This is a genomic window from Kitasatospora sp. NPDC024654 (genome assembly GCF_055559155.1).
On the sequence record NZ_JBVHLF010000035.1, the window covers coordinates 610 to 58280 of the forward strand.

The following is a 57671-nucleotide window of genomic DNA, read 5'->3' on the forward strand; positions in this document are numbered from 1 at the left end:
GAGAATTATTTTGCTGGTGCCCCACCCCCCACCCAACAAAAAAGACACAGACCCCCCCCTCGCCCCCCCCCCACCCCCCCCCCCCCCCCTTCCCCCCCCCCCCCCCGCCCCCCCCCCCCCCCCACCCTGGGACACTCGACGTGCCGCGTGGAGCCACCGATCTACCAGCGGTACCAGCGGCTGCGGGAGCCGGCCGCGTCGGTGGTGCGGGCGATGAAGCCGATCAGCCAGAGCACGAACACGATGACGGCGACCCACCACAGGACCTTGACGGCGAAGCCGAGCCCGAACAGCAGCAGGGTGAGTAGGAGAACGAGCAACAGGGCAGCCATGGGAACCGGCCTCCTCGGCATCGAATGGGCGGAGTCAGACACTCTGCTGCCCCGGTCCCGCGGCGATATTCGGAGGATTTTCCAGCGACACCGTGCGGACGGTGTCGTGAAGGGACCGTTCACGGCGACGGGCCTTCCGTGAACTGACGACGCCAAGACCAAGGGCGCCGCGACCGGACAAGGCCGCCGTCAACGGACTTCGCCCGGCTGGTCGCGCTGCCCGTAGCGGTCCACTCGCGAATGCCGAAGCAGAAGCCCGCCTGGTGGGAGGCCGGCGCGTTGCGCGAGGACCGCTCTCCGCCGGCTGGTAGGAGGCAGGGCATGGCAGCCACCGAACGGGGTAGCCGGGAGTCCACACCATCCCGCACACAAGGGGAGTTCCCGTGCCACTGAAGCATCCTCGCCATCACCGCAGCAGCCAAAAGGACCTGACGGTCAATCCGCTCTTCACCCGCGAACCGCTGGCCGTGCCGCGTGACGAGCTGCCCAGCCGGGAGATGGATCCCGACACGGCCTATCAGGTCGTCCACGACGAGCTGATGTTGGACGGCAACGCGCGGCTGAACCTGGCGACCTTCGTCGGGACCTGGGCAGAGCCGCAGGCCCAGCGGCTGATGGCCGAGTGCGCCGAGAAAAACATGATCGACAAGGACGAGTACCCGCAGACCGCGGAACTCGAAGCCCGCTGCACGGCCATGCTCGCGCGTCTGTGGTGCGCCCCCGACCCTCGGCAGGCGGTGGGATGCTCGACCACCGGCTCCAGCGAGGCCGCCATGCTCGCCGGACTCGCGCTCAAGCGCCGCTGGCAGCACGAGCGCCGCCGCAACGAGCGGGCGGCGGACCGGCCGAACCTGGTCATGGGCATCAACGTGCAGGTGTGCTGGGAGAAGTTCGCCAACTACTTCGACGTCGAGGCCCGCTACGTACCGGTGGAGGCCGGGCGCTACCACCTTTCCCCCGAGGGAGCGGTCGAGCTGTGCGACGAGAACACCATCGGCGTGGTCGCCGTCCTGGGCTCCACCTTCGACGGCAGCTACGAGCCGGTCGCCGAACTCGCCCACCAACTCGATCGCCTGCACGAACGGACCGGTCTGGACATCCCCATCCACGTGGACGCCGCCTCCGGAGGCATGGTGGCCCCCTTCCTGGAGCCCGACCTCGCATGGGACTTCCGCCTGCCCCGGGTGGCCTCCATCAACACCTCCGGCCACAAGTACGGCCTGGTGATGCCCGGCGTCGGATGGGCCCTGTGGCGCGACGCCGCCGCGCTGCCCGAGGACCTGGTCTTCCACGTCAACTACCTCGGCGGCGACATGCCCACCTTCGCCCTCAACTTCTCCCGGCCCGGAGCCCAGGTCGTCGCCCAGTACTACAACTTCCTGCGCCTGGGCTTCGACGGCTACCGCCGCATCCAGCGCACCTGCCGTGACATCGCCACCCGCCTGGCCGGCCAGATAGCATCCCTCGGCCCGTTCGAGCTCATCACCGACGGCTCCCAACTGCCCGTCTTCGCCTTCCGCGTCCGCGACGACATCACCAGCTTCTCCGTCTTCGACGTCTCCGCCGCGATGCGGGAACACGGCTGGCTCGTACCCGCCTACTCCCTCCCACCCAACCGCACCGACCTCGACGTCCTGCGCATCGTGGTACGCAACGGCTTCAGTCACGACCTGGCCGACATGTTCCTGCGCGACCTGCGCGCCGTCCTCCCACGCCTGCAGTCCCAGACCGCACCCCGCCGGAACGTCGACGACGCCGGGGGCTTCGCGCACGGAGCCGAGACCGCGAACCCCCAGCAACCTGGCCACTCCTAGCGCAGGGCACGATGTCCGGCACCAGGCCGCAGATCGCCGTGAAGCGCCCGGACGAGTGGGGTGGATGCTGTCGACGGCCGCGTCGCCGAGGCGGTCCAGGCCTGGTTGACGCTCCCCGACCGCGCCCCGCGGCCGGCCCCCTCGCCGGCTCGCGGTCTTCCGCCGCCGGTGCCTTCCTGCTGATGTCCTGCGACCCGCTGGTTCGGCAGCGCGCTCTGCGAGAGTTTGGCTTCGCGTGGCGCGGACAGGCGGGTGACGCGACGGACAGGTCCCGCATCGGACCGGGCGCCCACCCCTTCAGCCTTCCGAGGCTGTGGCAAACGGCACAGCGCGCTGCCGGGCGGCGTGGCCAACGCACAGAGGTGGATCAGGAAGTCGGCACCGGAGCATGTCGGTGCGATCACGGAACACGAGGGAGGGATGGCGGTGCGGGCGTCGGAGCGGGCGGGATACCGTCTGAAGAGGGCTCTGCTGGGACGGCCGTTGGTGACGTCCGAGCTGCGGGACGAGAAGCTGTCGAAGACGGTGGCGCTGGGCGTGCTGGCGCCGGACTGCATCAGCTCCAGTGCCTACGGGACCGAGCAGATGCTGACCCAACTGGTCCCGGCGGTCGGTGTGGCCGGGTTCGCCTTGGTCATGCCGGTCACCGGCGTGATCCTGGCACTGCTGTTCCTGCTCACGCTCTCCTACCGTGAAGTCGCGGTGACGTACACCCGGGCCGGCGGCTCGTACGTGGTGGCGCGGGAGAACTTCGGCCCGCGGGTGGCCCAGGTCGCGGCCGTGGCGCTGTTGATCGACTACGTCGTGACGGTCGCCGTGCAGACCTCGGCGGGTACCGACGCGTTGGCTTCGCTGCTCCAACTGCTCCTGCGCACGGACATCGAGGGTGACAAGCTGTGGATCACCGTGGGCGTCGTCCTGCTGCTCTGCTACGGGAACCTGCGCGGCATCCGCGAGGCCGGAAAGGCCTTCTCGGTGCCCACGTACCTGTTCATCCTGGGGGCCGGCTTGACCGTCGTGGTCGGCCTGATCCGCCTCCTCCTCGGGGACCTGCCACGGCTCACCGACGCACAGTTGCACGCGCCCGGTGTGATCGAGGTCGGCCACCGTGGCGGCGGTGTCCTGATGGGTGCCTCGCTCTTCATCATGATGCGAGCCTTCGCCAACGGCGGGTCGTCGCTGACCGGCCTGGAGGCCATCTCCAACGGTGTCAGTGCCTTCCGCGAGCCGCAGGGACCCAACGCCCGCCGCACACTGGTGATCATGAGCTGCGTACTCGGCCTGCTGGTGCTCGGCGTGTCCGCGCTCGCCTGGCGGACCCACGCGGTGCCGTACTCCTCGGGCAGCCCGACCGTGCTGGCCCAGGAGGCGCACCTGGTCTTCGGCCAGAGCGGCTTCGGGAACGTGATGTTCACCTTCGTCCAGGTCGCCACCGCGCTGATCCTCTACACCGGCGGCAACACCTCGTTCAACGGCTTCCCGTTCCTGGCCAGCTTCGTCGCCGAGGACTCCTTCCTGCCCCGCCAGCTGACCCTGCGCGGCCACCGACTGGCCTTCTCCAACGGGATCATCGTGCTGACCGTCGCCTCGCTGACCCTGCTGGTCGTCACCCGGGGCAACCTCACCAAACTGGTGGCGCTGTACGCGATCGGGGTCTTCACGGGCTTCCTGATGGCGGCCGCGGGACTGGTCAGGCACCACTGGGCGCGGCGGGAAGAACGCCGCACGGCAAAGATCGTGCTCAACGCGTGCGCAGCCGCGGCATCCGCGGCAGTCGTGGTGGTGTTCGCCGTGACCAAGTTCACCGAGGGAGCCTGGATGGTCGTGCTGGTCTTCCCGCTCGGTGTCTGGGCACTGGTCCGCACCAACGATCGCTACCGCGCCGAGCGGGCCGCGCTCGCTGCCGCACCCGCCTCCGCCACGGCGGTGCGGGCCGAGCGCAGCGTCGTCTGCGTCCTGGTGGACCGGCTCGACCTCGCCGCCGTCAAGGCTCTCCACCACGCCCGCGGCCTCCGTCCCGACGAACTGCGAGCCGTGCACTTCGTGCTGGACAAGCAGCACACCGCAGAGCTGAGGCACCAGTGGGAGGCCAACCAGGCCGCTGACCTCCCACTGGACGTCGTCGAGTGCCCCGACCGGCGCCTGCACCACGCTATGGCCGCCCACGCCGCCCAGTTCACCGCCGACGGCCGCACCGACCTCACACTGCTGATCCCGCGCCGCGCCTACGGGCCGCTGGCCGGCCGCCTGCTGCACGCCCGCAGCGGCGACTCGATCGCGCACGCCGCCAGTCGGCTGCCGCACGTCGCCGCCACCATCGTGCCGTTCGACGTCGCCCGAGCCATCGCCGAGCACCCAGCCGTGACCGAGCCCCAGGGCGAGCCCGCCGGATCCCCGCTGGCGTGATCGCCTCGGCGGGCGATGGGAGGGGGCTGGAGAGGGTGTCCCGATGCGAGTTGATCCCCGATCCCTGTACGTGATGTCGGCGCGACTCGGGCCGGCGCTGGATGAATGAGTCCAAGGGAGGTGGCTGCGCTCAGTGTGCGAAGGCGATGGCGTTCGTTCAACGGGTGGCTGGTGTTGTCGTTGTGCGCCGTGGGCCTGGCATTACCGATGCGCTGGATTGACGGACGTGACTGCCGGGTCGGCCATGGGCCACACACGAGACGGGCGCCCGGCCGAGGCGTGACCGTCGGGCGGGCGCGCGGCCCGCCGTTCTTCGAGTCCCTTGCTGTTCATCATCGGAACCTGGACTCGGAGAGCCCTTCCCCACATGCCTCAGCAGCACCTGATCCACCTTGACCACGTCGCCGTCCACGCCCGCGACCGCGAACTGTCCGCACGGTTCCTCGCCGCGGTCCTCGACCTGGACGTCGGTGCGCCGTACGGTCCGTTCCTTCCGGTCGAGCTTGGCAACGGCGTCACGTTCGACTTCTACGCGACACCCGATGAGGTGGAGATCCAACCGCAGCACTACGCCTTCCTCGTCGCCGAGGAGGCCTTCGAGGACGCGATCAGCCGCCTGGAGCGGCTCGGTGTGACGTACTACGCCGACCCCCACCTGAACGAACCCGGCCGGATCAACCGCCTCTTCGGCGGCCGCGGCGCGTACTTCGAAGACCCGAGCGGGCACAACATCGAGATCATGACCCGGCCCTACAGCAGGTGGTTGCGATCACCCTGGACCGACGAGTCCAAGGGGATTGCCTGCGGACATGACGCGAGGGCGTCCACGGTCAGTGTGCGAAGACAGACCTGGACACCCTCGCGACCGCACTCTGTGCCCGGACCGACGACGAGTTGAAGGCTTCGCCATGGCCGGCACCCGCCCGAGGTGTGGGTGGTCGACTCCACGCCGGTTGGCTGCGGCTGTTCCCGGGAGAACGTCAAGCGATCGGACCTGGCCGGCTGGCCGAGTACGGCTACTGCGCGTCGCACTCCCGGCACTTCTGGGGCCTGCGCCTGCACCTGGTACGCACGCTGGGCGAACAAGACCGGACAGCCCGTCAAGCGATCACCGACCGCCTACGAGTCGGCAAGGCGGTTCCCGTGCGACGGCGATCAGGAACTGCGCCAGACGACGCCGCGCTGCTCGTATTCCATGATGGACTCGACGCCGGTGGCGATGGATGATCCGCACTCGCGGGTGACCATCCAGAGTGCCAGGTCGATTCCGCTGGTGACACCGCCCGCGGTCACCAGGTTCCCGTCGTCAACGACTCGTGCGTCGATCACCTTGCCTCCCTGGGCGGCCAGCTCGGCCTTGGCGAGATGGTGTGCCGTGCACGGGCGACCTTTGGTCTAGCCTGCTGCGGACAGCACCATGACGCCGGTGCAGACACCGGCGACGATGACTCCGGCCTGCTGTGCCCGTACAAGGTTCCGGTGGGCATCCGGATTGTTGATCAGCTGGTCACCGCCACCCGGCACGATCAGAAGATCGGTATCAGTGGGCTCCCACGCGGTCGGCACCGTGACCCTGGTGCCGAAGAAACATGTCACCTCGCCAGGAGCCGACAGTCGCACCAGTGTCGTTTCCACCTGGCCACCCACCTGCGCGGCATGCCCGAAAACGTCACGCGGCCCGATGAAGTCCTGCTCCTCGACCCCGTCGTACACGACGATCTGAACACGTGGAGGCACCGGCTTTGTCTCCTTGGTCGTGAGGCGTCCGCTGCCGCTGCGGGCGCCACGAAGGTCCCGACCGACGCGAGACCGCCGGTCGTGGCTAACACTTTCAGCAGGTTCCTGCGCTCCATCGGCCCATCTCCTGATCACTCGCTCGGTCTTCCGCCAAGCCGGCGCTGGCCTGCGGGGAGGGACGGCACGGTGGGACGCCCCACGTGTGGCCTTGGGGAGCCCGTGAGCGACAGGATGATGCTCGCATTCGACAAGTCCGACCCTCATCGCCCTTCGGGAGCAGCGCTGGCTTGCCTTATGAGTCTGCTGCGCCGGGCGAATAGTTCCCGTAGTTCCCGCCCAGCCCCGACGCATCCCCCGCTGCCAGAAACTGTTTGAGATTCGGACCCCGGAGATGGAGCCCACCCCGTAGCTTTCTGGGCCTTGTCACAGCGGGTGGCCAGGCCCCGCCAGGTCCTGATCTTCTGGAAGCAGCGTTCAACGGTGTCGCGCCGTCTGTAGCGTTCGGAGTCGAAGGTGACGGGCCGGCCTCCGGCTGAGCCCTTCTTCCCGCGGTTGGCCTGCTGGTCGGTCTTCTCCGAGATGACCGCGTTGATCCGGCGCCGGCGCAGGTAGTCCCGGTCGGCTCCGGAGCGGTAGGCCCTGTCCGCGGCCGGGCGCCCGGCCGGGTGCGGGGTCGACCGAGGGCCCGGGAACGCGGATCTTGGCCAGGACGGTCCGGAACCGCGGGCAGTCCGCAGCCTGTCCTGGGGCGAGCACGAAGGCCAGCGGCAGGCCGGCGGCGTCGACAGCGGCATGGATCTAAAGCTGCTCGGTCCGCCTCGGGAGCGGCCAAGCCGGGCAGCCTTCGTCCCGGCGTGGCGGCGTCGGCGTGCGGTGGCACGATCCTGGTCCGGCGGCGCTCGTGTGCCGTCGCCGGCCGGTGGGTCCTGTGCCGGACCACCCGCAGCACCGGTGGCTGCTCCGAAAGTGGAGCCCCCTCCTCCTCGGCCAGGGCCTGCTCCAGAGCATCCAGGGTCTCGCCGGTGACGGCCAGTCCGGCTGACTCGTGGTGTGCCCGCACGAACGTGGAGTCCACGCTGACAGGCTCCAAGCCGACCTGCCCGCGAGCGGCTGCCTCGGCGGTCAACGCATCCATCGGGCCCTGGAACACCCCGGCCTTGGCCCAGCTATACAAACCGGGAGTGGAACGTGGACCAAGGCCCGTACCGCTCCGGGAGATCGCGCCAGCCGTTGCCGGTGCGGAACCGCCAGCGGATCCCGTGGAACTGGTCCCGCGCCCGCCGGGGCAGCGGCTCGGTGGCCGCAAGCGGCAGGTGCGGCTGGCGACGTTCCCGCGCCGCTTCCGCACCAGCGGTGTTAGAAATGACGCATGGTCGAACACACCGACCGATCGCGGATCGTATCCTGGAAGTCACTGACCGCGAAATTCCCACGGAGCGTTGCCGGACAGGTCTTCGTGCTGGAAGTCGTGGTCGTGCTCGTGCTCGTCCTGGGGGCGATCCTCGCGCTGGCCCTCGAATCGCGCCGGAACAGCGAGTCCGAGGCCCTGAACCGGTCGGTGGCCGTCGCGGAGACCTTCGCGCATTCCCCGGGCCTCGTCCAGACGCTGAAGTCGCCCGATCCCACGGCGATCCTCCAGCCGATCACGGAGGCCACGCGCAAGCAGGCCGGCGTCGACTTCATCGTGGTCATGAACGACCAGGGGATCCGGTACACGCACCCGCTGCCGAGCGAGATCGGCAAGCACTTCGTCGGGACCATCGGCCCCTCCCTGGCCGGGCACGTCTACACCGAGAGCGTGCACGGCCCGCTCGGCCACGAGGTCCAGGCGACCGTGCCGGTCGACGCTCCCGACGGATCGGTCGTGGGTCTGGTGTCGGCCGGGCTCAAGGTCCACAACGTCACCGCCGCCGGAAACCGGCAGCTGCCGCTCATCCTGGGCACCGGCGCCGCCGCGGTCGGGGTGGCCACGGTCTGCACCGCCCTGACCACCCGGCGGCTGAAGCGCCAGACGCACGGCCTCGACCCCATCGAGCTCGCCCGCATGTACGAGCACCACAACGCCGTCCTGCACGCGGTCCGCGAGGGCGTGGTCATCGTCGGGCAGGACGGGCAGCTGCTGCTGGCGAACGACGAGGCGCGCGACCTGCTGGGCCTGCCGCCCAACGCCGAGGGCCGGTACCTGGACGAACTGCGGGGCCTCGACCCGGACACCACCGAGCTGCTGCTGTCGGGCCGGGTGGTCACGGACGAGTTGCACCGCGCCGGCGGCCGGCTGATCGCGGTGAACCAACGGCCGACCGACCCCCGCAGCCGGAGCATGGGCACGGTCGCCACGATCCGCGACTCCACGGAACTGCTCGCGTTGTCCGGCAGGGCCGAGGTGGCCGGCAAGCGACTGGCCCTGCTCTACGAGGCGGGCGTCGGCATCGGGACGACGCTCGACGTCGAGCGGACGGCCGAGGAGCTGGCACTGGTCGCGGTCCCCGGCTTCGCGGACTTCGTCACCGTGGACCTCGCCGACCCCGTGCTGCACGGCGACGAGCCCAGCAGCGGCGCCGTCAACCTGCGTCGTATCACCGTCCACGGCATCCGCGAGGACCATCCGTTCTACCCGCGCGGCAGGTTGGGCTCCTTCATCCCCTCCACCCCACAGGCCCAGGGCTTCGACAGCGGCCTGTCGCAGGTGGTGCCGGACCTGTCCGTCGCCGAGGGGTGGCTGGCCCAGGAGGCGGCCGTGACGGCGCGGGTCGTCGAGTACGGCGTCCACTCGCTCATCACCACGCCGTTGAAGGCCCGTGGCATCATCCTGGGCGTCGTGGCCTTCTGGCGGTCGCAGAAGCCCGAGCCGTTCGACGACGAGGACCGCTCGCTGGCCGAGGAGCTGGTGGCACGGGCCGCGCTCAGCATCGACAACGCCCGCCGGTACACCCGCGAGCACACCATGGCCGTGACCCTGCAGCGCAGCTTGCTGCCGCGCGCCCTGCCGGACCAGAGCGCCCTCGAGGTCGCACACCGCTACCTGCCCGCACAGTCCGGAGTCAGCGGCGACTGGTTCGACGTGATCCCGCTGCCCGGCAGCCGGGTCGCGCTGGTGGTGGGCGACGTGGTCGGCCACGGGCTGCACGCGGCCGCCACGATGGGCCGGCTGCGCACCGCCGTGCACAACTTCTCCGCCCTCGACGTCCCGCCGGACGAGCTGCTCGGCTACCTGGACGAGCTGGTGAACCGCATCGACCAGGAGGAGACCGACAGCACCACCGGCATCGGTGTCACCGGCGCCACCTGTCTGTACGCGATCTACGACCCGATCTCCCAGCTCTGCACCTTCGCGACCGCCGGTCACCCCCCGCCCGCACTGGTCGATCCTGACGGCCACGTGGCGTTCCCGGAGCTGCCGACCGGCCCGCCGTTGGGGGCGGGCGGGATGCCGTTCGAGACGGCGCAGCTGCGGCTGGCCGAGGGTACCCAGATCGTGCTCTACACCGACGGGCTGATCGAGGAGCGCACCCGGGACTTCGACGTCGGCATGGAACTGCTGCGCGCGGCGCTCTCCGGGCACGGCCGGGAGCCCGAGGAGAACTGCCAGGCCGTACTCGACGCCCTGCTGCCGGAACATCCGCAGGACGACGTGGCGCTGCTGATCGCGAAGACCCGGGTGCTCGGCCCGGAGCGGGTCTCCGACCAGGAGGTGGCGTCCGACCCGGCCGCCGTCGCCGACATCCGCAACTGGAGCACCGCGACGCTGGACGCCTGGGGCCTGACCGATCTGACCTTCGCCACCGAGCTGGTGCTCAGCGAGCTGGTCACCAACGCCATCCGCTACGGCTCGGCGCCGGTGCGGGTACGGCTACTGCGCGATCGGAGCCTGATCTGCGAGGTGTCCGACGGCAGCAACATCTCACCGCACCTGAAGTACGCGGCGACCATGGACGAGGGCGGCCGCGGGCTGTTCCTGGTGTCCCAGCTCACCAGGCGCTGGGGCACCAGGTACTCCCCCCAGGGCAAGATCATCTGGGCGGAGCAGCCCTTCCCCGCATCCGTGCGGGCCTTGGCCGAGCAACGCCGGGAGGCCTCGGCGGCGGTTCCGCTGGCGTCGTCCTGATCCGGAGCGACGGCGGCTCGGCCCCCGATCAGGGCGAGAGCGCGGGTGCGGGCGGCGTCGACGACGCGCGGGCGAACGGATGCTCGGACCGTCCAATACAGGCCGTAGCCGAATGATTGCGTTGCACGCATCGCGCTCGCGCCACGGGCGGTCGCCGTCGCCGTCGGAAGCGGTCGGACACGAGTGACCGGGTGTCCGCCACGGACACCGAGCGCGCAGGGCGAGGAGCGCCCGCCGGCTCGGGTGGGTGTGGTGCACCCACCCAGCCGCCCGAAGGCGTGCTTAGCCTGGGCCGCATGGACGCAGACAACAGACTCGGCGACTATCTGCGGGCTCGCCGGGCGATGACCATGCCGCGGGACGTCGGATACCCCCACGATGCTTCGCGGCGGGTGCCCGGTTTGCGACGGGACGAGGTCGCGCTGCTCGCCGGGGTGAGTTCGGACTACTACACCCGGCTCGAGCAGGGCCGCGAGCGGCATCCGTCCGAGCAGGTGCTCCAGTCGATCGCTCGGGCCCTGCGCCTCGACGACGACGCGGCCGCCCATCTGTTCCGGCTGGGCCTGCCCAGCCCCTGGCCGTCCGTGCGGCCGAACACGACGGTCAGCCCGGACCTGCGTCGGCTGATGGACGGTATGCGTGACGTGCCCGCCTTCGTGCTCGGCTCCGCTCAGGACGTCCTTGCCGCCAACGCCATGGCCCGCGAGCTGTACTGCGGATTCGCCCGCTACGACAACCTGCTTCGGATGATCTTCCTGGATCCCTTCGCCCGGGAGTTCTACGGAGACTGGGACAAGGCGGCAGGCACTGCCGTGAACAACCTGCGCGCGTCGTCAGCGCGGTTTCCGGACGATGAGCGCATCGAACGTGTCGTCGGCGAGCTGAGCGTGCGCAGCCCGGTGTTCGGAGCCTTGTGGGCGCGTTACGAGATCCGTCCGCGCACGCACGAGGACAAGCGCTTCCGTCACCCGCAAGTCGGTGAACTGCACCTGCACTTCGAAGCGCTGGCTGTCACCAGTGCTCCTGGTCAGCACCTCTCCGTCTACAGCGCCGAACCCGGAAGCGCCAGCAGCGACGCCCTGGTCCTGCTCCGCCGACTGGCGGAGCAGCGCACCGCGTCAGCCGAACACGAAACCGCGTCAGAGGAAGAGAGCTCACACTCATGACCGATTCCATCGCCCACGCCGCCGGATGGTTCGAGATCGCCGGCAAGAAGGTCGCCCGTCTCGGCTTCGGCGCCATGCGGCTCACCGGGTTGGGTGTGTGGGGTGAACCCGATGACCGTGATGAGTGCGTCCGTGTGGTCCGCCGTGCCGTCGAGCTCGGCGTCCAGCTGATCGACACCGCGGATTCCTACGGGCCCTACGTCAGCGAGGAGATCATCCGGGAAGCCATCCACCCCTACCCGGACGACGTGCTGATCGCCACCAAGGCCGGCCTCACCCGCAACGGGCCCGACGTGATCAGGACCGACCAGGGACTGGTCCGGCTCGGCCCCAAGGCCTGGCCGCCCGTCGGGCGTCCGGAATACCTGCGCCAGGAGGCCGAGATGAGCCTGCGACGCCTCGGCCTCGACCACATCGACCTGTTCCAGCTGCACCGCGTCGACCCGAAGGTCCCGTTGGAAGATCAGGTCGGCGAGCTGAAGAACCTCCAGGACGAAGGCAAGATCGTCGCGATCGGCCTGTCCCAGGTGACCGTCGGGCAGATCGAACAGGCCCGCCGGATCGCCGACATCGTCACGGTCCAGAACCGCTACAACCTCACCGACCGCACCTCCGCCGACGTCCTCGACTACTGCACCCGCGAAGGCATCGGCTTCATCCCCTGGGCGCCGGTGGGCGCCGGCGAACTCACCAGGCCGGGCGGACCGGTCGACCGCATCGCCTCCGCACACCGGTCCACCCCCTCCCAGGTCGCACTCGCCTGGCTGCTCGCCCGCTCCGACGTCATGCTGCCCATCCCCGGCACGTCCAAGGTCGCCCACCTCGAGGACAACATCGCGGCAGCACGGCTGGCCCTGAGCACCCAGGAGATCGACGAACTCACCGGCGCCGCATGAAAGCCCTCTCCCACCGCGAGGCCGACTCCCGGTGTTCACCATCTTCCGGAAGGACTTCATCGATGTTGCTGCCCGCTGATCAGGCAGGCGACGGAAGGACCGTGGTGCTGCTCCACGCCCGGCCAACGGACCGGACCATGTGGAGCGCGCACCTGCCCCTGCTCGCGGAGGCCGGCCTGCGCGTGATCGCCCTGGACCTGCCCGGCTGGGGTGAAGCAGTCGTGCACGACGAGCGCGAGGTCGCACCCTGGACGGACGTCCTCGACACGCTCGACCACCTAGGGGTCGACCGCTTCGTGCTGGCCGGGAACTCGCTCGGCGCGCTGGTGTCACTCCAGGTGGCGGCGACGGCCGGCGACCGGGTCGAGGGCCTGATCCTGGTGGGCTACCGACCCCACGACCAGGAACCCTCCGCGTGTCTCCAGGCCGCCTGGGACCGTGAACGAACCGCACTCGAAGCCCGTGACATCGACGCGGCCGTACAAGCAGGGGTCGAAGCGTGGACCTCCGAACACGCGGACCACGAAGTGAAGGCCCACGCGGCCCGCATGCTGCGCCACCAGCTGGAGTCGCACCTCGCCCACGGCGAGCCGACCCAAGCCGAAGACCCGCTCGGCAAGGACACGGCCGCACTGCGTGATCTCGCCATCCCGGCGCTGGTGGGCGTCGGCGAGCACGACATGCCCGACTTCTTCCGCGGAGGCGAGGACCTGGCCCGAGACCTCGACTCGGGCGACCCCGTGATCATCCCCGACGCGGGCCATCTCGCACCGCTGGAACAACCCGCGGCCTTCCGCACACTCCTCCTGGAGTTCCTGGACCGCGTCGCCGTGAACCCCGTTTCCAACGCCGGCTGAAACCGGGAGGGCTGGCAAGGGCGCCGTGAGGATCCGGCCGCCACCACCCGAGGTGCTGCGGTTGATGGCTCACGGGCCCGTCCAACCCGGAAGTCGCGGAGTCGCTCAGGATGACCCTGGGGACGGTGAAGACGCACGTCGGGAACGTGCTGACCAAACTCGGTGCGTAGCACCGGATCCACGCGGTGGTGATCGCGTACGAGTCCGGTCCGGCGGTGTCGGGGTTCGCCGGCTGACCCGGCCCGGGCTTTTCGGCCTACGGCCGGGCAAGCAGCAGCCTGGCTGATCAGTGGTGGGGAAATGGGTTGGAGGGATGATGATCAGGCTGGTACCTTGCAGTTGACCGTGACGCCGCCCGAGGAGGTGAGACCCATGAACGCTGTATCGACGTGGGTGCTCCCCCTTTCGGTCACGGCCGGCGATTGACGTAGGTGTCGCCGGGAGCGCCTCGACAACAAGGCACTCCCGAAAGGCAACACCTGTGCACTCTCTGCATTTCACCGCTGAGTCGTCGTCGAACGGCATGGTGGAGCGCGACTTCACCGTGGGCGAGGTCCCCGGCGTTCTCTGGTCGCCGGCCTCCAGCGCAACCGATCGCGCGCCCCTGGTCCTGATGGGCCACGGCGGCGGCAACCACAAGAAGCATCCGGCGATGGCGGGCCGGGCACAGCGCCTCGTGACCGGCTGCGGCTTCCACGTCGCCGTCATCGACGCGCCCGGTCACGGCGACCGGCCGCGCACCGCCCACGACGAGCAGGAGATCGCCGAGCTGCGCAAGGCGCAGGCGGCGGGCGAGCCGGAAGGGCCGATCGTCGTCCGTTACAACGCCCGCCTGGCGGAGCTCGCCGTGCCCGAGTGGCAGGCGACCCTGGACGCCCTTCGGGACCTTCCGGAGATCGGCGCCGATGGGCCGGTGGGCTACTCCGGCATCGGCCTGGGCACCGCGATCGGGGTGCCGCTGGTGGCGATCGAGCCCAGGATCACGGCCGCGGTCTTCGGCATGATGTGGCCCGATGCCCTGATCGAGACGGCGAAGCACATCACCATCCCGATCGAGTTCGACATGCAATGGGACAACGAGCGCATCCCGCGCGAGGGCAGCCTCGCGCTGTTCGACGCCTTCGCCTCGAAGGAGAAGACCTTGCACGCCAACGCGGGCAAGCACTTTGAACTGCCCAGGTTCGAGGCCGACAGCGCGGTCCGGTTCTTCGCCCGGCACCTTGGCCGGACGGTCGCCTCACCGGCCTGAAGGTGAGCGGCAGCGGCGCCCGGTCCGCCCATCGGGCGCCGCTACCGCGGCCCGGGTCGAGGCTGCGCATCCAGATGGTGGATCCGCGTAGCTGGAGCCACGCCAGGTGGCTCGCCGTGCACCCGGCGGCAGCCCGGTCGGGAGCTCTCGGTGCGAGCCGGATGATCAGGCCGCGGAGCTCATCGGACATGGGCGGACGGCCCGACCTGCTGATCGGTTGTCACAACTCGTCTAGGATACGGCTGGTCGTGCGGCGGCGAGTTCGGGAGCAGCGCGGGGCCTGCCCGGCTCGCGGAACCCCTCTAGTGTCCTGCGCCTGAAGTTCGATAAATATGTGTAGCCTTGCCTGCGTGGCGCGTATGGGACGGCCGGTGGCCGAGGTGACGTTGACCGACGACGAGCGCGAGACGCTGGTGCGCTGGTCGCGGCGGGCGACCTCGGCCCAGGCCTTGGCCCAGCGGTGCCGGATCGTGCTGGGCTGCGCGGAGGGGAAGTCGAACCAGCAGGTGGCCGCCGAACTCGGCGTCTGGCCACAGACGGTGGGCAAGTGGCGCCGCCGCTTCCTGGAGTCCCGCCTCGACGGCCTGGCCGACGAGCCGCGCCCCGGTGCTCCCCGGAAGATCTCCGATGAGCAAGTGGAGTCGGTCGTCGTCGCCACCCTGGAGCGCACCCCGAAGGACGCCACGCACTGGTCGCGGGCGTCCATGGCGTCCGAGAGCGGGCTGAGCAAGTCCACCGTGGGGCGCATCTGGCGGACGTTCGGACTCAAGCCGCACCAGGTGGACACCTTCAAACTGTCCAACGACCCGCAGTTCATCGACAAGGTCCGCGACATCGTGGGCCTCTACCTCGACCCGCCGGAGAAGGCGCTGGTCCTGTGCGTGGACGAGAAGTCCCAGATCCAGGCGCTGGACCGCTCGGCGCCAGTGCTGCCGATGATGCCGGGGATGCCCGAGCGTCGCACTCACGACTACGTCCGTCACGGCATCACCACCCTGTTCGCCGCCCTGGACGTCGCCACCGGCGAGGTGATCAGCTCCATCCACCGTCGCCACCGGGCAGCGGAGTTCGAGAAGTTCCTCGCCAAGCTGGACAAGGAGGTCCCCGCCGGCCTCGACGTCCATCTGATCTGTGACAACTGTGAGGATCATGGGGTGCCGCAGGGGGCCGGAGCCTGACCCGTGCGACAACTGGCCGCAGCTGCCCTGGTGTAGATCTGTCGGCTTCCGGTCCCCTGTGGCACTCGCCGGCGTCGGCCCGGTGGACGTGTCCCGATAGGGGCTTTGCGGCACAAAGCACCGTCACAGTTCTGACCGTCCACCGGACCGGTATCGGCCACCAGCCCCAGTCCAAGGAGCCCTGTGACCGTCACCAGGATGCCCCAGTCGACCCTGCCCGCGCAGCAGCCCTCCGCCGGAGAAGAGGTGGTGCTCGGGGTCGACACCCACAAGGATGTCCACGTCGCCGCGGTGATCACCACACTGGGCGCCTCACTCGCCCACCAGGAGTTCCCCGCCACGGCCTCGGGCTACCGCCAACTTCTCGCCTGGGAAAGGTCTTTCGGCACTCTGAACCGTGCCGGAGTCGAGTGCACCGGATCCTACGGGGCCGCGCTGACACGAGTCCTGCACCGCGAGGGCATCGACGTCATAGAGATCAACCAGCCCGACCGTGCCACCCGGCGCAAGCGTGGCAAGACCGACGCGGTCGACGCGGACGCCGCGGCCCGCGCGGTCCTGTCGGGACGGGCCACCACCACGCCGAAGACCGCGGACGGGCCCGCGGCCGACATGCGCATCCTTCGACTGGCCAAGGAGTCGGCCGTCAAGGCCCGCACCCAGGCCATGAACCAGCTCAAGGCCGTCCTCCTCGCCGTGGACCCCGAGCTTCGCGAATCGCTCGCTGGGCTGACCAACACGGCCCTGATCGCTACGTGCGCGGACCTGGCCGATGACAGTGACCAGGCCGTCTTCACGATGCGCCTGCTCGCCCGGCGGATCCAGCACCTGTCCGAGGAGGCCAGAGAGCTCACCCGCCGTACCACCAAGGCAGTCCGTGCCTGCCGACCGCAGCTGCTCGAGCTCGTCGGTGTCGGTCCGGACAGCGCCGCCGTCCTGCTCATCGCCGCAGGTGACAACCCCGACCGACTCACCGACGAGGCGGCCTTCGCCGCACTGTGTGGAGTCAGCCCGGTCGAGCAGTCCTCCGGCAAGACCCAGCGCCGACGCCTGAACCGAGGCGGCAACCGGCAGGCCAACGCCGCCCTCTACCGCATCGTGATGACCCGCATCCGCTGGGACGAACGCACCCAGGCCTACCTGCGGCGACGCACCGCTCAGGGCCTCTCGAAGCGGGAGATCATCCGCTGCCTCAAGCGATACGTCGCCCGCGAGCTCTACCACCACATCCAGCCGACAGCAGCACTCACCAGGCCCGCAACCGCAGCTTGACACAACATAGGGGCTTCTACAGCACCCACAAGGCGCCGGCGGTCCGCAAGTGGCTGGAGGCCCATCCTCGTTTCCACATGCACTTCACACCCACCTACTCGTCCTGGCTCAACCAGGTCGAGCGGTGGTTCGGCCTGCTGACGGACAAGAAGATACGACGCGGAGTCCACAAGAACCTCCAGGCCCTCGAACGGGACATCCGGGCCTGGATCGCCCAGTGGAACGACAACCCGAAGCCCTTCGTCTGGACGAAGGATGCCGACGAGATCCTTCAACGCGTCGCCGCATATCTTGATCGAATTCCCGGCGCAGGACACTAGGCTGACGGCTGACGGCTGACCGCTCGACCAACTGATCGCCGCGCAGCTTCGTCCGGTGCGAGGAGCCTGGCGGTAGCTGTTGCGGAGCCGCCGCCCGAGGCGGTCACACCGCGATCTCGGCCCAGATGGTCCTGCCGGGGCCGTCGTTCGGGGGAGGGCACCCCGACTTTCGACGTTCTCGTTGACCGTCGCGTGAGTTGCTCAGGTGGGTGATGTGTCATCCGTTGAAGCTGGTAGTCACCGGCGCGGATCGGGATGACGACCAAGAACACGGTCTCACTCACACCTGGTGCTTCCCCTGACGGAGGGCGGTGTGGGGGCGTCCTCCCTGCAGTAGGTGGTTCTGAAGGCGAGTGCGACCGTGTACTGGTGTGCCCGTAGTTGGGAGAACTGCTCCTCGTTCAGGGGCTGCCAGGTCACGAGGGTCGTGCGCTCGTAGTGGGCGATCTGGAACGGTGTGCCGGGCGGGGCATTGACGGTTGGCTCGGTGATCTGAGGCGGGAGCGCAGGGGCCTGGCACACCGAAACCCCCAGGCTGGCCCGCACACCCTGCTTGGCATACGTCAGACCGAGAGAGACGGGTGCTGTTGGAGTCGCCATCGCCCCGGGGGCGTTGGCGGCGAGCTGCTGGTCCTCTGCGGTCAGCCCGGTGATGGGCGCCCCGACCACGTGCCAGCCCAGCGTGTCGATCACTTGGTCGAGGCTGGCCAACCGATTCCGGAGGTCGCCGTCGAACCCGAGGTAGAGCGTGACGTGCTGCTCGCAGGTGACCGGTGTCCAGTCCCCCCGCCCAAACCCGGGCCCGTCCAGGCGTTGGGAAGAGCAGGCGTCGGACGTGGAGGTGAGTTGATCGCCCCAAGCTGTCCGCGCTTTCAGCTGAGGGAGTTGAGTCCCGATCAGCTCGGTTGCTCGCCGCCTGGCGGCCAGAACACTGGGTCGGTTCGCCTGTGCCGCGACATCCGGTGGCTCAACTGGTCGGATCCACACCAGCCCCAAGTAGGCCAGCCCCGCCACCGCGACGAGTGCCAGCATCAGCACGAGCACCCGTCGGCCCCAACGGCGTTCGTTCATGCCCGGCACCCCCTCCCGTCGGTCACACGCCTGTTCCATCGTGTGGCGCGAACCTGCTGCCGGGTAATCCCGATACGGCGTAGGAGGAGCAACAGTTCGGTTGCGGGAGCGGACCAACCAAGCAGCCGACCGGGGCTCGCTCCCGATGAGTGGGCCGGGGCCACGGTCCACGTGCACGATCGCAGACCCCACCTCCGCGGGCGGTGCGGTGACGAGTCGGGGCCCGCCGGGGCCGGCGACGTGCGCGTCTCCGGGGAACCTGTGCCGCGCTGTCTGCGGACGTGGCCGGGACAAGCGGGGGTCGGGCCGCGGCGGGCGGCCCGGTCAGCGGAGTATGCCCTCCAGGAAGTCGCTGCCCAGGCGGGCGACGACCGTGACGTCCAGCTGGTGCAGCGCGTACCGCCCGCGGCGGCGCGTGGTCACCAGGCCCGCCTCCTTCAGGACGCTCAGGTGTCGGGATATCTCCGGGGCGGTCAGGCCGTGGATCTGGGCCAGTTCGCTCGTGGTGCACGCGCCGCGGGCCAGGTTGCGGCACAGGCGCATGCGGACGGGGTGGGACAGGGCGGTCATGCGCAGGGTGAGCTGCTCGACGGAGGGCGGCGTCGCGAGTTCGGGTGAGCCGATCGGGTAGTGCACCACCGGCTGCCAGCCGTCGCGGTGCAGCACCAGCAGGTGCGGCCAGCCCAGGCTGGTCGGTACGAGCAGCAGGCCGCCGTCCGCCGTGGCCGTACGGCCGGCGCCGACCTTGTCGACCGTGATCTGGGCGGCCGCCTCGTCCAGGGTGACGGCCGGTGACAGGGAGGTGAGCGCCTCGGCCACCCCCTTGCGGCGCAGCAGCTCCGTCCTGTGGCGCGCGTCGGCCTCGAGCTGGTGGCGCAGCCGGGACCAGGTCTCGGCGAAGAACGCCTCCTCGCAGTCTTCCAGGAGCTGCCGCAGCCAGTGCCGGATCTGGGGCGGGTCGGTCAGCAGCCGGTCGCTGAAGCGCATCTGCCGGGGCCCGCGCATCGTGGCCAGCTCCAGTGCGCGACGGCGCTGGGCGGGGTCGTCGAGCGGCCCGGAGCCCGGCTCGCCGTAGGGCATCGCGCAGTTGAACTCCAGCGCCGCGTCGACGAACTGCTCGTCCGTCAGCTTGTCCAGGAGGTCGAGTTCCTCGCCGAGTGTGGTTCCGGGATGGGTCGTCCCGCCGGGGATGCCCGCGTACGGCAGGAACAGGTCGGAGAAGGTCGTGCGCCACAGGAAGTCGACCTCGCACATCCGGTCGGCCAGATGTGAGCCGAGGCGGGCGGTCACGCCGGTCGCCCAGCCCTGCAGCCCCGGGTGGTGCCCGGGCTCGGCCAGCGCGTGCAGCGCCATGCCGAGCTCGGCCAGTGGGGAGGGCACGGCGGCGACCTTCTCCGGCCGCAACCCCGCGATGTCGATGCGCACGCTCATGCATCCATGCTGCACCGGCCCACCGGCAACGCCGTCGCCGTTTGACGGATGCCGTCAAACGACGGGACTTTCCATGCCGCGCTGGCGCAGGCTGGGGGTCACCGGGGCAGCCGCGGAAGCCCGGGCCCGACCATCCACGTCCTGAGAATGTGATCCCTCATGAGCGTCACCCAGCAGTACCTGCTGGACACCTACCGTGCCCGTCTGCTCGGCCAGTCGGCCCCGCCCGCGCCCGACACGGGTGAGCTGCGGCTCCTGCACGAGCTGCGCGAATACCGGCGGTTCCGGGCGGTCCTGGCCGGGCGCCCGGCCCGGGGCCGGATGCGGCACGCGCTGGCCCGCGGGGCACGCCCCCGCGCCCTGTAGCCGGGCGTCGAGCGGCGGCGCCGAACCTCGGGGGTGCGGCCCACGGTGTCGTGGAGATTCGGTGCGGGTCGGCCGAGGGGCCCGCACTCGCAGGCGTGGACTCGGAGTCAGATCTGCGGGACGACCCCCAACCGTGCTGTCCGACTCCGCCGCCGCGCCTGCCAGTTGATCGCAAGAGGATGCCGCCATGCCCCCGGGTGAACCACTGCTTACGCCGAGCGCTTCCGGTTGACCGCGCTGTTCGGCGGTGACAGTGCACGCCCGGTTCAACGCGGGAGGTGCAAGGCGGCCACCGCACCCGCCACACCCACCGCGTCGATTCCGAAACCCCCGGTACCGGTCTCCGCCGAAGGGAATTCTTCTGACCGTCCGAGGCCGGTGAGCGAGAAGGATGACATGGAAGACGACTTGATGACTCCACGACAGATAGCCGACGACTATGTGGCCCGGGTGGCCGCACACGATCCCGTCACTTCCACGTTCCTGGGCCTGGCTCCGGGCGACCACCGGATGCCCGACCTGTCGCCGGACGGGATCGAGGAACTCGTCGGGCTCGCACGGGGAGCGTTGGCGCGGCTCGACGCCCTCCCCGAGGCCGGACCCGACGGGGATCCGGCGGAGCTCGCGTGTGCGCGGCTGCTGCGGGGGCGGCTTGACGCCGAGGTGCGGGTGCACGAGGCCGGTGAGAACTTCCGGAGCGTGCGGAACCTGCACGCGCCGGTGCACCAGCTCCGGAGCATCTTCACGATGATGCCCACCGCCGCCGACGAGGACTGGCCACCGGTCCTCGGCCGACTGCGGAACCTGCCCACCGCGCTGGACGGTTACCGGGCCACGCTGACCGAGGGCGTCAGCCGCAAGCTGCTCGCCGCGCCCCGGCAGGCCGACGTACTCTGTACGCAGCTCACCGCGTGGACCGGGGAGGCAGACGGCGGCCGCGGATGGTTCACCGAGTTCGTCGCCCCCGCGCCGCGGCGGCTCCAGTCCGAACTGGGCGCGGCCGCGAGCGAGGCGACCGCCGCGGTGGCCGCCTTCCGGGACTGGCTCCGCGACAGCTACCGGCCCGCCGCGCAGGGCACGCCGGATGCCGTCGGCCGCGAGCGCTACCAGCTCACGGCCCGCCAGTTCACCGGCGCCGACCTGGATCTGGACGAGGCCTACGGCTGGGCGTGGGAGGAGTTCCACCGCCTCTGGGCAGAACTGCGCACGGAGGCCGAACGGGTGCTGCCGGGCGCCACCGTCCAGCAGGCCCGGGCCCACCTGGACGCGCACGGACACACCGTGCAGGGCGCCGAGCAGATGCGCGCCTGGCTGCAGCAGCTCACCAACGACGCGATAGAGGCGCTCGACGGGCACCACTTCGACATCACAGGCCCGCTGCGCCAGGTCGAGACCCGGATAGCCCCGGCCGGCAGCGCGGCCGCGCCCTACTACAGCGGCCCGAGCCTCGACTTCAGCCGCCCGGGCCGGACCCACCTGCCGCTGGCCAACGGCGACGCCGAGGAGCGGTTCCGCACCTGGCGCCTGGTCAGCACCTGGTACCACGAGGGCGTTCCCGGTCACCACCTGCAGATCGCCTCCTGGACCGCCGCGGCCGAGCGGCTGTCCCGCTACCAGGTCACCCTCGGCAAGATCAGCGCCAACGTGGAGGGCTGGGCCCTGTACGCGGAGCGTCTGATGGACGAGCTCGGCTTCCTCACCGACCCCGGACACCGACTCGGCTACCTCGGCAAGCAGATGATGCGCATCGTCCGCGTCATCATCGACATCGGCATGCACCTGGAGAGCGTCATCCCGGCCGGCTCCCCCTTCCACCCGGGCGAGCGCTGGACCCCGGAGCTGGCCACCGCCTTCATGGCCGACTACGCCGGCATGGCGCAAGCCGCCCTGGAGAGCGAAATCGTCCGCTACCTCGGCCGACCCGGCCAGGCCATCGGCTACAAGCTCGGCGAACGCGCCTGGCTGGCCGGCCGCGAGGCGGCCCGCCGCAGGCTGGGCGCCGACTTCGACCTCAAGCGGTGGCACATGAAGGCCCTACGGCAGGGCTCCCTGGGCCTGGACGACCTGGAGGCAGCCCTGGCGGCTCTGTGACCCCCGCCAACTGAGGCCACGGAAACAGCCCGGAGACGCCGCCGAGGCACCGGGCGGCACGAGCAGCGGCAGCGGCGGGGCACCGGTGGCGCAGCCGGTTGCCCCGCCGCCGGCTGCCCGCACCGGGACCGCCCGCTGGGCCGGCCGGCACCGTCGGCCGGATGAGCGGTGCCGGCCCCACCAGCCCGGCCCAGGCCGACAGACGGAACGGCAGCCCGCCCCGGGAGCACCGTCAAGTACCTGATTCCGTGACCGGGAGGCGAAGTTCCCAGCCCACTTCGACCAGGTCCTGGGCGACGCCGGCAGCCAGGTCGTGCTCTCCGGCATCCGCATGCCGCGCGTGAACGCCATCACGGGGCGCTGGGTGCGGACCCGCCGCCACGAACTCCTCGGCCGGACACGGATCTGGAACGAACGGCGCCACGTGCGGGCCGCACTGACCGGGGATCCCCTGGCGCCGCCCGCCGGTCCGGATGTCGGCGACCCGGACGGCGGTCGCGACCCGGAGATGATCGAGGGGCTGGAACCAGCGCATGGCGCTGCTCACGAGCCGTGGTGCGTGGTCAGCAGTCGCCTCTCCGCGGCCGCTCGTTCCCTCTGCCGCCAGGCGCCGGGTGGTTCTCCGTGGTGGCGGCGGAAGGCGGCGGCGAACGCGAAGGACGAGCCGTAGCCGACGGCGTCGGCGATCTGGGGCAGGGTGAGATCGTCGGCGCGCAGGTGGTCGCGGGCGATGGTCATGCGCCATTCGGTCAGGTACTGCTTGGGGGCCTGGCCGAGTGCTTCCCTGAACAGCCGCGCGAAGGCGGCCCGGGACAGGCCGCTGATCCCGGCGAGTTCGGGGACCGTCCACGGGTGGGCCGCGTTCTCGTGCACGGCTTGCAGCGCGGCGCCCAGTCGCGGGTCCGCGGATGCCCGGTACCAGCGTGGTGCGCTCGTGCTGCGGCGGAAGTCGCTGCGGATGGCCAGGACGAGAAGCAGGTCCAGGAGGCGGTCCAGGACGATCTGCTGGGCGAGTTCGGTCCGGACCAGCTCGCGGGAGAGCAGGGTGATCACGTCGCGCAGGGGATCGTCGTCGGCCGCCGAGAGGGTCATCACCATCGTCTCGCCCAGGCCCTCGAGTATGGAGCCATGAACAACGAAGCACCCATTGCGCTCGTTCTCGGCGGCACCGGCCGGACCGGCTCGCTGCTGGCGGACCGCCTCGCCCAGCGCGGAATCGCCCCCCCGCACCGCGGCGCGTGGCGGAGCCGACGTCCGGTTCGACTGGGACGACCCGGCCACCCACGCGGACGCCCTGGCCGGCGTGCGCCACGTCACCTACCTGAGCGTCCACAACGCCGACCGGGCGCCGGCGGGGATCGACATCGCGGCCGTCGAGGCCGAGCTGGCCTCCCGCCACGGCATCACGCACTCGGTCCTGCGCCCCGCGTGGGTGATGCAGAACTTCGCCTACGACCACCTCCCGGTCACCGGCCGGCCCGCCACCACCTTCCGCGAGTCGCCGAGTGCAACGCCCACGCCTGGACCTCGGAGGCGAAGTGAGCAGGACCGTTGACGAGGACGCTCCCCTGGTCGGGGCGAACAGCCCGTTCTTCCGCATCATCAAGGAGGGACTGGACGGCCTGGTCGACGGGGAGGACTACTACGACCTGCTGGCCGAGGACGTGGTCTTCGAGTACGTGATCACCGTGCCGGGGTACCCCCGGCGGGTCGAGGGACGCCAGGGGATCATCGACCTGTACGGCGACTACGGCGACTACGTGAAGCTGCGCGGCGCGGACAACCTCCGCGTCCACCGGGACCCCGAGACCTCGGTGGTCGTCCTGGAGTACCAAGTGCACGGCACGTCGGTCCGGACGGGGCGGCCGTGCGACAACCACTTCGTCTCCGTCGTGACCGTCAAGGACCGCAAGGTGACGCACTGGCGCGACTACCTGGACCCCATCGCCGTGTTCGACGCCCAGGGTTGGCCGCAGGACCGCCGCTCATGACAGTCGGCGCACCCGCCGAGGCTGCCATCACCCGGGCGATCGGCTTCGCGGGGTTGCCGGACCTCACCCCTCGCTGAGCGCCGCGACGTAGTCAGGATCGGCGATGGGGCTGGCGAGGAGGGCGGGCGGGATGTCCATCAGGTCCACCACCTCCGCGGCCCGCGGGTGCAGCCACCGGTGGATTCCGTCCAGGGCCGCGGACCAGGCGTTGACCTGAGGCGGTGTTACCAGCCCGGTCATCAGGTAGCGGGCCGGTCCCGCGACGACCCGCTCCAGGCGGGCGGCCCGCAGCAGGGCGGCCGCCACGGGGTCGTCGGCCTCGTGGAGGCCCAGGGTCTCGGTGGTGACGCGGGTGGTGTGAGCGGCGGCGAGGGCTCGTGCCAGGCGGGACTGGTCGTCCCAGGCTTCGGCCGGGTCAGCGCCGCTGGCGGCGGCCTTCGCCAGACGGACTGTCAACTCGGAGTTCAGCAGGCGCTCGTGCGCGAGGAACAGGAGGCCGAGGCCGTCCTCGTCCGGGACCGGCGCCGGATCCTCGGGTGGTGGGGCCTGCGCCACCAGGGACCGGGCGGCGTCCAGCATGATCAACCGGTTGTCGCCGCCGGCCGAGTGGAAGGCCGCGGTCAGCGCTTGGTAGTCGACGAGCCGGTTCTCCGAGAAGAAGCCGATCGCGCCGGTCGCCGAGCGGCACCTCGCCACCGCTCGGTCGGCGAGCCGGGCGATGACCGCCTTGGCGAGCGCGAGGGTGCGCATCACCTCGGGGGCCGGCCCGCTGCCACGTCCGCCACCGGGGGGTACGTCCCAGCAGGCGCCGGTCACCCGGCGGGCGAGCACGCCGGCGGTGTACGCGTCCGACGCCGCACCGAAGAGCAGGCGCTGCTGGTCGGCGCGGTCCAGGGCGGTCCGCTCGCCGCCGTCGCGGTCGGCGGTGGGGCGCCGCAGGGCGTGCGGGAGCGTCAGGGCGACGGCGGCTCGGGCGGCGGCGGCCAGGCCGGCGGTGACGGCGCCCCAGGCGAAGCGGCTCATTCCCAGGCTGCGCCGGGTCCGCTCCTCGGGGCCGCCGGCCGGGTCATGGAAGCCGCCGTCGGGCGTGAGTTCGGCGCCGTCGGCGAGCCAGCGGTGGCGGGGGATCCGGACCTGGTCGAAGCGGACGGTGGCGTAGTCCAGTGGCAGCAGGGAGGTCGGGGGGTGCGGGCGGATGGTGACGCCCGGTGCGGTCCGGTGCGCGTCACGGAGTTCGACCAGGAAGAGGAAGACGCCCCGGTCGGTGCCGTCGACCCGCAGCCGGGCGCTGACGATCGCGAGCCGCGGCACGCCGTGCTCGCCCACGTTGGGCGGGTACTTGGCGGCGCCCGGCTCCGGTGAGTGCAGGACGAACTCGCCGCTGGCACGGTCGAGGACGGCCTCGGTGCGGATGGCCGCGCTGCTGTTGCCGCGTCCGAGCTCGGTCATCAGCGCGGCGCCGACGGAGGCGCCGGTGGTGAGCGCGTCGACGTCGGCGGGGTGTGCGCCGTAGTCGAGGGCGGGGCCGATGGTCATGCAGTGGTGCAGGAACATGACGTGGAAGAGTCGGGGGTCGGCGGCGGCGGTGAGTTCGAGCAGGCCGCGGAGCCGTGGCTGGTCGCCGAGCATGGGGCGGCCCGCCCCGAGTTCCTCGGTGAGCCGGCGCAGCGCCGGGTAGGGCGAGGTCGTCCGGTCCGCGTCGCGCACGCGCAACAACGCGGCGATGGCTTGGCGGTGGGTGCGAGCGGTCACGGCTGCGGCTCCTCGAGGCGGGGTGGGGCGCCGAGCGTGGCAGCGGCCCAGGACTCGATCACCCGAGTCAGGGCGGGCGCGTGCTCGGTCATGGTGGTGAAGTGGTCGCCCGGGGCTTCGGCGGTGGTGTGCGGCAGGTTCCAGCGGGCCAGGTGGCCGACACCGGGCAGCGGTTGGACGGCCCGGACCAGCAACGTCGGGGTGGCCAGCGACTCGGGGACGAAGTGTTCGAGCAGGCGCAGGTAACCGCCGGTCGCGCTGAGCCGGCCGGTGCCGACCGGCTCGGTGGTCAGCGGGCCGGGGCGGGACGCGAGCAGGGCGAGCACGGCCGGGACGGTTTCGGTGTGGAAGGCGGTGTCGGGCCACGGGGTGTCGATCAGGACCAGGCCGTGCGCCGGGTGGCCCAGTTGCTCCAGGCGGTGGGCCAGGGCGTGGGCGAGTAGTCCGCCCGAGGAGTGCCCGCACAGCAGGACCGGAGCTCGAGCGGAGTACTGCCGCAGGCTTTCGGCGTGGGCCATGGTGAGTGCCGCGAGGTCGGCGGGCAGGGCCTCGGCCGCGGCGAAGCCGGGCAGCGGCAGGGCCGCGGTGCGCAGCCCCCGGCAGTGCCGGGCGAGTTCCGTGTACTCGTGGGGGCCACCGGTGGGGAGCACGGAGGGGAGGCAGAGCAGCACCGGTAGGTCCGGGGAGGTGGCGTGGGACGCATCGCCGGCGAAGGGCATGACGTGGGACGCCTGCGCGGCCGCTTCGTCGCGGCCGAAGGTCGGGCGCAGTGCCGCGGTCGCCTGGAGCAGGGCGAGGGCGGCCGCGTTGCGGCCGGTGCGGCAGGCTTCGCGGTACAGGGCGTCCAAGCCGTCCAGGAGTTCGGCGCCGTCCGCGGGTGGATGGTCGGGTCGATTCCGGAGTCGCTGGGCCAGGTGGTCGGTGAGGCGGCGCGGTGTGGGGTGGTCGAAGACAGCGGTTGCGCGCAGGGGCAGGCCGAGGTCCCGGGTGAGGCGGGCGCGCAGTTCGACGGCCGCCATCGAGCTGGCGCCGAGCTCCGTGAAGGTCGCGTCGGTCGGCAGCTCCGCGTCCGCAGGGTGACCGAGGACGGCCGCCGTGTGAGCCAGGACCCGGGTCAGCAGGTCCGCGCCGGTGGTGCGGAGGTCGGGTTCGGGTTCGGCAGATGCTGGGGGATCGGCGGGCCGCGCGCTGGTGAGCCAGTAGCGCCGGCGCTGGAACGGGTAGGTCGGCAGTTCCACCCGGTCTGGCGGCGCGTCACGCAGGGCTGCTTCCCAGCCCACCGATCCGCCGCTCACGTGGACTTCGGCGGCCGAGAGCAGGAAGCGGCGCGGGCCGGGCTCACCGCGGAGCAGAGTGGGGACAGCGCTGGCCGGTACGCCCGCTGCCTCCGCGGTCTCCGCCACCGCCTGGGTGAGCACGGGGTGCGGGCTGACCTCGACGAAGAGCCGGTGGCCGCTGTCGAGGAGGGCGCGGACGGTGTCGGCGAAGCGCACCGGTTCCCGCAGGTTGCGGTACCAGTACCGGGGGTCCAGACGCCTGGTGTCCAGCAGGCCGGGCGCGACCGTTGAGTAGAACGGCACGGTGGCGGGAGCGGTGCGGGTGCCCCCCAGGGCGTCGAGCAGGGTGTCGGCCAGCGGTTCGACGTGGGCGGAGTGCGAGGCGTAGCCGACCGGCAGCAGCCGGGCCCGTACGCCCTGGCCGGTGAGGTCGGCGACCAGGCGTTCGACGGCCGGGACGTCCCCGGCGACGACGGCGGAGCGGGGCGAGTTGCGGGCCGCCACGGTGATGCCGCGGCGGCCGGCCAGCCTCGCGGCCAGCTCGTCCTCCGATAGCGCCACCGCGGCCATCGTCCCGGGAGCCAATCGCCGGACCTCGCGGGCGCGGACGGCGACCAACCGGGCCGCGTCGTCGAGGGAGAGGGCTCCGCACACGTGGCCGGCCGCGATCTCGCCCTGGCTGTGGCCGACCACCGCGTCCGGTTGGACGCCGTACGAGCGCCACAGCTCCGCCAGCGAGACCATGACCGCGAACAGCGCGGGCTGCGCGACGTCCGGGCGCTCCAGCGGGGGAGAGCCGTCCGCGTCGCGCAGGAGTGCCGCCAGGGACCAGTCGACGTGCGGGGCGAGCGCGACCTCGCAGGCCCTGACGGAGCGGGTGAACTCCGGAAAGGAGTCGGCCAGGTCAGCAGCCATGCCGCGCCATTGGGCCCCCTGCCCGGGGAAGACGAACACCGTGCGGCCGGGCTCGTCGGCGTGTCCGCAGACGGTGTCCGGTGCCCAGAGCCCCGCTGCCACGGCGTCCAACCCAGCCAGCAGTGCCTCCCGGCGGGAACCGACGACCACTGCCCGGTGACGCAGGGTCGGGCGGGATCGGAGAAGTGCCTGCCCCACCGCGGCTGGGGCCACCGTGGGCTGGGCGCGGACCGCCACCGTCAGCCGGCTGGCGGTGGCGCGAAGGGCTTGCGGGTCGTGTGCGGACAGCAGCCAGGGGACGACGGTGTCCGCATGGTGCTCGGGTTCCGGCCGGGCCGGTGCGGGCGGCAGCGGCGGTTCGGCGAGGATGATGTGGGCATTGGTGCCGCTGATGCCGAAGGCCGAGACGCCGGCGCGGCGCGGCCGGTCGCCCGCGGGCCAGGGCCGGGCCTGGTGCAGGAGCTTGAGCGTGTCGTCCGCGAGGCCGGGCGGCAGGTCCGGCCCGTCGACATGGCGAGTGCCCGGCAGCATGCCGTGCCGTAGCGCGAGGACGATTTTGACCACCCCGGCCACGCCGGCCGCTGCCTGGGTGTGGCCGAGGTTGGACTTGACCGAGCCGAGCCAGAGCGGGCGCTGGGGCGTGCGGTCGGCCCGGCCGAAGACGGCGGCCAGCGCACCGGCTTCGATCCGGTCGCCCAACTGGGTTCCGCTGCCGTGCGCCTCGACGGCGTCGATCTGTCCGGGCTCCAGGCCGGCGTCGGCCAGGGCCTGGTGGACGACCCGTTCCTGGGCGGGCCCGCTGGGTGCCGTCAGCCCGTTGCTGGCCCCGTCCTGGTTGACAGCGGTGCCGGCAACCACGGCGAGCACCGGGTGCCCCTTGGCGCGAGCGTCGGACAGCCGTTCCAGGACGATCACGGCGGCGCCCTCGCCCCAGCCCGTGCCGTCCGCCGCCGCGGCGAACGGTTTGCAGCGGCCATCGGGAGCGAGCGCCCGTTGTCGCGCGAAGTCGACGAAGGCGGCGGGCGTGCCCATGACGGTGGCTCCGCCGGCCAGCGCGAGGTCGACCTCACCCTGGCGCAGGGCACGCACGGCCAGGTGGATCGCCACCAGGGAGGACGAGCAGGCGGTGTCGACGGTGAGGGCGGGGCCGGTCAGGCCCAGCTGGTAGGCGAGCCGGCCCGAGGCGACGCTCGGCGCGTTCCCGGTGAGCATCTGCCCGTCGTACAGCTCGGGGGCCTCGCCCACGCGCGGCGCGTAGTCGCCGGCCATCACCCCCAGGTAGACCCCGCCGGTGGTGCCGGGCAGCGAGGTGGGGTCGATGCCCGAGCGTTCCAGCGCCTCCCACCCGGTTTCCAGTAGCAGGCGCTGCTGGGGATCCATCCGCAGGGCCTCACGGGGCGAGATCCCGAAGAAGGCCGCGTCGAAGGCCGCGGCGTCGGCGAGGAAGCTGCCACCGCGGGCGTACGTGCGCCCGGGGCGCCCCGGCTGGGGGTGGTACAGGCGGTCGAGATCCCAGTCCCGGTCATCGGGAAGGCTGGTGACCGTGTCGCGCCCCTCGTCGAGAAGCCGCCACAGCGCTTCGGGTGAATCCGCTCCTCCGGGGAATCGGCAGCCGATACCCGTGATCACCACGGGATCCTCTCCGGTCGGCCGGCCCCGGACCTGACCGTTCGCCGGGACCGGGACGGGCTCCGAAGCAGGCGAGGGCGTGGCGCTGAGAGAACGGGCCAGCGCCCGCGGTGAGGGGTGGTCGAAGGCCGCCGTGCTCGCCACCGGCCGCCCGAGCCGTTCGGACAGGCGCACCGCCAGGCGCACTGCCCCGGCCGAGTCCAGGCCGAGCTCACGGAACCGGATCCGAGGACCGGCCGGGTCGCCGGCCGGTGGTCCGGCGAGGGCGGCCACCTCCGCCTCGATCAGCGCCAGCACCGCCTCGAAAGGTGGCGACGCACCCGGGGAGGCCGGCCCTGTCAGCGTCGGGTCGACCAGCAGGTCACCGAGCCGCGCCCGGGCCACCTTTCCGCTGGGAGTCAGTGGGATCCGGTCGACCAGGAGCAGGTCCAGAGGCCACTTGTAGCGGGCGACGCCGCGGTCGGTGAGCAGGGCGTGCACCTGGGCCAGGTCCAGCGCCGTCCCCTCCCGCAGGGCGACCAGCAGCACCGGGTACTCGCCGAGCCGGGCGTCGGTCCGCGCGGCGACGGCCAGCATCCGCGGCTGCGGGAGAGCGGCGAGTTCCGTCTCGACCTCGGAGGCGGTGAACTTCAGCCCGCCGACGTTGATCAGCTCGGCACTCCGACCTCGGTGGACGAAGTTGCCGTCCGGTCGGCGCAGGGCGCGGTCCCCGGTGCGCAGCCAGCCGTCCGGGGTGAACGCCGCCGCAGTGGCCCGCGGATCGTCCAGGTAGCCGCGGAACAGATGCGGGCCGCAGAACTGGAGTTCGCCCGTCTCACCGTCGGCACACGGCCCACCGTCCGCGTCGACGACCCTGGCGCGCGCCCCCGACACCGGGCGGCCGATGGTCTCGGCCACGGTTCCGGCCGGGTCGTCCGGCCGGGTGAAGGTGCCGGCGCCGAGTTCGGACATGCCCCACTGGACGACGACCCGCGCACCGAGTGCCTCGCGCACCCGGGCAACCAGCTCGCCGGGAACGGCGGTCCCACCCGTGCGCACCTCCCGCAGGGCGAGGCCACCCGGCTCGACCTGCCTGACCAGATCGCGCAACTGCGCGGGGAGGGCGAACAGCACACTTGCCCCGCTCGGCCGGGCGAGTTCGGCGAAGGCATCCGGGTCCCAGCGTTCCAGCAATACTTGCCGCGCACCGGTGACCAAGCTCAGATGGACGGAGAGCAGACCGAACAGATGCGTGAACGGGCCGGCGCTGACCAGCACGTCGTTCGGCTCCGCCCGGCCGTCCCGAGCCACCGCCTCGGCGTTGGCGAGCAGCCCGCCGTGGCTGTGCAGGCAGATCTTGGGCCGCCGCGAGGTGGTACCGGAGGACGGCATGAGGATCAGCGGAGAGTCCGGCGTCACCTCCACCGGAGCGGGCCCGCGCCCGGCGTAGCGCTTCACCAACTCCGGGAGGTGCCCGGGCCCGTCACCCGCCCCGACGGCCAGGACCTGCCGCGCACCGGCAGGCTCACGGCCGGCCACAGCCACCACGAGCGCGGCTCGAGCCCGCTCGAGCAGAGCGGCCGACTCCCGCGCACCGAGCGCGAGATGCAGCGGCAGCAACACCGCGCCCAGTTCGGCGACGGCCGCGTGCACGACCAGGAACTCCCAGCAGTTGGGCAGTTGGACGGCCACCACGTCACCCGCACCGATGCCGCGGTCCTGCAGACCTGCGGCCAGCGCACTGGACTGCGCCCGCCACTGGGTCCAGCTGTGGTTGTCCTGCCCGTCGGTGGCCGCTACCTCGTCGCCGAGCGCGGCAGCCTGGCGGTCCAGCAACGCGGGCAGGGTGCGCCGGTGCGACGGGTGCGGCCCGGGGCGGACCAGGTAGTCGGCGGTGGTGACGGTCATGCCTCCTCCGCCCGTGCGGTCGGGGTGCCGCCCGGCCCGGGTCGACCTGCTTGGAGCGGGAAGTCGTCCAGGGGCCGCGGGTTGCGCGCATCCAGGTGGGCCGCCAGGACGTGCGGGTGATGTCCGGGCGCGTACAGCTCCAGGCGGCGGCAGAGTGGCGACCCGCCGGCGGAACCGGTGCGGAAGTAGAGCACCGTACCGTCCTCGTGCGCGTTGTAGCCGCCACCGTCCGGGTGCATCCGCCCGGGGCCGGTCAGTTGGGCACGCAACTTGCCGAGGACGATGTGGTCGGGCCGGAGCACCCGCAGTGCCAGGTGTTCCTCGTTCCGCTCGGCCGCCTCGGGACCGGCCACTCGTCGGGCGGGCGAGCCCTCCGGCACGATCAGGGCGAAGATCTCCACTTCCCGCCTCTGACCGCCGGGGCCGGGCACCGAAGCGCTGAGTATGCTCACGTCCAGTTCTTCGGGGTCCGCTTCGTAGCGGTCGGCCAGGCGATGACGCACCACCGTGCTCGGGCGGCAGGGGCCCACCCTCAGCCCGCGGGAACGGATGGCCGCGCGCAGCTCCCGTTCCGAGGGTGCGCTCAACAGCACGGCCGCGTGGGCGAGTTCGCAGTGATCGGCGAGTCCAGTGCGCTGCCCGGGGGTGAGCCCCGGGGCCAGCGCGGCGAGCGCCTCCTCGATCCGGACCGCGCGGATCAGTGCGACCGCTTCGTCGAGCGGCACGAGATCCACCGGTCCGGTCGTGGATATCGGGCCTGGCCGGTCGGCCATATCCCACCCCTTGGGCTCGTTCTGGCACGGCTCCGAACGGCGCCGGCGCCCCGTCGGGAACTGCTTCCCCGTGCGCGGCCTCGGAACACCCCGTGATCACGAAGTGCTGTTCCGCCGAGTCGGTGAAGCACCGTGGTGGAGGTGGTCATCCCTGGTGAGCCGTTGGTCGCTGGTTGGTCAGGACGAGGGAGGCGGCAAGAGGATGGTGGCGCGGCTGAAGTCGGTGCGGAGCCGAGAGTCACTGTCAACACCTGTGGCTCGGGCAGGCGTCGTCGGGATCCAGCGCGATGGATTCTGGTGTGATCCCGTACTCGGCGAGCCAGCCGAGCAGTTCGTGCCGCTGGGTCCGGACGAGTCTGCCACCTGTGAAGCGGGCGTCATCTGTCACCTCGGCGATGATCCTGCGGGGTGGGAGGAATGACGCTGCCTCCTCGTCGGTGGTGAACTCGGCTTCTGCGAGGACCAGGCCGTGCAGGGGCGGGTCGAAGACGTCGATGCCCATGGGCGGGAAGCTGAAGCGGGTCTTGGACAGTGCCATGGCTTGGAGTGAGGCGAGTCGGTCGTACTCGGCGCGGGTCAGGTAGATGTTGGTGGTCAGGCCTTGGACGGGGCCCGGTCGGTCGGCGGGAACCTTCTGGGTGAGCTTGAACTCCCAGGTCCCGTTGTCCAGATGCTCGACCCGTCGCAGGCGAAGGCGCGTCCCCACCAGGTACCGGTCGGTGATCCGGCGGGTGGCGGTAGCGGCTGCCGCCCGTGGCGGGGCCGCCAGCAGGAACCGCCTTTCCCGCTCGACCCGGGCGTACTTCCCCTCGCGGACGGACTCGGTCGAGCTCGAGTCGTTCTGCTCGGTCATGCGGCCTCCGCCTTCGTCGAACCGTCGGCTCTGACTACCGTGAGCACAGGACGTGCCTTCCCGGCCGACGCCGCAACGTCGGTCTTGCTCGGTGACCTATCGGTCAATCACCCGGGAAGGTATGCCCTCCCGAGCCGATCCACAGGCCTGAGTATTCCTCGGCGCGCGGTTCACCGTAGGCCCGGAGGCGGGCGTGGTCGCGGTTGTACTGCTGGTGGCGCCGGGAGAGTTCGTGGTGCCGGTGGCGCGGGGTGCGGACGGTGGCGCCGGCGTCCTGGTCGGTCAGTACCAGGATCTCCCCGGGCAGGCGGGCCCGATCGACACCGTGGGGGCGGGCGGCGGCCAGGTCGCGGGTGCGGCCGGGCAGAGTCCGGGAGAACCACGGCGGCGTGCCGTCCGGAGTGGCGATGACCTGCCCGTCCATCCCGTGTGTCTGGTGCCTCTGTCAGTGGTGCGGTACGTCCGTGGCGATCCGGTCGGTCGGGATCAGGGTCCGTCGACGTACCCCAGGCGGTCGCTTCCGACACTCCGAAGCCGGCTGCGACCTGCGCGAGCGTCTCGTTTCCTCCACAACCGCGACGGCCCCCGCCCAGTTCCCCGGCCGTTCGTCGGCGACGTGATCCCGCCGTGCACGTCGCCGTGCTCACCGAGGCGACGGATGGGCACCGTACGAACGTCTCCGGGAGGGTCGCCTGGATGTGCTACTGGCGGGTAGGGTGCGGTGACTCAACGCTCCTGCCCTTCCGGGGGCAGGGCTCGTTGTGACGTCTGGACACCAGGGGAGGGTGTGTTGGTCGAACGGCGGAGTTCGCGCTGTCCGGGTGCGGCGGTGGAGCGTTGAGGGAGTTCGGCGAGATTCTTCGGGAGTGCCGCCGGGCGGCCGGGCTGACCCAGGAGGAGCTCGCCGAGGCGGCCGGCCTGTCCGCCCGGTCGGTCAGGGATCTGGAGCGGGGCCGTCGTGGGCGCCCGCAGCGCCGCACGGTGGAGCTGTTGGTGTCGGCGCTGGGGCCGGCGGAGGCCGGCACCGCCGCGCTGCTGGCGGCCGGGCGCCCCGGGCGGCCGGTGGACCCGCCGGCCGCCCGCGGCCGGGAGGGATCCGCGCTGCTCGACCGGACCGAACAGCTCGCGGTGGTGGAGCGTGCGGCCGATGAGGCACGGGCCGGTCAGGGCGCGGTGGTGCTGGTGCGTGCCGGCGCGGGGATGGGGAAGACCTCGCTGCTGAACGCCTGGGCGTCCGCCGAGCAGGCCCGTGGGATGCGGGTGGTGCGGGCCGACGGCGGCGAGCTGGAGCAGGACTTCGCCTTCTCGGTGTTACGGCAGCTGATCGAACCGCTGCTGGCCCGGGCCGATCGTGCCGGGCGGGAACGCCTGCTGTCGGGCCCGGCGGAGTTGGCCTCGTACGCCCTGCGAGTGGGCGGCGCCGACGGGGGAGCGGGGCTGTCGCCGGAGGCGTCCCCGGGTGTCCTGCACAGCCTGTACTGGCTGATGGTGCACGTCGCCGACGACGGGCCGCTCGCGCTGGTGGTCGACGACGCGCACTGGGCGGACGCGCCGTCGGTGCGGTGGCTGGAGTACCTGGCCCGGCGGGTGCGCGGTCTGCCGCTGCTGCTGGTGCTGGCCGCGCGCCCGGACAGCGGGACGCAGGTCGAGCCGCTGCTGGAGCGGATCGCCGCCCAGTCGCACTGCCGGCCCGTCGAGCTGCCGGCCCTCGCCACCGACAGCGTGGCCTCGCTGGTCCGGACACGGCTGGGCGGGGACGCCGATCCACGGTTCGCCGCCGCCTGTGCCGAGGCGACCCGGGGCAATCCGCTGTTGCTGCGCGAGCTGTTGCGTACGCTGGCCGACGCCGGGGTCAGGCCGGCCGGCGATCAGGTGTCCGTGGTGGAGGAGTTCCGGGGCCGGATCCTGGCGGGAACCGTGGTCAAGCGCCTGGCGGGCGAGCCGGAGCCGGTCCGCCTGCTGGTCCGCGCCCTGGTGGTGCTGGGGGACGGTGCCACCTGGCAGGTCGTGGCCGAACTCGCGGGGATGGGCGAGGCGAGGGCCCGGGAGCTCGGCCGCCGGTTGCAGCGGATCGGTGTGCTGGCGCCCGGCGAGGTGGCGCAGTTCGACCATCCGCTGGTCCGGGCCACGATCGCCGAAGCCGTCGTCGGGCCGGTGGAGTTGGCCGACGGGCATGCTCAGGCGGCCGAACTGCTCCGGCGCGAGGGGGCGTCCGAAGACCTGGTAGCGGCCCACCTGCTGCTGGCCGAACCGAACGGTGAGGTCTGGCGGGTGGAGGCCCTGCGGGAGGCGGCGCGGGCAACCCGCGGTCGAGGGGCGCCGGAGGTCACCGTGACCTATCTGCGCCGAGCCCTGCGCGAACCGATGTCGGTCAAGGAACGTGCCCCGCTGCTGCTGGAGTTGGGAGCGGACGAGTTGCAGGTCGACGTCGGCGCGGCCCGGCACCGGCTGGTGCAGGCCTTGGACGCGCTGACCGACCCGTACTCCCGGGCCCAGGCGGCCTACTTGCTCGCCAACGCGCTGTTCCTCGGGCACCAGCACGAGGACGCCGTCGACGTGCTCGCCCGCGCGGTGGAGGACCTGCGGGAGGCGGACGACGGCGGCGGGCTCGCCCGCGAGGTGTCGTGGTACCTGCAGGCCCAGATGCTGCTGGTCGGCTACGACCAGCTGTCCACCCTCCCCGCCGCCCGGCTGCGGGCCCGACGACTGTGGGACCACAAACTGGCCGGTGACACCCCGGGGGAGTGCGCGGTGCTGGCCGCGCTGTGCGCCTCGGCCCTCAGCGGCGATGCCAGCGCCTCCGTTGCCGGTGACCTCCTCGACCGGGCGCTGCGCGGCGGGTTGGCGGGCACGGACCAGTCGCAGATGCTCGTGAGCCTGGCCGGGCTGGCCTTCATGGCCATGGACCGGTTCGACGACGCGGCGGCGCGGTTCGACCAGATCGCCGACGTGGGCGGGCGCTGGGGCTCCTTCCTCATGGTGTCGGCAGCGCTGACCTGGCGGCTGTCGATCAGCGCCCGCCGGGGTCGACAGCTCGCGCTCACCCCGGACTTCGGACACCCGGCCATGACCGAGGAGGGCATGGAGCACCGGGTACGGGTGGGGATGATGAACCAGGTGGGCCAGTCGCTGATCGAGCGCGGCGACGTGGCGGGGGCGGCGGAGGCACTGGCCCCGGACGCCGACAGCGACCGGGTGGGCTGGTCGTGGCAGGGTCCGATTATCCTCGCCCGCAGCCGGGTGCACGCCGAGCGGGGCAATCCGGCCGCCGCGCTCGCGGTCCTGCTGGAGTACGGCGCGCAGGAGCGGCGGGCACGGGTCACCAACCTCGCCGGGGCGCCCTGGCGGTCGCAGGCGGCGTTCGCGCACCTCGCGCTGGGGCAGCGTGAGGACGCGCTCCGACTCGCCACCGAGGAGCTGGAACTGGCGCACCGCTGGGGCACCGCGCGGTCGATCGGGGTGGCGTCGCGCTGCCTCGGCGTCGTGACGGGCGGGGCCGAAGGAGCCGCTCTCCTGTGCGAGGCCGTCGCCGTGCTGGAGCGGTCCCCGGCCCAGCTCGAGCTGGCCCGGGCCCAGCACGAGTTGGGGGTCGTCCTGTCGCGCACCGGCGAGGCCGATCGGGCCCGGCGGACCCTCGCTCGGGCGCTGGACCTCGCGGAGGCCTGCGGCAGCGTCCTGCTGGCCGGCCGGACGCGCCGGGCGTTGACCGAGCTGGGCGTGCGCCCCCGCCCCGTACCACCGCCCGCCCCCAGCCTGTCGATGACCGAGCACCGCGTGCTGGAGCTGGTCGGCGCCGGCCACAGCGACCGGCAGATCGCCCAGGCCCTGCTGATGACCCCGCAGGACGTGACCGAACTGATCGGCCGGGTGGGCCGCACCCTGGGCGCGACCGGCCGGGCCGACCTGGCCGGTCGCGCCCAGAGGCCGGCCTCCCTGACCCCGCCGTGAACGCGGGAACGATGGCCAGGTCGCACCGGTCGGACCGCCACGGGCTCCGGGAACGGGAACGGCACCATCCCTGACCCGGGCGGGTACGGGCTCAGGAGTTCGGCGCGAGAGTGTAACGGACCGTCTGGGCCTGGATCAGGCCGTCGCGGAAGACGAAGGTGTCCACTCCGTTCTCGGCACGGTTCACCTCGGAGTCGGCGGCCCACTCCAGGAACAGGAGCTCGCCCGCGAAGGTGGTGATCCGCAGGTCCCACTTGGCGCGCGGAAGGTCGGCGAAGAGCCGCGCGAAGCCCGCGCGGACGCCCTCGCGACCGTGGCGCACCCCGTCCGGGGTCACGAACACCGCGTCCTCGGCGAAGTTCGCCACGATCCCGTCCAGGTCCTCGGCGAGCAGCGCCTTGCCGTGGCTCTTGAAGATCTCCTGCGGGGTACGAGCGGTCAGGTCTGCCACGTCTGTCGTCCTTTCAGGTCGGGCGGGGCGGTGGGGACAGCAGAACACCCGGGTGACCGGCACGCCAGGAAGGAACGGGGGAAACCTGACCGGAAGAAGTACCGGAAATAATCCGTGGAATGGGGGTTCGAGACGTCCTTGCGAATCCGCCGGCAGATCGACATAGTGTGCCGCACATCCCGCGGAAAAGGAGAAGGCCTTGAGTATTTCCGTCGACCTCATTCCGCGGCCCTATTGGGCCGGTTCGGCCCCGGCGTACGGGGAGTCCGAGGCGCTCGGAGAGTTGCGGCGGGAAGCGCTGTACCGGGGAATCATGCGCACGCTCGACGAGTTGCCCGAGCCGAGCCTGCGGCTGCTCGCCGCGATGTCCGTGGTGAATCGGAGAACTCCGCTGCCGATCCTCGCCGCCATCGCGGACGTGCAGGATTCCAGCGCCGCGCTGGAGGACCTGATCGACGCCGGTTTCGTCACCTGGTTCCCGCACGGCCTCACCGAACCGGTCGGCATCGACTCCCAGGTCCTGCGCGATGTCGTGTACCGGAACCTGCCCACGCCGCTGCGCCGGGACGTGCACCTCGCCGCGGCCGAACAGGTCGGCGGCGTCGACGGGTTCCGGCACACCCTGCTCGGCGCCCGCCGGCGCGCCCCGGAGCTCGCCGCGCGGTTGGCGGACGAGGCGAGGCGCTACTACACCGCCGGGGACACCGAACGGGCCGGGACGCTCCTTCTGTGGTCCGCCGACGTCTCGGCGGACGGCCCGGCCCGGCAGCGGAGGCTGCTGGAGGCGGCCCGCTGGGGCGAGCGGATGCCCACGGCCGGCTGGGCGGCGGCACTCGGACAGCGGCTCGCCCTGCTGGAGCCGAGCGTCGAGCGCAACCTGTTCCTCGGCCGGCTCGCCGCGCGCGAGGCGCGGCACGAGGCCGCACACGCGCTGCTCGACCAGGCCCGGGTGCTCGCGGCGGACCGTCCCGCCCCGGCCCGCGCGGCCGTGGAGCTCGCCGCTGCCGCCCTGCACGCGGACACCGGGGAGCACGAGGCCGAGCAGTGGGTCGCCACCTCCCTGCTGGCGCAGGACGGGCTCCCGGAGGAATCCCGGGCGTGGGCCGTGTACTTCGCCGCGGACGCGCACGGCAGGATCGCGCAGTCGGTGGAGGCCTCGCTGCGCCGGCTGGAGTCACTCGCACCCGAACTCGGTGCGGCACAGGCGGAGCGGCCCGGGCACGGGATCCTGCGGTGGGCGCGCGGCATGTGGCTGGTGCAGAGCGGCCGGCCGGCCGAGGCCATCAGCGACCTGCAACGCGTCTCGCGCTCGTCGGACGGCCCGGCCGAGCCGGTGCTGTCGCTGTCGTACGCCTACCTCGGCTACGCGCTGTTCCAACTCGGCGACTGGCGAGCCGCGTTGCGCGAGGCCCGCGAGGCGATCCGGGTGGCCGAGGCGCGCAACGACCGGCGCGCGGCCGTCCCGGCCGCCGCGCTGACGGTCGGCATCAGAGCGCTGCGCGGCGACTGGGCCGCGGCCGCCGAGCGACTGGACGTGGTGAGCCGGGACCAGCGTGAACTGGGCTCGGCCCACTACGCGGTGTTCCCGGCGCTGGCCGCGGCGAGGCTGGCCCAGTCGCGCGGGGAGCCCGGCCGGGTGCTGACCGCGCTCGCCCCGGTGGCCGCGCAGCCGGCGACGTTCGCCCCGTACCAGCTGTGGTGGCGTCCGCTGTACGTCGAGGCGCTGATCGAGACCGGCCGGATCGCCGCGGCGCACACCGGCCTCGCCGCGTGGCAGGCCGCCACCGGGCGCGGTGCCCACCCGACGGTGGACCTGGCCAGGCTCGGGGCCAGGCTCGCGGCCGCCGAGCACGGCCCGGCCGCGGCGGCCGAGCAGCTGGCCGGGGTGGTCGAGCAACCGGCCGACCAGGACGCGCCGTTCAGCCGTGCCGAGCTCGAACACGACTACGGCAGGCTGCTGTTGGCCGCGCGCCGCCGGAAGTCGGCCACCCGGTGGCTGCTGTCCGCGTACGACCGCTTCGCCGACCTCGACGCGCGGCCGTTCGCGGACCGGTGCCTGCGGCAGCTGGCGGACACCGGCGGGCCGGCTACCCGGGTCACGGCCGGCGCCGGGGGACGGGACGTCGGGCCGGCGGGCCGTACATCCGTCGCGCTGACCGAGCACCAGTACCGAATCGCGCGGCTCGCCGCCAAGGGCATGACGAACCAGCAGATCCCCCGCGACCTGTTCGTGAGCGCCAAGACGGTCGAGTACCACCTGGGAAACGTCTTCGCCAAGCTCGGCATCGCTTCGCGCCGCCAACTCAGGGCCGAACTCCCGGCCCTGGATGGGCTGATGCCTCGTCAGATCAAGCCCTCGCGGATGGCGTAGGCGACCGCGTGCGTGCGGTTGCGCAGCTGGTACCGGGCCGTGATGTCGTGCAGCACATTGCTCACGGTGCGTTTGGAGTAGGCGAGTTCGAAGGCGATCTCGTCGGTGCCGAAGCCGTCGGCGGCCAGGACTCCTTGACGACCGTGGCGGCGTGCCGGGGGCCGCGCCGAAGCGTGAGGTTGTCGAAAGCCTCGGTCTGGCTGCTATTCTGACGAACGATCAGTTTAAACCAGATCCCCGCCGGGCTCGCTCGCGTCGGCGATCTCGACGCTCAGCTCGTTGCCCGCCTCCCCGGAGGCCAGCGCCCTGGCCCGCAGCGCCGGACGGTCGCCGTCGCCCGCCGCGGGCAGTTCGCCCCGCGCGGCGGAGCCGAGCGGCGTCGCGTCCCGGTCCGCCCGCCCCGGACGCCTGCTCCGGCTCGTCCGTGTCGGTGGCGCCGACGCGTACCACGTACGCGGCCCCGCCGCCGTTGAGGAGGTAGCCGTAGACCGCCCGCGGAAGGTGCGCACCGCCGACGAAGCCGCCGAAGGCCTTGGTGTACTGCGTCCAATTGGCCACCAGCGTCGGCTGGTTGGGGACCCCGCGTTCGGCGAAGCCCACGAAGGCGCACACCGCGGTTCCCACGCCCTCGATGGGCCGGGAGCCCGACGAGACTTCCTCGACATAGACTCCGGGGGAATGGTAGGTCGGCACTGTCCTTCTGTCCCTCCGTCAGAACCACTGGGATACGGATGCTGAGTTGCCGGCGAAGGAGCCGGCTCGACGGTGATCAGTCTCGGGTGTGCCGGGCAGGGCCCTCGTACGCTCCGAAGCGGCGGGTGTGGCAGGTTCCGCTGCGTTTTGACGCAGCTCCGGTGCCCGGCTGCGGCAGAATCGCTCACATGTACTGGGAATCCGGCGAGTTCTGGACACCAGGCGACCAGGCCGCGTCCGGCGACGACGTCGAGCGGCGTCTGCTCGCCGCCGACCGCCTCTCTGTCCGGACGGCCGCGCGCTCCTGGAGGCGCTGTCCGTGCTGGCCGGGGACCAGCCGCCGGCCGTGGTCGCCCGGGTCGCCGGCGTGCCGGAACCCGCCCGGACGCTCGGCCTGCTGCGCGGCCTCGGCCTGGTCGTGTCGGCCGACGCCCCGCGGCGCCCCGCTCGGATCGCGCTCGCGCGGGAGAGCGACGGCCGATTCCTGCGTGCACGGCTGAGTCCGACGAGATGGCGGGCCCTGCACCGTGCCGCCGCCGAAGTACTCGATCCGCGTCCGGCGTTGGTCCACCGGGCGCTGGCCGCCGACCGCCCCGACCCGGACCTGGCCGCGGCACTGGAGCGGGCCGCCGTCGACGCCCCCGTGCCCGACGACGAGATCGGCGTGCCGACGCGGCAGTTGCTGGTGTGGGCGGCCGACCTCAGCACGGACCAGGCCGAGCGGGACCGCCGGCTGCTGCTGGCCGCGCTGCACGACGTGTACGGCGAGGAGCTCGGCGACGGTGATCTGTGGGCACGGGTGGAGGTGTTGCCCCCTTCGCCGTTGCGGTCCTGCGCGCTGGCCGGCCGGGCCCTGCTCGAACACCGGCTCGGCGCCGCCGTCGACCACCTGCGAGCGGCGCGCCGCGCGCTCGCCGCCGGTCACGCTGATGCCCGCGCCACCGCGGGGGTCGAGACCGTGCGAGCCGCGCTGGCCTGCCGCACGGCGCGGGGCAGCGCCGCGGTCGAGGCGGCGACCGCGGCCCTGGACGCCGCGAGTCGTGACGCCGTGCAGCTGCGCACGGCTCGGCGTCTGCTGCTGACCGGCCGCTCGTACGCCGACGGCCCTCGCGAGGTGCTGCGATCCCTCGCGGGGCACGTCGCTTGCGCCGGGGGCCGTTGCTGGTGCGGGCGAATGCCGCGTGCTGGCGGGCGATCTGACGGAGGGCGCGGGCGATCTGGCCGACCTCGCCCGACGCCGCGAAGCGCAGCCCGGTCACCCGGACCGGCTGCGTGCGCTGGAACGGCTGACGATCGCGCACTTCCTGCTCGGAAGCTGGCCGGAGGCCGATGCCGCCGTCGACGCCCTCGACGCCCTCGACGCCGCCGGCGGCGTCTCGGCGGGCCGGGCGCTGCGCACGATGCTCTCGGCCGTTCGCGCCGCGGACGTGGCGCCGCAGCGCGGAGCCTGGGTGTCGGCGAATCGGCGCCCGCCCGGCTCGGCGGACCCCGACCGCCTCGTCATCGCCACCAGCGCGGACGTGATCGCCCTGCTGGCGTACCGTCATCACCCGGCCGTCCTGGCGGCGATGACCTGGCTGGCCGCCGGTGAAACCGAACTGGTCGACGCGCCGGGCGAGTTCGCACCGCTGTGGCTGCCTGCGCACGCGGAGGCGGCGATCGAGGTCGCGACGGGCGCCGCCGCCGAGGCGGCCCTGGCGCAGCTGCGCACGTGCGCGGAACGCACCCCGTACCTGGCGGTCACGTGCCATCGGCTCGCCGGCCGGGCGGCCGAGCAGCGGCACGACCTGGCCGCGGCGGAAGCCGCGTACGAGGCCGGCTTGCAGGCCGTAGAGGCAGGGCCGCTGGTGCCACCCCTGCACCGTGCCCAACTGCACCACGCCTACGGCCGGTTCCTGTGCGCCCACGGCCGGACGGCGGCCGGCCTGGGGTGGCTCGAGCGGGCCGAGGACGAATTCGCAGCACTCGGCGCCCTCGCGTTCGCCCGGAGCAGCCCGCAGGACCGGGCCGCCGCCACCCGAGGGCCGTCGCCGGGCCAGGACGTCGCCCTGACCGAGCGCGAGACGACGGTGGCCCAACTGGTCACGACCGGGCTGACCAATCGCCAGGTCTCCGAGAAGCTGCTGATCAGCGTGAAGGCTGTCGAGTACCACCTGGGGAAGATCTACTGGAAGCTCGGCGTGCGCCGGCGCAGCGAGCTGGCGAGCAGATGGCCGGGCTGACGCCGCCGGAGACGACGGATTCGGAGGAGCATGGCATCCGGCCCGACCGTGGGGAGGATTGCCGGGGCGGCAAGGTGGGAAGTCTCCGTCAACTCTTCCGCACGGCAAGCCGGTTCGACGAGATGCGTTCCCCCGCCCGCCCCGCCTCCGAAGGGACCTCCCGTGTCCTCCGCCCCCCTTGCCCTCACCTTCGCCAATCTGCTGCTCCGGCCGGGCTTCGGCTCCCGCCGCGTCCCCGACCGGACCTTCGACCGGCTCGTCGCCACGACCGGGCAGGCGGACGGGGACCAGCAGTTCGTCGACGACTTCCGGTCCCTGCTGCGCCGGTGGGCCGGGGACGAGAACCTCACTCCGGTCGGTTGGCTGTCCGCGCAGGCTCACGTCCGCAGGCATCTCGCCAACCGGGCCCGGATCCGGCGGCTGATCGCCGAGCACCCCGCGATCGAGCGGGAACCCATCGAGCGGCCGGTGTTCGTGGTGGGCCTGCCGCGCACGGCCACCACGCTCACCCACGGCGTACTGTCCCTCTCGGACGAGCACCGCTGCCCCCTGCTGTGGGAGCTGCTCACACCCGATCTGGACGTACCGCCCGAGCAGCGACAGAAGGCGATCACCGCCGCGCGTCGGATGGTCGGCGGAATCAACCTGTTCGCCCCGCGTTTCCGCGATATCCACCCTCTCGAGGCCGAGGGCCCCGACGAGTGCACCTTCGCGCTTCCACACACCGTCATGCCGCTGTCCCAGGCCCGCCTCCCCGGGTACCAGACCTGGCACTACGAACGGGACTTCGTCCCCGACTACCGCCACCTCAAGCAGGTCTTCCAAGTGCTCCAGCACGGCCGTCCCCGCCGCCGCTGGGTGCTGAAGTCCCCCATGCACCTCGAGAACCTCGACGCGCTGCGCACCGTCTTCCCCGACGCCACGATCGTGTGGACCCACCGCGACCCGGTCGACGTCGTGGCGTCGTTCTGCAGCCTGGTCGAGCACGGCATGGCCATCACCGTCCGCCCTCTCGATCTGCACGGCATCGGTGCCACCTGGCTCGGACTGCTGAGCCGCTCCATGGCGCGGGGCCTCGCGGCCCGCGCCGCGATGCCCCGGCAGGCGCTGGTGGACGTCCCGTACTCCTGGCTCGGGTCCGACCCGGTCACGGGTGCCCCGAAGCTCTACGAGTCCATCGGCGCCCGGTGGACCGAAGCCGATGCCGTCCGGCTACCCGAGGTCATCGCCCGCCCCAAGGGCACTCGCCCCCACAGCTACGACCTGTCTCGCTACGGCCTGAGCCGCGACGACGTCGAGTCGGCCTTCGCCGACTACAACGCCCTTCGGGCCGAGGTCGACCGGGCCTGACCGCACGGGCCGTCCCAGGTCGCCCGGCAGCTGGCACCGCCGGGCGTGGGCCAGGGTGGCTCCGTTCGCGAGAGCGGGCGCTGGCACGTGCTCCGTGGCGGTTCACGCCAAGCGGGGGCTCGTGCGGCCGGGCCGTGGAGGTCGAGCCGGGCCCGGTCGTAGTGCTGCGGTTCGGACGACGTCGGTGATGGAGATTTCCCGTGCCGGTATGGCGAGTTGGTAACCATCTCGGGGTCGCGGAGGCTCTTCGCCCGCCGGTGCTGCCGCGGCTCGCGCAGGATTGCCAGCAGGAAACGCAGCGGGATGCCCGGGGAGACCGACAGCTGTTCCGCCCTCTGGGGGGCGTCCGGCGTGCGCGCGAGTTCCACCATGGCCCGTACCGCACAGTCCGTCCGAGCCGAGACCCGCATGCTCGACAACTCCTCGCGGACAGTCAAGTGCTCGGCGAGTCACTATTGCGCCAACTCGGCTCTCGGGAGGCCTACTTGATGGACATCCAGTCGGGCCTGAGTGTGGTGTCATATAACCCATCGAGTTGATGGAGAATCCCTGCGGAGGTGCAAATGCTCGGCACACGCGGTCGTGAACCTCGCAAGCTCGCGGCGGCAGGGGCGGGATCCTCGAGAGCCACCTCCACCGTGGGTGATCCCCAGGATCGCTTGAACGTCCCTGTGGGGGAGAAGAGTTGCCTGCCGGACCGGCCCGGGAATCTCCGTGGGACCACCGGGGACGTCTTCCAGCTCGAGGAGGTGCGAGGCGTCCCGGCGTCCGCCCCGGCCGGCCCGCCCGGCGCCACGGTCTGGCTCACCGGATTGCCGAGCGCCGGGAAGAGCAGCGTCGCCACCGAACTGTCCGTTCGGCTGCGGGCCGCCGGCCGACGGGTGGAGATCCTCGACGGGGACGAGATCCGTACCTTCCTCTCAGCCGACCTCGGCTTCTCCCCTGAGGACCGGGAGACCAACGTGCGGCGGATCGGCATGGTCGCAGAGGTGCTCGCGCGCAACGGCGTCATCGTGCTGGTGCCGGTCATCGCCCCGTACCGCATCAGCCGGGACAACGTCCGGCTGCGACACGACCTCGGCCGCATTCCCTACCTGGAGATCCACGTGGCCTCACCGGTGGAGGTCTGTGCCCAGCGCGACGTGAAGGGGCTGTACGCCAAGCAGGCCGCCGGTGAGCTCTCCGGCCTCACCGGTGTGGACGCCCCGTACGAGGCGCCGGAGCGGCCCGACCTGCGCCTCGACACGCATCGGCAGACGGTCGCCGAGTCGGCCCGTGCCGTGCAGGCACTGCTCATCGAGAGGGGCCTGGCGTGACCGCCACTCCCGACATCCTGACCACGTGCGCGGGGAGTGGTCACGCCCTCCTCCACATCGAGGTGCTGGAGGCGGAGTCGGTACACATCTTCCGTGAGGTGGCGGGGGAGTTCGAGCGTCCGGTGATCCTGTTCTCGGGTGGCAAGGACTCCATCGTCATGCTGCACCTGGCGCTCAAGGCGTTCTGGCCCGCGCCGGTGCCGTTCGCGCTGCTGCACGTGGACACCGGGCACAACTTCCCCGAGGTGATCGCCCACCGGGACCGCGTGGTGGCCGAGCACAACCTGCGCCTGCGCGTCGCCTCCGTCCAGGAGTTCATCGACGACGGGCGGCTGCGCGAGCGCCCCGACGGCACCCGCAACCCGCTGCAGACTGTCCCGCTGCTGGACGCCATCGAGCGGGGGAAGTTCGACGCGGTCTTCGGCGGCGGCCGTCGCGACGAGGAGAAGGCCCGCGCCAAGGAACGGGTCTTCTCGCTGCGCGACGAGTTCGGCGCCTGGGACCCGCGCCGCCAGCGCCCCGAACTGTGGTCGCTCTACAACGGCCGCCACGCGGTCGGCGAGCACGTCCGGGTCTTCCCGCTCTCCAACTGGACCGAGCTGGACGTCTGGCAGTACATCGAGCGCGAGTCCATCGCCCTCCCGGAGATCTACTACGCCCACGAGCGCGACGTGTTCCGCCGGGACGGCATGTGGTTGACGGCGGGTCAGTGGGGCGGGCCGAAGGAGTGCGAACCGGTCGAGCGACGCCGGGTACGCTACCGCACCGTCGGCGACATGTCCTGCACCGGCGCGGTCGACTCGAACGCCGCCGACGTGGCCGCTGTCATCGCCGAGATCGCCGCCAGCCGCCTGACCGAGCGCGGCGCCACCAGGGCCGACGACAAGGTCTCCGAGGCCGCGATGGAGGACCGCAAGCGCGAGGGGTACTTCTGACGTGACCACGGTAACCGCCACGTCGCTGCTGCGGTTCGCCACCGTCGGCTCGGTCGACGACGGCAAGTCCACCCTGGTCGGCCGTCTGCTGCACGACTCCAAGTCCGTGCTCGCCGACCAGCTGGAAGCCGTCGAACAGGCCTCCCGCGACCACGGCCAGCAGGCGCCCGACCTTGCACTGCTCACCGACGGCCTGCGCGCCGAACGCGAACAGGGCATCACCATCGACGTCGCCTACCGCTACTTCGCCACCCCCAGGCGCCGGTTCATCCTCGCCGACACCCCGGGGCACGTGCAGTACACCCGCAACATGGTCACCGGCGCCTCCACCGCCGAGCTCGCCGTCGTCCTCGTGGACGCCCGGGGCGGCGTCGTCGAACAGACCCGCCGGCACGCCGCCGTCGCCGCCCTGCTGCGCGTGCCGCACGTCGTGCTGGCCGTCAACAAGATGGACCTCGTCGACTACGCCGAGCCCGTCTTCGCCGCCATCGCAGCCGAGTTCACCGCCTACGCCGCCCCCCTCGGCATCAAGGACGTCCTCGCCGTTCCGGTCTCCGCCCTCGCCGGCGACAACGTCGTCGAGCCCTCCGCCCACATGGACTGGTATGCCGGCCCGACTCTGCTCGAACACCTGGAGACCGTTCCCGTCGGCACCGACCCGAGCCTGGAACCGGCCCGTCTCCCCGTCCAGTACGTCATCCGCCCGCAGACCGAACAGCACCCCGACTACCGCGGCTACGCCGGCCAACTCGCCTCCGGTGTCCTGCGCGTCGGCGACACCGTCACCGTCCTGCCCTCCGGGCACACCACCACCATCGCCGGCATCGACGCCCTCGGCCGTCAGACGGACATCGCCCGGGGCCCGCAGTCCGTCACCATCCGCCTCAGCGACGACCTCGACATCTCCCGCGGCGACCTCATCGCCGCCGGAACGGTCCCCGTCCCCAGCAAGGACATCGAGGCCACCGTCAGCCACCTCAACGAACGCCCCCTGCGCACCGGCGACAAGGTCCTGCTCAAGCACACCACGCGCACCGTCCGCGCCCTGGTCAAGGACATCGTCTACCGCATCGACATCGACACTCTCGAACGGCGCCCCGCCCAGGAGGGGTTGGACGTCAACGACATCGGCCACGTGGTACTGCGCACCGCGGAGCCGCTGGCGCTGGACGCCTACGCGGACAACCGCCGCACCGGTTCGTTCCTGCTCATCGATCCGGCCGACGGCACCACCCTCACCGCCGGCATGGCGGGCAAGGCCTTTGAAACCGCGTGCGGCAACGACACATCCGATGAGGAGACCGGGCCTGATGCCCAGGAGGGCACGTCGCGGTGACGGCGAAAATGGATCGCTGAGGGATCCATGGACGGATTGACAGCCAACTACGGTTTGCGGGCCAGTGCGCGGGAAATCAGCTGCTCCCACACCGTCAGATCGGGCCCGCCCATGACGCTGTCGGCGCCGCCGTCGCCCGGCGCGGGGTCCGGCCGCCACAGTGAGCAGTGGACCAGCCCCGGTTCGAGTAGCTCGAGGTCACCGAACAGGTCGGTGATCTCCTCGTCGGTGCGCCAGCGACCGCGGCCGATACTGCCCTGCAGCTTCTCTTCCAGGATCCGGGTCTCCCCGTTCTCGCCGGAGCGGAAGTGGGAGATGTAGAACCGACTGCCCGAGGGCACCCGGTCCGCCCACCAGCGCACGGGATCGGCGGGCCGCTCGGCATCGTTGAGGTGGTGCAGGACGCCGCTGAAGATGACGCCCACTGGCTCGTCGAAGTTGATCAGGCGCCGCACATCGGGGTTGTGGTAGATCGCCTCCGGTTCGCGCAGGTCCGCCTGGACCACCGCGGTGCGGTCGTCGGTGGCCAACAGGGCACGGCTGTGGGCAACCACCATCGGATCGTGGTCGACGTAGGCGACGACCGCATCGGCATGGTGCCGCCGGGCGACCTGATGCACGTTGTCGGCGGTGGGCAGGCCGCTGCCCATGTCGACGAACTGGGAGATGCCGTCGCGGGCGATGGCACCCACGGCGCGAACCAGGGCCTGACGATTGGCCAGCCCGGCCATCACCACCGCCATGGTTGCGAGCCGCAAGATCGAGGCTCTACTGCTGCCGTTCTACCTGGGTGGGCGGATCCTCGGTGGTTTGTTCGGAGCGCTGTTGATCTGGTCGATCGGTCAGGGGAAGGCCGGCTTCACGGTTGTGGACCAGAACGGCAAACCCACGATCGTGTCGGTCAGCGAGACCGGGTTCGCGTCCAACGGATACGGCGCCCACTCGCCTGACCACTACAACCTCGGTGCGGTCATCCTGGCCGAGGTCATGGTCACCGCGGCCCTCGCGCTCACCGTCCTCGCCACCACCGCCCGCGGCTTCCCTGCGCCGATGGGCGGGCTGGTCGCCGGCGTCGGCCTCACCCTGGCCCACCTGGTGACCATCCCGGTCAGCAGTACCTCCGTCAACCCGGCCCGTTCGCTGGCCACCGCCGTCTTCCAACACGGCTGGGCTCTCGACCAGGTCTGGGTCTTCCTCGTCTTGCCCCCGCTCGGCGGGCTCCTGGCCGGTCTTGGCCGGCAGGCATTCAGGTCACGGCAGACGGCCCCGGCCGCGCCGGCCAGCGGGCAGGCCGCCGCCTGACGATCAACCCCACGGTCCATGCCACCTTCCTCGACGCCGTCGCCGTCGAGGAGGCGACCGCTCGCCCCCGGCAGATCGACCGGGCCCAGGCCGACCGTTCCCGGTGGGACCAGTGGACCCGCCAAGGGCGCCGACAACGGTGAGTTGCTCCGGTCGCTGTGACGATGAGGTCTGCCATACCACTCGGTCTCGCACTTGCGCGAAAGCGCACCGTCGAACGCGGAGGTGTTGCCGGTCCGGCTGCGCGTATCGCCCTTCGGCTCGAGTGAGAGGCGATCTACGTTGAGGCCGTGCGGGCACGACTCAGGGGCTCGGGCGGGCGTCAGGGGGCAACGTGACATTCCTGGGCTGGGACGACCACACGGACCTCCTCGACGGGCTCGGGGCCCATCGCGACAGCTGGAGTAGGGCTGCGACATTCGAGGACTTCGATGTCCTCGTGCGACAGAACTGTGCCGTACTCCTTGAGCAGTACCGGTACGAGGAGTTCATCGCGGCCCTGGACGAGGAGTTCACGAGTCGCGACGACCTCTACGAGCAACTGCGGATCTCCGTGTTGGCCCGCACGGCCACGGAGGCCGGGCTGACCGGCGAGGGTTGGCGCGGCTACTTCGTCAGCGCGCGGCGCGACGGCGACCAGGTCTGCTCCGTCGACCGGTTCGCCGCCCCGTCCGACTGGAGGGTCATCGAGGTCGAGGTCGCGCCCACCCTCTACCACGACGCCGGGACCGGGCCAGCAGGCGCTGGTAGCCGGCATGACGGCCACGTGGCAGGAGCCGCACGGCGGCAACCAATCCGGGAAGTTCGAGTGATCAAGAGATCGCAGAGTGGCTCACTTTTGATCCGCCGTCCGTGGCCCTCATTTCACCCGTCGGCGAGATGGATGGACCCGCCGAACTTGGGGGCCTGCCACGCCGAAGGCGGCCTGGTGACCCTGCTGGTCCGCTCCGGCAGCAGGTCTCCGGCCGTCATCACCGGCACGATGCGGCCGTGCACCGGCTGCTTTCTGACGCTGCGATACGCCAGTGAGCGTTTGGGGGCCAAGCTGGTCACAGCGCGGTCGCACAACGGCGGATTCTGGGAGTCGACGCAGGCCGGCGGAATGTTCGCGCTGATATACGCGTTCCAGCAGGGGCAACTCGAGCACAACCCGACCTACCGGCAAGCCGGCGCGGCCGAGAAGCCGGCGATCGCCAAGGCGCTCCAGGAGGAGGGCGTCGTAGCATTCTCCGACTTCGTGAGACGCAACTTCCCGGAGTCGTCGAATGCGAGCAATCTGCTGAAGTCCACGACCGAAGCCAATCCCGGGCTGGTGCCGGGCCCGGCACTGCGTAGGACGCTCACGATGCCCGTGGAGCAGTTCGAGGCTTATCAGAAGGCGACCGCGGTAGCGCAGGAGCCGGACGAGGACGACTGATAACCCAGCGCGACTTCGCGATCACGTCGGTCCAGTCCGCAGCCGGTGCAAATCCCGATGATCACCCGCCGGTGATCACGCCACCGGCCACACCGGCCATTGCTCACCGGAGGAACGGCCTCAGCAGCTTCCACGCCGTAGCAGTCAGATCGCCCCGCCCAAACGACTGGACGAGTCGATCCGAAGTGGTCAGCGAAGGGAATCGATGACGAACCGCGCCCGCTCCGCGACGGGGGCGAGAGGAAGGTGTACCAGCTCGTAGCCGTAGGCGGCGTAGATGGTGACCATTGACTCGTAGGTGCGTTCGGCTTCGTCGTAGGACTGCTTGCGCTCGCTGTCCTGTTCGTAGATCTTCGGCCAGGGTGGTGCGATGAACACGCGGCGGTGGTAACGGAACCTCTGCGCGGCAGCGTGAACGTGATTCGGTACGGGCAGCCCTTCGAGCTTCAGATAGCCCACGATGTCAGGGACTCCTCGGTCAAAGAAGACGGGCGCCTTCTGTGCTGCGGCGCTGTGGTAGGAGCGCAGTTCCCAGCAGAGCATCAGTTCGGCGAACAGGGCCGGATCTGTCCAAGGCAGCGCTCGTCCAGCGATTGCGACCTGGTCCTGGATGATCCCTCGCCCTGCCTCCTGGGACCGCGCATAGCCCATCCCGTGCAGATGGTCGACCAAGGTGCTCTTCCCAGACCCGGGACCCCCGGTCAGGACGATGAACCGCTCCGACTCCGACGTCATGCAGTCAACCTTCCCGTTCTCGTTAAACCGATCCCCCCAACACAGAAGGCGCCCAAGGTCATTGTGTGACGGATGACCTGGACACCCTCCTCGCCGGACTCTACGGGAAGATCGACGATGGGATCGGAGGAACTCGATCAGCCTTCCGGACGGGTGTGCACGGGGTAGGGGACGAAGCTGCTGGTGTGCTGGTCGATCGTCAGCGGGCGGCCGATCGGCGGGGCGGCGCGCTGGGGGCAGGCGGGGCGCTCGCAGACCTTGCAGCCGAGGCCGATCGGGGTGGCGGCGGCCTGGTCGTCGAGGTCGAGGCCGGCGGAGTAGACCAGTCGTCCGGCGTGCCGGAGTTCGCAGCCGAGGCCGATGGCGAAGGTCTTGCCGGGGCGCCCCCAGCCGCCGGGGGAGCGGGTGACGGCGCGGGCGGTCCACAGGTAGCGGCGGCCGTCGGGCATCGCGGCGACCTGGACGTGTACCCGGCCGGGGGCGGCGAAGGCCTCGTAGACGTTCCAGAGCGGGCAGGTGCCGCCGGTGCGCGAGAAGTGGAAGTCGGTGGCGGACTGGCGTTTGGAGACGTTGCCGGCCCGGTCGACCCGGACGAAGGAGAACGGCACGCCGCGCAGCCTGGGCCGTTGCAGGGTGCTGAGGCGGTGGCAGACGGTCTCGTAGCCGACGGCGAAGTGGTCGGCGAGATGCTCGATGTCGTAGCGGGCCGCCTCCGCCTCGGCGTGGAAGGCGGTGTAGGGCAGTACGAGCGCGGCGGCGAAGTAGTTGGCCAGGCCGATCCGGGTGAGCGACCAGGCGGTGGAGTCCGGCGGGCTGTCCTGGGCGGCGAGGTCGGAGAGCAGCGGGTCGTGTTCCAGGTAGGCGAGTTGGGTGGCCATCCGGAAGGCCTGTTGGCCGGGGCGCAGCCGGTCGGACAGCGTCAGGGTCAGGGTCCGCGGGTCGTACCTGTGCAACTGGTCGCCGCCGGTGGCGATCCGGACTCCGTGCCGGGATGCCAGCCGTTCGGCGAGCACGGTTCTGACCTCGCCGCGCCGCAGGCCGATGTCGGTGGCCAACTCCTCGGCAGTGGTGTCGAGTTCGTGGAAGTAGTTCTGGTGGCGGTAGAAGAACTCGCGGACCTGCTCGTGCGGGGTGCGCGGGTCGGTCGCCGGGCCCCGTTCTCCGGCGAGGACGGCGAGTTGCTCGGCCAGGGCCCGACGGCCGCGTCCCAGGTCCAGCAACAGCCGGGCTACCGCGGGCAGTCGGGAGGCGGCCTCGTCGAGGTCCCCCGGGGTGACGCGGCCGGCCGCGATCTCCTCGCCGAGGGCGTCGCGCAGTTCGGCGGTGAGCCGGGCTGTGTCCGGCGGGGCGAAGTACCCGGCGTCGACACCGAGTGCCTCGGTGAGCCGTAGCAGGACCGGCACGGTGAGTGGGCGGGCGTCGTGCTCCAGCTGGTTGAGGTAGCTGGGCGACAGGTCGACCAGGCGGGCCATGGCGGCCTGGCTGAGTCCACGGTCCTCCCTGAGTCGGCGGAGTCGAGCACCGGCGAAGGCCTTCCCCATCGTCCTGTTCTCCCTGCTCCACGGATCGGTCGGTTCGCTGGCCTGGCGGGGGCACAGCCTAGCCGGTGCGACCCGAGAGAATCATCGCAACCTTCGCAGATTTGCTGAGAAGGCTTCGCAGAAGTTGGCATCGCTCCAGTGGTGACGGCAGTGGCACGGAGTGCCAGAGTCTGTGGTGCGGCCGAGAGGCGTACAGGACAGCAGTGAAGAACCAGTTCGTCCGCCTTGCGTTGCTGTCCGGGCGACCACGTCCCGCGGTGTTCCATCGCCGCGCGGAGGGCCGGCCGCACTGTCACCTGGCGAAGTGAGTGTCCTCACAGCCTTCGCAACGAGCATCCCCGGGAGCAGACCATGACGACGTCGGTTCGGCAGCAGCAGGAGCAGCGTGCCGCGCAGTTGGCCGCGCGGTGGGCGGACGACCCGCGGTGGGCGGGTATCGAGCGCAGCTACACGGCGGCGGATGTGGTGCGCCTGTCGGGCACGGTGCGCGAGGAGCACACGCTGGCCCGGCGTGGTGCCGAGCGGCTCTGGCGGCAACTGCACGAGCAGGACTACATCCACGCGCTCGGGGCGCTGACCGGTGGTCAGGCCGTGCAGATGGTGAAGGCGGGGCTGCGGGCGATCTACCTGTCGGGCTGGCAGGTGGCCGCCGACGCCAACCAGGCCGGGCAGACCTACCCCGACCAGAGCCTGTATCCGGCGAACTCGGTGCCGCAGGTGGTGCGGCGGATCAACAACGCGCTGCTGCGGGCCGACGAGATCGACGCCGCCGAGGGCGATGACGGGCCGGACTGGCTGGTGCCGATCGTCGCCGACGCGGAGGCCGGGTTCGGTGGCCCGTTGAACGCCTTCGAGCTCACCAAGGGCATGATCGCGGCCGGTGCGGCGGGCATCCACTACGAGGACCAGCTGGCCTCCGAGAAGAAGTGCGGTCACCTGGGCGGGAAGGTGCTGGTCCCCACCGCCCAGCACGTGCGCACCCTCAACTCGGCCCGGCTGGCGGCCGACATCGCGGATGTGCCGACGCTGATCGTGGCCCGCACCGACGCGCTGGCCGCGAACCTGCTGACCACCGACGTGGACGAGCGCGACGCGCGGTTCTGCACCGGTGAGCGCACCGCGGAGGGCTTCTACCGGGTCGAGCCCGGCATGGCGCCGGTGATCTCGCGCGGGTTGGCCTTCGCCCCGTACGCCGACCTGATCTGGGTGGAGACCGGCACCCCGGACCTGGCGCAGGCCCGTGAGTTCGCCGAGGCGATCAAGGCCGAGTACCCGGACAAGATGCTCGCCTACAACTGCTCGCCCTCCTTCAACTGGAAGGCGGCCCTGGACGATGACCAGATCGCCAAGTTCCAGCGGGAGTTGGGCGCGATGGGCTACCGCTTCCAGTTCATCACGCTGGCCGGTTTCCACGCGCTCAACCACTCGATGTTCCAGCTCGCCAAGGGCTACGCGGAGAGCGGCATGACCGCCTATGTCGACCTGCAGGAGGCCGAGTTCGCGGCCGTGCCGGACGGCTACACCGCGGTGAAGCACCAGCGTGAGGTCGGCACCGGCTACTTCGACCTGGTCTCCACCGCCGTCAACCCCAACGCCGAGACCCTCGCCCTCACCGGCTCCACCGAGGCCGAGCAGTTCCACTGAGCAGACCCGGCCCGGCGGGTGTTGACGGACCCCGTTCGGGCCGCCACTGGCGGTCGACTCCCACCGGAGCTGGGGAGCTCCGCGACCGCCGACCACCCCGCCCGGGGGCCTCGTTGAGGGACGAGGCCCCCGGGCCCCACCTTCCTGGAGAACCGGATGAGCCCGACCAGCCGCATCGAGATCCTCGGCGAGAACGAGGACCGCTTCGAGGAGATCCTCACCCCTGGGGCCCTGCAGTTCGTGGCCGGCCTGCACCAGGCCTTCGCCGACCGTCGCGCCGAGCTGTCGGCCGAGCGCGAGCGCCGGGCCGCCGCGCTCGCCGCCGGTGGGACGCTCGACTTCCTGCCCGGGACTCGCGAGGTCCGGGAGGACCGCTCCTGGCGGGTCGCCGGGGCCGGTCCGGGGCTGCACGACCGACGGGTGGAGATCACCGGGCCGCCCGAGCGCCGGATGACCGTCAACGCCCTCAACTCCGGCGCGAAGGTCTGGCTCGCCGACTTCGAGGACGCCACCGCGCCGACCTGGCACAACATCGTCTCCGGCCAGCTCAACCTGCTGGACGCGATCGAGGGCCGGATCGACGAGACCACGCCGGAGGGCAAGCGCTACCGGATCGGCGACAGCCCCGCCACCATCGTGGTCCGCCCGCGCGGCTGGCACCTGGACGAGGCCCACCTGTTGGTCGACGGTTGTCCGGCCATCGGTGCCCTGGTCGACTTCGGCCTCTACCTGTTCCACTGCGGCCGGCGCCAGATCGAGCTCGGCAGCGGCCCCTACTTCTACCTGCCGAAGCTGGAGAACCACCTCGAAGCCCGGCTCTGGAACGACGTCTTCACCTTCGCCCAGGCCGAGTTGGGCATCGCACACGGCACCGTCCGGGCCACCGTCCTGATCGAGACCATCACCGCCGCCTTCGAGATGGACGAGATCCTCTACGAACTGCGCGAGCACGCGGCCGGCCTCAACGCCGGCCGCTGGGACTACCTGTTCAGCCTGATCAAGAACTTCGCCCACCACGGGCCGCGCTTCGTCCTGCCCGACCGCGCGGCCATCACGATGACCCAGCCCTTCATGCGTGCCTACACCGACCTCCTGGTGCGCACCTGCCACCGCCGCGGCGCGCACGCCATCGGCGGGATGGCCGCCGCCATCCCGCAGCGCGACCCCGAGGCCAACGAGGTGGCCCTGACCAAGGTGCGGATCGACAAGGAGCGCGAGGCGAACGACGGCTTCGACGGCTCCTGGGTCGCTCACCCCGCCCTGGTCGCCACCTGCCGCACCGCTTTCGACGAAGTGTTCGAGGGTCGGCCGAACCAGCTCGACCGGACCCGCGAGGAGGTCGAGGTCACGGCCGACGACCTGCTCGCCGTGCACCGGCTCACCGTCGGCCTGCCGACCGAGCAGGGCCTGCGGTCCAACGTCGCCGTCGCCCTGCGCTACCTGGTCGCCTGGCTCGGTGGCTCCGGCGCGGTCGCGGTCTTCGGTCTCATGGAGGACGTCGCCACCGCCGAGATCGCCCGCTGCCAGCTCTGGCAGTGGCAGCACCACTGCTCGCGGCTCACCGGTGGCTCGCTCGCCACCCCGGGCACGGTGCGGCGGTTGATCGACACCGAACGGGCCACCCTGCTCGAAGAGGGCGCGGACCCGACCCTGGTCGACAATGCCGTGCGCATCCTGGACGAGACCTCCCTCGGCGCGACCCTCCCGGCCTTCCTCACCACCGAGGCCTACGCCCGCCATCTGGTGCGCACCACCGCGCCGGTCGCCTGACCCCCCCGACCAGCATCCACTCGAAAGGGGCACTCGCATGAACGACATCCGCCGGGTCGGCGTCGTCGGCGCCGGGCAGATGGGCGCCGGCATCGCCGAGGTCTTCGCCCGCGCCGGGCTCGACACCGTGGTCTGTGAGAACGGTCGGGAGGCCCTGCGCGCCGCCCGCAACCGCATCGACCACTCCCTGCACCGTGCCGTCGAGCGCGGCCGGACGAGCGAGGAGCAGCGCACCGACGCATGGGCGCACCTGATCTTCGCCGAAGACCTGGAGGCGCTCGCCGACCGCCAGTTGGTCGTCGAGGCCGTCGTCGAGGACGAGCGGGTCAAGGCCGAGGTGCTCAGCACCCTGGACAAGGTGCTGGTCGACCGGGACGCCGTGCTGGCGACCAACACCTCGGCCATCCCGGTGACCCGGCTCGGCATCACCACCGGCCGGGCCGCACAGGTCGTGGGCCTGCACTTCTTCAACCCCGCGCCGGTCATGCCACTGGTCGAACTGGTCTCCTCACTGCACACCGACCAGACCGTGCTGAACCGGGTGGAGACCTTCGCCAAGGAGGTTCTCGGCAAGCACGTGATCCGCTCCCGGGACCGGGCCGGCTTCGTGGTCAACGCGCTGCTGGTGCCCTACCTGCTGGCCGCGGTCCGGATGGCCGAGGCCGGCAACGCCACCCCGGAGGACATCGACGCCGGCATGGTCCACGGCTGTGCCCACCCGATGGGCCCGCTGCAGCTCGCCGACCTCATCGGTCTGGACACCGTCCAGGCCATCGCCACCTCGATGTACGAGGAGTACAAGGAACCGCTCTACGCACCCCCGCCGCTGCTCTCCCGGATGGTGGAGGCCGGCCTGCTCGGCCGCAAGACCGGGCGGGGGTTCCACTCCCACCGAGGTGTGTGACCCGGGCTCCCGTGCGGGTGCCCCGGCCTCTGTCGCGGAGGGCCGGGGCACCGGCAGTTCGGGCTGCGTCTGCCGATCGCCTTCCTCACGACGGCTGTTCCGGCGCCTGGTACGAGCTTCTGGCCTCCTTCTGGCTCGGGACCCGCTTCTGGCTCGGGACCCGCTTCTGGCTCGGGACCCGTCGCTGAAGCGTGGCGACGCTCCGGGAGCCGCGTCCTCACCCTGACCCGCGTCAGCTGGCATGACGCCCGGACGGCTAGGCGGTCCCGCGTGCTCGCCGATCGCCCACGGCCAGTCACTAATGCCACAAGGTTGCAACTACAGACCAGCTTGCAACAACACCCTGATGGCAATCCGGCTGGCCGCCC

General features: G+C 71.5%; 38 protein-coding genes and 8 pseudogenes. 29 read left to right on the plus strand and 17 right to left on the minus strand.

The genetic code is table 11. The features are described from left to right. Positions 1–161: 161 nt before the first annotated feature. Positions 162–332, minus strand: coding sequence for a hydrophobic protein (locus ACZ38L_RS21085; protein WP_465695644.1), 171 nt, complete (start codon positions 330–332; stop codon positions 162–164). Positions 333–715: 383 nt separating this feature from the next. Here ACZ38L_RS21085 and ACZ38L_RS21090 point away from each other — a divergent pair, with 383 nt between their 5' ends. From ACZ38L_RS21090 to ACZ38L_RS21105, 4 genes and pseudogenes are all read left to right on the plus strand, one after another. Continuing rightward, on the plus strand, positions 716–2146 hold the full coding sequence (locus ACZ38L_RS21090) for a glutamate decarboxylase (protein WP_465695646.1): 1431 nt from the start codon (positions 716–718) through the stop codon (positions 2144–2146). 420 nt (positions 2147–2566) lie between these two features. Beyond that, on the plus strand, positions 2567–4552 hold the full coding sequence (locus ACZ38L_RS21095) for an APC family permease (RefSeq protein WP_465695648.1): 1986 nt from the start codon (positions 2567–2569) through the stop codon (positions 4550–4552). A 367-nt stretch (positions 4553–4919) separates the two neighbouring features. Next, positions 4920–5312 (plus strand): annotated as a pseudogene (locus ACZ38L_RS21100) (VOC family protein); the annotation flags it as partial. Positions 5313–5446: 134 nt separating this feature from the next. Continuing rightward, a pseudogene (locus tag ACZ38L_RS21105) lies at positions 5447–5626 on the plus strand (hypothetical protein); the annotation flags it as partial. A gap of 81 nt (positions 5627–5707) precedes the next feature. Here the strand turns inward: ACZ38L_RS21105 and ACZ38L_RS21110 are convergent. Both ACZ38L_RS21110 and ACZ38L_RS21115 read right to left on the minus strand, forming a co-directional pair. Next, positions 5708–6640: pseudogene (locus tag ACZ38L_RS21110) on the minus strand (DJ-1/PfpI family protein). Further along, a pseudogene (locus tag ACZ38L_RS21115) lies at positions 6582–7653 on the minus strand (IS5 family transposase). The pseudogenes ACZ38L_RS21110 and ACZ38L_RS21115 overlap by 59 nt, the downstream one beginning before the upstream one ends. A gap of 5 nt (positions 7654–7658) precedes the next feature. Here ACZ38L_RS21115 and ACZ38L_RS21120 point away from each other — a divergent pair. The 9 genes and pseudogenes from ACZ38L_RS21120 to ACZ38L_RS21160 form a co-directional block, all read left to right on the plus strand. Then, entirely contained in the window at positions 7659–10394 is a 2736-nt protein-coding gene (locus tag ACZ38L_RS21120) for a SpoIIE family protein phosphatase (RefSeq protein WP_465695650.1), read from the plus strand. A gap of 296 nt (positions 10395–10690) precedes the next feature. Beyond that, positions 10691–11560 carry a helix-turn-helix transcriptional regulator gene (locus ACZ38L_RS21125; protein WP_465695653.1) on the plus strand — a complete coding sequence of 290 codons (870 nt, stop codon included), beginning with the start codon at positions 10691–10693 and terminating at the stop codon, positions 11558–11560. Then, positions 11557–12456: an aldo/keto reductase gene (locus ACZ38L_RS21130; protein ID WP_465695656.1), complete on the plus strand. Its 900-nt coding sequence runs from the start codon at positions 11557–11559 to the stop codon at positions 12454–12456. The genes ACZ38L_RS21125 and ACZ38L_RS21130 overlap by 4 nt, the downstream gene beginning before the upstream one ends. Positions 12457–12518: 62 nt before the next feature. Then, entirely contained in the window at positions 12519–13313 is a 795-nt protein-coding gene (locus tag ACZ38L_RS21135; RefSeq protein WP_465695659.1) for an alpha/beta fold hydrolase, read from the plus strand. 49 nt (positions 13314–13362) lie between these two features. Beyond that, a pseudogene (locus tag ACZ38L_RS21140) lies at positions 13363–13549 on the plus strand (response regulator transcription factor); the annotation flags it as partial. A 245-nt stretch (positions 13550–13794) separates the two neighbouring features. Beyond that, positions 13795–14562: an alpha/beta hydrolase gene (locus ACZ38L_RS21145; RefSeq protein WP_465695661.1), complete on the plus strand. Its 768-nt coding sequence runs from the start codon at positions 13795–13797 to the stop codon at positions 14560–14562. Between the two features lie 359 nt (positions 14563–14921). After that, a pseudogene (locus ACZ38L_RS21150) lies at positions 14922–15722 on the plus strand (IS630 family transposase); the annotation flags it as partial. A gap of 216 nt (positions 15723–15938) precedes the next feature. Then, positions 15939–17012, plus strand: coding sequence for an IS110 family RNA-guided transposase (locus ACZ38L_RS21155; RefSeq protein WP_465695665.1), 1074 nt, complete (start codon positions 15939–15941; stop codon positions 17010–17012). 17 nt (positions 17013–17029) lie between these two features. After that, positions 17030–17332 (plus strand): annotated as a pseudogene (locus ACZ38L_RS21160) (transposase); the annotation flags it as partial. 276 nt (positions 17333–17608) lie between these two features. Here the strand turns inward: ACZ38L_RS21160 and ACZ38L_RS21165 are convergent. Both ACZ38L_RS21165 and ACZ38L_RS21170 read right to left on the minus strand, forming a co-directional pair. Continuing rightward, positions 17609–18403, minus strand: a complete 795-nt coding sequence (locus ACZ38L_RS21165; RefSeq protein ID WP_465695669.1) for a hypothetical protein — start codon at positions 18401–18403, stop codon at positions 17609–17611. A 324-nt stretch (positions 18404–18727) separates the two neighbouring features. Then, positions 18728–19834, minus strand: a complete 1107-nt coding sequence (locus ACZ38L_RS21170) for a DUF5937 family protein (protein WP_465695674.1) — start codon at positions 19832–19834, stop codon at positions 18728–18730. Between the two features lie 159 nt (positions 19835–19993). On the opposite strand from ACZ38L_RS21170, the gene ACZ38L_RS21175 reads away from it, so the two are divergent. Both ACZ38L_RS21175 and ACZ38L_RS21180 read left to right on the plus strand, forming a co-directional pair. Further along, positions 19994–20200: a hypothetical protein gene (locus ACZ38L_RS21175; RefSeq protein ID WP_465695676.1), complete on the plus strand. Its 207-nt coding sequence runs from the start codon at positions 19994–19996 to the stop codon at positions 20198–20200. A 396-nt stretch (positions 20201–20596) separates the two neighbouring features. Then, positions 20597–22291 carry a DUF885 domain-containing protein gene (locus ACZ38L_RS21180; RefSeq protein ID WP_465695681.1) on the plus strand — a complete coding sequence of 565 codons (1695 nt, stop codon included), beginning with the start codon at positions 20597–20599 and terminating at the stop codon, positions 22289–22291. 543 nt (positions 22292–22834) lie between these two features. Here ACZ38L_RS21180 and ACZ38L_RS21185 read toward each other — a convergent pair. Then, complete coding sequence (locus ACZ38L_RS21185) at positions 22835–23521, minus strand: helix-turn-helix domain-containing protein (protein WP_465695685.1); 687 nt, start codon at positions 23519–23521, stop codon at positions 22835–22837. Here ACZ38L_RS21185 and ACZ38L_RS21190 point away from each other — a divergent pair. Further along, the gene (locus ACZ38L_RS21190; protein ID WP_465695849.1) at positions 23439–23846 is read left to right on the plus strand and encodes a hypothetical protein; all 408 of its coding nucleotides are present in this window, start codon (positions 23439–23441) and stop codon (positions 23844–23846) included. The two genes, ACZ38L_RS21185 and ACZ38L_RS21190, sit on opposite strands and share 83 nt — an antisense overlap. Then, positions 23830–24282, plus strand: a complete 453-nt coding sequence (locus tag ACZ38L_RS21195) for a nuclear transport factor 2 family protein (RefSeq protein ID WP_465695690.1) — start codon at positions 23830–23832, stop codon at positions 24280–24282. The genes ACZ38L_RS21190 and ACZ38L_RS21195 overlap by 17 nt, the downstream gene beginning before the upstream one ends. Positions 24283–24345: 63 nt before the next feature. Here the strand turns inward: ACZ38L_RS21195 and ACZ38L_RS21200 are convergent, their stop codons facing one another. The 5 genes and pseudogenes from ACZ38L_RS21200 to ACZ38L_RS21220 form a co-directional block, all read right to left on the minus strand. Then, positions 24346–26034 (minus strand): acyl-CoA dehydrogenase family protein, encoded by a 1689-nt coding sequence (locus ACZ38L_RS21200; protein WP_465695694.1) that lies wholly within the window; start codon positions 26032–26034, stop codon positions 24346–24348. Further along, positions 26031–31742, minus strand: coding sequence for a type I polyketide synthase (locus tag ACZ38L_RS21205; RefSeq protein WP_465695698.1), 5712 nt, complete (start codon positions 31740–31742; stop codon positions 26031–26033). Before ACZ38L_RS21205 ends, ACZ38L_RS21200 begins: the two co-directional genes overlap by 4 nt. Beyond that, positions 31739–32476, minus strand: coding sequence for a hypothetical protein (locus ACZ38L_RS21210; RefSeq protein ID WP_465695701.1), 738 nt, complete (start codon positions 32474–32476; stop codon positions 31739–31741). The genes ACZ38L_RS21205 and ACZ38L_RS21210 overlap by 4 nt, the downstream gene beginning before the upstream one ends. 283 nt (positions 32477–32759) lie before the next feature. Then, positions 32760–33368 carry a CYTH domain-containing protein gene (locus tag ACZ38L_RS21215; protein ID WP_465695704.1) on the minus strand — a complete coding sequence of 203 codons (609 nt, stop codon included), beginning with the start codon at positions 33366–33368 and terminating at the stop codon, positions 32760–32762. Between the two features lie 169 nt (positions 33369–33537). Beyond that, positions 33538–33931: pseudogene (locus tag ACZ38L_RS21220) on the minus strand (transposase family protein); the annotation flags it as partial. A 274-nt stretch (positions 33932–34205) separates the two neighbouring features. Here ACZ38L_RS21220 and ACZ38L_RS21225 point away from each other — a divergent pair. After that, positions 34206–37316 (plus strand): helix-turn-helix transcriptional regulator, encoded by a 3111-nt coding sequence (locus ACZ38L_RS21225; protein WP_465695706.1) that lies wholly within the window; start codon positions 34206–34208, stop codon positions 37314–37316. Positions 37317–37407: 91 nt separating this feature from the next. Here the strand turns inward: ACZ38L_RS21225 and ACZ38L_RS21230 are convergent, their stop codons facing one another. After that, positions 37408–37767 (minus strand): nuclear transport factor 2 family protein, encoded by a 360-nt coding sequence (locus tag ACZ38L_RS21230; RefSeq protein ID WP_465695708.1) that lies wholly within the window; start codon positions 37765–37767, stop codon positions 37408–37410. 199 nt (positions 37768–37966) lie between these two features. On the opposite strand from ACZ38L_RS21230, the gene ACZ38L_RS21235 reads away from it, so the two are divergent. Next, the gene (locus ACZ38L_RS21235) at positions 37967–40138 is read left to right on the plus strand and encodes a LuxR C-terminal-related transcriptional regulator (protein ID WP_465695710.1); all 2172 of its coding nucleotides are present in this window, start codon (positions 37967–37969) and stop codon (positions 40136–40138) included. Here ACZ38L_RS21235 and ACZ38L_RS21240 read toward each other — a convergent pair. Both ACZ38L_RS21240 and ACZ38L_RS21245 read right to left on the minus strand, forming a co-directional pair. After that, the gene (locus tag ACZ38L_RS21240; RefSeq protein WP_465695715.1) at positions 40111–40203 is read right to left on the minus strand and encodes a hypothetical protein; all 93 of its coding nucleotides are present in this window, start codon (positions 40201–40203) and stop codon (positions 40111–40113) included. The genes ACZ38L_RS21235 and ACZ38L_RS21240 overlap by 28 nt on opposite strands. A gap of 812 nt (positions 40204–41015) precedes the next feature. Further along, positions 41016–41969 (minus strand): hypothetical protein, encoded by a 954-nt coding sequence (locus ACZ38L_RS21245; RefSeq protein ID WP_465695719.1) that lies wholly within the window; start codon positions 41967–41969, stop codon positions 41016–41018. A 43-nt stretch (positions 41970–42012) separates the two neighbouring features. On the opposite strand from ACZ38L_RS21245, the gene ACZ38L_RS21250 reads away from it, so the two are divergent. The 5 genes from ACZ38L_RS21250 (at position 42013) to ACZ38L_RS21270 (ending at position 47990) form a co-directional block, all read left to right on the plus strand. Beyond that, positions 42013–43053 carry a helix-turn-helix transcriptional regulator gene (locus ACZ38L_RS21250; protein ID WP_465695721.1) on the plus strand — a complete coding sequence of 347 codons (1041 nt, stop codon included), beginning with the start codon at positions 42013–42015 and terminating at the stop codon, positions 43051–43053. 162 nt (positions 43054–43215) lie between these two features. Then, positions 43216–44403 (plus strand): sulfotransferase family protein, encoded by a 1188-nt coding sequence (locus tag ACZ38L_RS21255; protein ID WP_465695725.1) that lies wholly within the window; start codon positions 43216–43218, stop codon positions 44401–44403. 749 nt (positions 44404–45152) lie between these two features. Then, a complete protein-coding gene (gene cysC / locus ACZ38L_RS21260) occupies positions 45153–45719 on the plus strand; it encodes an adenylyl-sulfate kinase (protein WP_465695842.1) in 567 nt (188 codons plus the stop codon). Next, positions 45716–46654 carry a sulfate adenylyltransferase subunit CysD gene (cysD, locus tag ACZ38L_RS21265; RefSeq protein WP_465695729.1) on the plus strand — a complete coding sequence of 313 codons (939 nt, stop codon included), beginning with the start codon at positions 45716–45718 and terminating at the stop codon, positions 46652–46654. The genes cysC and cysD overlap by 4 nt, the downstream gene beginning before the upstream one ends. Before the next feature lies 1 nt (position 46655). Further along, positions 46656–47990, plus strand: coding sequence for a sulfate adenylyltransferase subunit 1 (locus tag ACZ38L_RS21270; RefSeq protein ID WP_465695733.1), 1335 nt, complete (start codon positions 46656–46658; stop codon positions 47988–47990). Positions 47991–48037: 47 nt separating this feature from the next. Here ACZ38L_RS21270 and ACZ38L_RS21275 read toward each other — a convergent pair whose 3' ends face one another. Further along, positions 48038–48733 carry an SAM-dependent methyltransferase gene (locus ACZ38L_RS21275; RefSeq protein ID WP_465695736.1) on the minus strand — a complete coding sequence of 232 codons (696 nt, stop codon included), beginning with the start codon at positions 48731–48733 and terminating at the stop codon, positions 48038–48040. Here ACZ38L_RS21275 and ACZ38L_RS21280 point away from each other — a divergent pair. Both ACZ38L_RS21280 and ACZ38L_RS21285 read left to right on the plus strand, forming a co-directional pair. Further along, positions 48732–49292, plus strand: coding sequence for an aquaporin (locus ACZ38L_RS21280; protein ID WP_465695740.1), 561 nt, complete (start codon positions 48732–48734; stop codon positions 49290–49292). The genes ACZ38L_RS21275 and ACZ38L_RS21280 overlap by 2 nt on opposite strands. 334 nt (positions 49293–49626) lie before the next feature. Further along, complete coding sequence (locus ACZ38L_RS21285) at positions 49627–50709, plus strand: hypothetical protein (protein ID WP_465695743.1); 1083 nt, start codon at positions 49627–49629, stop codon at positions 50707–50709. Positions 50710–50898: 189 nt separating this feature from the next. Here ACZ38L_RS21285 and ACZ38L_RS21290 read toward each other — a convergent pair whose 3' ends face one another. After that, positions 50899–51444, minus strand: coding sequence for an AAA family ATPase (locus ACZ38L_RS21290; RefSeq protein WP_465695744.1), 546 nt, complete (start codon positions 51442–51444; stop codon positions 50899–50901). Between the two features lie 137 nt (positions 51445–51581). Further along, the gene (locus ACZ38L_RS21295; RefSeq protein WP_465695746.1) at positions 51582–52985 is read right to left on the minus strand and encodes a short-chain fatty acyl-CoA regulator family protein; all 1404 of its coding nucleotides are present in this window, start codon (positions 52983–52985) and stop codon (positions 51582–51584) included. A 351-nt stretch (positions 52986–53336) separates the two neighbouring features. Between ACZ38L_RS21295 and aceA the strand changes: the two genes are divergently transcribed. From aceA to ACZ38L_RS21310, 3 genes are all read left to right on the plus strand, one after another. Next, positions 53337–54629: an isocitrate lyase gene (gene aceA / locus ACZ38L_RS21300; RefSeq protein WP_465695750.1), complete on the plus strand. Its 1293-nt coding sequence runs from the start codon at positions 53337–53339 to the stop codon at positions 54627–54629. A gap of 156 nt (positions 54630–54785) precedes the next feature. Then, positions 54786–56399 carry a malate synthase A gene (aceB, locus tag ACZ38L_RS21305; protein WP_465695754.1) on the plus strand — a complete coding sequence of 538 codons (1614 nt, stop codon included), beginning with the start codon at positions 54786–54788 and terminating at the stop codon, positions 56397–56399. 37 nt (positions 56400–56436) lie between these two features. Next, positions 56437–57303: a 3-hydroxybutyryl-CoA dehydrogenase gene (locus ACZ38L_RS21310; RefSeq protein WP_465695758.1), complete on the plus strand. Its 867-nt coding sequence runs from the start codon at positions 56437–56439 to the stop codon at positions 57301–57303. The last annotated feature ends 368 nt before the right edge of the window (positions 57304–57671 follow it).

Coding starts and splice junctions, on each gene's coding strand:
- ACZ38L_RS21085 (WP_465695644.1), bottom strand. CDS start 332: ATGGCTGCCCTGTTGCTCGTTCTCCTACTCACCCTGCTGCTGTTCGGG.
- ACZ38L_RS21095 (WP_465695648.1), top strand. CDS start 2,567: ATGGCGGTGCGGGCGTCGGAGCGGGCGGGATACCGTCTGAAGAGGGCT.
- ACZ38L_RS21120 (WP_465695650.1), top strand. CDS start 7,659: ATGGTCGAACACACCGACCGATCGCGGATCGTATCCTGGAAGTCACTG.
- ACZ38L_RS21125 (WP_465695653.1), top strand. CDS start 10,691: ATGGACGCAGACAACAGACTCGGCGACTATCTGCGGGCTCGCCGGGCG.
- ACZ38L_RS21130 (WP_465695656.1), top strand. CDS start 11,557: ATGACCGATTCCATCGCCCACGCCGCCGGATGGTTCGAGATCGCCGGC.
- ACZ38L_RS21135 (WP_465695659.1), top strand. CDS start 12,519: ATGTTGCTGCCCGCTGATCAGGCAGGCGACGGAAGGACCGTGGTGCTG.
- ACZ38L_RS21155 (WP_465695665.1), top strand. CDS start 15,939: ATGCCCCAGTCGACCCTGCCCGCGCAGCAGCCCTCCGCCGGAGAAGAG.
- ACZ38L_RS21165 (WP_465695669.1), bottom strand. CDS start 18,403: ATGAACGAACGCCGTTGGGGCCGACGGGTGCTCGTGCTGATGCTGGCA.
- ACZ38L_RS21170 (WP_465695674.1), bottom strand. CDS start 19,834: ATGAGCGTGCGCATCGACATCGCGGGGTTGCGGCCGGAGAAGGTCGCC.
- ACZ38L_RS21175 (WP_465695676.1), top strand. CDS start 19,994: ATGAGCGTCACCCAGCAGTACCTGCTGGACACCTACCGTGCCCGTCTG.
- ACZ38L_RS21180 (WP_465695681.1), top strand. CDS start 20,597: ATGGAAGACGACTTGATGACTCCACGACAGATAGCCGACGACTATGTG.
- ACZ38L_RS21205 (WP_465695698.1), bottom strand. CDS start 31,742: ATGACCGTCACCACCGCCGACTACCTGGTCCGCCCCGGGCCGCACCCG.
- ACZ38L_RS21215 (WP_465695704.1), bottom strand. CDS start 33,368: ATGACCGAGCAGAACGACTCGAGCTCGACCGAGTCCGTCCGCGAGGGG.
- ACZ38L_RS21280 (WP_465695740.1), top strand. CDS start 48,732: ATGGTTGCGAGCCGCAAGATCGAGGCTCTACTGCTGCCGTTCTACCTG.
- ACZ38L_RS21275 (WP_465695736.1), bottom strand. CDS start 48,733: ATGGCGGTGGTGATGGCCGGGCTGGCCAATCGTCAGGCCCTGGTTCGC.
- ACZ38L_RS21290 (WP_465695744.1), bottom strand. CDS start 51,444: ATGACGTCGGAGTCGGAGCGGTTCATCGTCCTGACCGGGGGTCCCGGG.
- ACZ38L_RS21295 (WP_465695746.1), bottom strand. CDS start 52,985: ATGGGGAAGGCCTTCGCCGGTGCTCGACTCCGCCGACTCAGGGAGGAC.
- aceA (WP_465695750.1), top strand. CDS start 53,337: ATGACGACGTCGGTTCGGCAGCAGCAGGAGCAGCGTGCCGCGCAGTTG.
- aceB (WP_465695754.1), top strand. CDS start 54,786: ATGAGCCCGACCAGCCGCATCGAGATCCTCGGCGAGAACGAGGACCGC.
- ACZ38L_RS21310 (WP_465695758.1), top strand. CDS start 56,437: ATGAACGACATCCGCCGGGTCGGCGTCGTCGGCGCCGGGCAGATGGGC.